This window comes from Streptacidiphilus sp. MAP5-3 (genome assembly GCF_041262505.1).
Classification (GTDB): Bacteria; Actinomycetota; Actinomycetes; order Streptomycetales; family Streptomycetaceae; genus Streptacidiphilus.
The window spans coordinates 633423-690182 of record NZ_JBGCCL010000001.1 but is presented as its reverse complement, the minus strand read 5'-3'; the positions used below and the strand labels follow the sequence as shown (position 1 = coordinate 690182).

General features: G+C 71.5%; 52 protein-coding genes, 1 tRNA gene and 1 pseudogene (2 of these 54 running past the window's edge). 33 read left to right on the top strand and 21 right to left on the bottom strand.

The window, feature by feature from the left end; translation table 11 throughout:
• A protein-coding gene (locus ABH928_RS03070) for a sigma-70 family RNA polymerase sigma factor (protein ID WP_370061605.1) crosses the window boundary here: on the top strand, positions 1 to 267 show its final stretch. It extends 705 nt beyond the left edge of the window; only the last 267 of its 972 coding nucleotides appear in the window; its start codon lies beyond the left edge, outside the window; the stop codon is at positions 265 to 267.
• A gap of 113 nt (positions 268 to 380) precedes the next feature.
• On the top strand, positions 381 to 563 hold the full coding sequence (locus ABH928_RS03065; protein ID WP_370061603.1) for a hypothetical protein: 183 nt from the start codon (positions 381 to 383) through the stop codon (positions 561 to 563).
• A 17-nt stretch (positions 564 to 580) separates the two neighbouring features.
• Here ABH928_RS03065 and ABH928_RS03060 read toward each other — a convergent pair whose 3' ends face one another.
• The 3 genes from ABH928_RS03060 to ABH928_RS03050 form a co-directional block, all read right to left on the bottom strand.
• Positions 581 to 865, bottom strand: coding sequence for a hypothetical protein (locus tag ABH928_RS03060; RefSeq protein WP_370061601.1), 285 nt, complete (start codon positions 863 to 865; stop codon positions 581 to 583).
• 183 nt (positions 866 to 1048) lie between these two features.
• On the bottom strand, positions 1049 to 1384 hold the full coding sequence (locus tag ABH928_RS03055) for an FmdB family zinc ribbon protein (protein ID WP_370061599.1): 336 nt from the start codon (positions 1382 to 1384) through the stop codon (positions 1049 to 1051).
• A 142-nt stretch (positions 1385 to 1526) separates the two neighbouring features.
• Entirely contained in the window at positions 1527 to 3026 is a 1500-nt protein-coding gene (locus tag ABH928_RS03050) for a potassium/proton antiporter (RefSeq protein WP_370061597.1), read from the bottom strand.
• A gap of 352 nt (positions 3027 to 3378) precedes the next feature.
• Between ABH928_RS03050 and ABH928_RS03045 the strand changes: the two genes are divergently transcribed.
• On the top strand, positions 3379 to 6249 hold the full coding sequence (locus ABH928_RS03045; protein ID WP_370061595.1) for a penicillin acylase family protein: 2871 nt from the start codon (positions 3379 to 3381) through the stop codon (positions 6247 to 6249).
• A gap of 7 nt (positions 6250 to 6256) precedes the next feature.
• Here the strand turns inward: ABH928_RS03045 and ABH928_RS03040 are convergent, their stop codons facing one another.
• Positions 6257 to 6859: a 5-formyltetrahydrofolate cyclo-ligase gene (locus tag ABH928_RS03040; protein ID WP_370061593.1), complete on the bottom strand. Its 603-nt coding sequence runs from the start codon at positions 6857 to 6859 to the stop codon at positions 6257 to 6259.
• A gap of 67 nt (positions 6860 to 6926) precedes the next feature.
• On the opposite strand from ABH928_RS03040, the gene ABH928_RS03035 reads away from it, so the two are divergent.
• The 8 genes and pseudogenes from ABH928_RS03035 to ABH928_RS03000 all read left to right on the top strand — a co-directional run bounded on the left by ABH928_RS03035 (position 6927) and on the right by ABH928_RS03000 (position 13376).
• Positions 6927 to 7625, top strand: a complete 699-nt coding sequence (locus tag ABH928_RS03035) for a GGDEF domain-containing protein (RefSeq protein WP_370061591.1) — start codon at positions 6927 to 6929, stop codon at positions 7623 to 7625.
• Entirely contained in the window at positions 7622 to 8581 is a 960-nt protein-coding gene (locus tag ABH928_RS03030; protein ID WP_370061589.1) for a UTP--glucose-1-phosphate uridylyltransferase, read from the top strand. The genes ABH928_RS03035 and ABH928_RS03030 overlap by 4 nt, the downstream gene beginning before the upstream one ends.
• A 213-nt stretch (positions 8582 to 8794) precedes the next feature.
• Complete coding sequence (gene glp, locus ABH928_RS03025; protein WP_370061587.1) at positions 8795 to 10222, top strand: gephyrin-like molybdotransferase Glp; 1428 nt, start codon at positions 8795 to 8797, stop codon at positions 10220 to 10222.
• Between the two features lie 180 nt (positions 10223 to 10402).
• Positions 10403 to 10825: pseudogene (moaC, locus tag ABH928_RS03020) on the top strand (cyclic pyranopterin monophosphate synthase MoaC); the annotation flags it as partial.
• Between the two features lie 86 nt (positions 10826 to 10911).
• On the top strand, positions 10912 to 11526 hold the full coding sequence (locus ABH928_RS03015) for a molybdenum cofactor biosynthesis protein B (protein ID WP_370061585.1): 615 nt from the start codon (positions 10912 to 10914) through the stop codon (positions 11524 to 11526).
• On the top strand, positions 11523 to 12146 hold the full coding sequence (locus ABH928_RS03010; protein WP_370061893.1) for a GNAT family N-acetyltransferase: 624 nt from the start codon (positions 11523 to 11525) through the stop codon (positions 12144 to 12146). The genes ABH928_RS03015 and ABH928_RS03010 overlap by 4 nt, the downstream gene beginning before the upstream one ends.
• A gap of 78 nt (positions 12147 to 12224) precedes the next feature.
• The gene (locus ABH928_RS03005) at positions 12225 to 13256 is read left to right on the top strand and encodes a hypothetical protein (RefSeq protein WP_370061583.1); all 1032 of its coding nucleotides are present in this window, start codon (positions 12225 to 12227) and stop codon (positions 13254 to 13256) included.
• A 46-nt stretch (positions 13257 to 13302) separates the two neighbouring features.
• A tRNA-Ala gene (locus tag ABH928_RS03000) sits at positions 13303 to 13376 on the top strand.
• A 127-nt stretch (positions 13377 to 13503) separates the two neighbouring features.
• On the opposite strand, the gene ABH928_RS02995 is transcribed toward ABH928_RS03000, so the two are convergent.
• Positions 13504 to 13953, bottom strand: a complete 450-nt coding sequence (locus tag ABH928_RS02995) for a MarR family winged helix-turn-helix transcriptional regulator (RefSeq protein ID WP_370061581.1) — start codon at positions 13951 to 13953, stop codon at positions 13504 to 13506.
• Positions 13954 to 14065: 112 nt separating this feature from the next.
• Between ABH928_RS02995 and ABH928_RS02990 the strand changes: the two genes are divergently transcribed.
• Complete coding sequence (locus tag ABH928_RS02990; protein ID WP_370061579.1) at positions 14066 to 15079, top strand: zinc-binding alcohol dehydrogenase family protein; 1014 nt, start codon at positions 14066 to 14068, stop codon at positions 15077 to 15079.
• Here ABH928_RS02990 and ABH928_RS02985 read toward each other — a convergent pair.
• Positions 15067 to 15936: a hypothetical protein gene (locus ABH928_RS02985; RefSeq protein ID WP_370061577.1), complete on the bottom strand. Its 870-nt coding sequence runs from the start codon at positions 15934 to 15936 to the stop codon at positions 15067 to 15069. The genes ABH928_RS02990 and ABH928_RS02985 overlap by 13 nt on opposite strands.
• A 211-nt stretch (positions 15937 to 16147) precedes the next feature.
• Here ABH928_RS02985 and ABH928_RS02980 point away from each other — a divergent pair, with 211 nt between their 5' ends.
• On the top strand, positions 16148 to 16735 hold the full coding sequence (locus tag ABH928_RS02980) for a GNAT family N-acetyltransferase (RefSeq protein ID WP_370061575.1): 588 nt from the start codon (positions 16148 to 16150) through the stop codon (positions 16733 to 16735).
• Positions 16736 to 16791: 56 nt separating this feature from the next.
• Here ABH928_RS02980 and ABH928_RS02975 read toward each other — a convergent pair whose 3' ends face one another.
• The 6 genes from ABH928_RS02975 to ABH928_RS02950 all read right to left on the bottom strand — a co-directional run bounded on the left by ABH928_RS02975 (position 16792) and on the right by ABH928_RS02950 (position 23423).
• Complete coding sequence (locus ABH928_RS02975) at positions 16792 to 18459, bottom strand: amidohydrolase (RefSeq protein WP_370061573.1); 1668 nt, start codon at positions 18457 to 18459, stop codon at positions 16792 to 16794.
• Positions 18456 to 19943: an APC family permease gene (locus ABH928_RS02970; RefSeq protein WP_370061571.1), complete on the bottom strand. Its 1488-nt coding sequence runs from the start codon at positions 19941 to 19943 to the stop codon at positions 18456 to 18458. The genes ABH928_RS02975 and ABH928_RS02970 overlap by 4 nt, the downstream gene beginning before the upstream one ends.
• Before the next feature lie 149 nt (positions 19944 to 20092).
• Positions 20093 to 21010: an Lrp/AsnC family transcriptional regulator gene (locus ABH928_RS02965; protein ID WP_370061569.1), complete on the bottom strand. Its 918-nt coding sequence runs from the start codon at positions 21008 to 21010 to the stop codon at positions 20093 to 20095.
• Positions 21011 to 21047: 37 nt separating this feature from the next.
• The gene (locus tag ABH928_RS02960) at positions 21048 to 21542 is read right to left on the bottom strand and encodes a hypothetical protein (protein ID WP_370061891.1); all 495 of its coding nucleotides are present in this window, start codon (positions 21540 to 21542) and stop codon (positions 21048 to 21050) included.
• Between the two features lie 83 nt (positions 21543 to 21625).
• Positions 21626 to 22504, bottom strand: coding sequence for a sulfurtransferase (locus tag ABH928_RS02955; RefSeq protein WP_370061567.1), 879 nt, complete (start codon positions 22502 to 22504; stop codon positions 21626 to 21628).
• Between the two features lie 133 nt (positions 22505 to 22637).
• Positions 22638 to 23423, bottom strand: a complete 786-nt coding sequence (locus ABH928_RS02950; RefSeq protein ID WP_370061565.1) for a maleylpyruvate isomerase family mycothiol-dependent enzyme — start codon at positions 23421 to 23423, stop codon at positions 22638 to 22640.
• A gap of 137 nt (positions 23424 to 23560) precedes the next feature.
• On the opposite strand from ABH928_RS02950, the gene ABH928_RS02945 reads away from it, so the two are divergent.
• The 6 genes from ABH928_RS02945 to rbsK all read left to right on the top strand — a co-directional run bounded on the left by ABH928_RS02945 (position 23561) and on the right by rbsK (position 30571).
• Complete coding sequence (locus ABH928_RS02945; RefSeq protein ID WP_370061563.1) at positions 23561 to 24286, top strand: response regulator transcription factor; 726 nt, start codon at positions 23561 to 23563, stop codon at positions 24284 to 24286.
• A 32-nt stretch (positions 24287 to 24318) separates the two neighbouring features.
• Positions 24319 to 25797: an ATP-binding protein gene (locus ABH928_RS02940; protein ID WP_370061561.1), complete on the top strand. Its 1479-nt coding sequence runs from the start codon at positions 24319 to 24321 to the stop codon at positions 25795 to 25797.
• A gap of 44 nt (positions 25798 to 25841) precedes the next feature.
• Entirely contained in the window at positions 25842 to 26345 is a 504-nt protein-coding gene (locus tag ABH928_RS02935; RefSeq protein WP_370061559.1) for a DUF1269 domain-containing protein, read from the top strand.
• 159 nt (positions 26346 to 26504) lie between these two features.
• Positions 26505 to 28046 carry an FtsW/RodA/SpoVE family cell cycle protein gene (locus ABH928_RS02930; protein WP_370061557.1) on the top strand — a complete coding sequence of 514 codons (1542 nt, stop codon included), beginning with the start codon at positions 26505 to 26507 and terminating at the stop codon, positions 28044 to 28046.
• Positions 28043 to 29578 carry a peptidoglycan D,D-transpeptidase FtsI family protein gene (locus ABH928_RS02925; protein ID WP_370061555.1) on the top strand — a complete coding sequence of 512 codons (1536 nt, stop codon included), beginning with the start codon at positions 28043 to 28045 and terminating at the stop codon, positions 29576 to 29578. The genes ABH928_RS02930 and ABH928_RS02925 overlap by 4 nt, the downstream gene beginning before the upstream one ends.
• 87 nt (positions 29579 to 29665) lie before the next feature.
• Positions 29666 to 30571 carry a ribokinase gene (rbsK, locus tag ABH928_RS02920; protein ID WP_370061553.1) on the top strand — a complete coding sequence of 302 codons (906 nt, stop codon included), beginning with the start codon at positions 29666 to 29668 and terminating at the stop codon, positions 30569 to 30571.
• A 203-nt stretch (positions 30572 to 30774) separates the two neighbouring features.
• Here rbsK and ABH928_RS02915 read toward each other — a convergent pair whose 3' ends face one another.
• Positions 30775 to 32121: a glycoside hydrolase family 18 protein gene (locus ABH928_RS02915; protein WP_370061551.1), complete on the bottom strand. Its 1347-nt coding sequence runs from the start codon at positions 32119 to 32121 to the stop codon at positions 30775 to 30777.
• A gap of 342 nt (positions 32122 to 32463) precedes the next feature.
• On the opposite strand from ABH928_RS02915, the gene ABH928_RS02910 reads away from it, so the two are divergent.
• From ABH928_RS02910 to ABH928_RS02895, 4 genes are all read left to right on the top strand, one after another.
• Positions 32464 to 34014: a sensor histidine kinase gene (locus tag ABH928_RS02910; protein ID WP_370061548.1), complete on the top strand. Its 1551-nt coding sequence runs from the start codon at positions 32464 to 32466 to the stop codon at positions 34012 to 34014.
• Complete coding sequence (locus ABH928_RS02905; protein WP_370061546.1) at positions 34007 to 34780, top strand: response regulator; 774 nt, start codon at positions 34007 to 34009, stop codon at positions 34778 to 34780. The genes ABH928_RS02910 and ABH928_RS02905 overlap by 8 nt, the downstream gene beginning before the upstream one ends.
• 355 nt (positions 34781 to 35135) lie before the next feature.
• The gene (locus ABH928_RS02900; protein WP_370061544.1) at positions 35136 to 36305 is read left to right on the top strand and encodes a glycosyltransferase 87 family protein; all 1170 of its coding nucleotides are present in this window, start codon (positions 35136 to 35138) and stop codon (positions 36303 to 36305) included.
• A 186-nt stretch (positions 36306 to 36491) separates the two neighbouring features.
• Positions 36492 to 38036: a N,N-dimethylformamidase beta subunit family domain-containing protein gene (locus ABH928_RS02895; protein ID WP_370061542.1), complete on the top strand. Its 1545-nt coding sequence runs from the start codon at positions 36492 to 36494 to the stop codon at positions 38034 to 38036.
• A gap of 72 nt (positions 38037 to 38108) precedes the next feature.
• On the opposite strand, the gene ABH928_RS02890 is transcribed toward ABH928_RS02895, so the two are convergent.
• Entirely contained in the window at positions 38109 to 39785 is a 1677-nt protein-coding gene (locus tag ABH928_RS02890; protein ID WP_370061539.1) for a penicillin-binding transpeptidase domain-containing protein, read from the bottom strand.
• Positions 39786 to 39973: 188 nt separating this feature from the next.
• Positions 39974 to 41779 (bottom strand): dolichyl-phosphate-mannose--protein mannosyltransferase, encoded by a 1806-nt coding sequence (locus tag ABH928_RS02885; RefSeq protein WP_370061889.1) that lies wholly within the window; start codon positions 41777 to 41779, stop codon positions 39974 to 39976.
• 232 nt (positions 41780 to 42011) lie between these two features.
• On the opposite strand from ABH928_RS02885, the gene rsmI reads away from it, so the two are divergent.
• From rsmI to ABH928_RS02840, 9 genes are all read left to right on the top strand, one after another.
• Positions 42012 to 42869, top strand: a complete 858-nt coding sequence (gene rsmI, locus ABH928_RS02880; RefSeq protein WP_370061537.1) for a 16S rRNA (cytidine(1402)-2'-O)-methyltransferase — start codon at positions 42012 to 42014, stop codon at positions 42867 to 42869.
• A gap of 337 nt (positions 42870 to 43206) precedes the next feature.
• Entirely contained in the window at positions 43207 to 43704 is a 498-nt protein-coding gene (locus tag ABH928_RS02875; RefSeq protein ID WP_370061535.1) for a hypothetical protein, read from the top strand.
• 148 nt (positions 43705 to 43852) lie between these two features.
• Positions 43853 to 45457, top strand: coding sequence for a methionine--tRNA ligase (gene metG, locus ABH928_RS02870; protein WP_370061533.1), 1605 nt, complete (start codon positions 43853 to 43855; stop codon positions 45455 to 45457).
• Positions 45458 to 45756: 299 nt separating this feature from the next.
• A complete protein-coding gene (locus ABH928_RS02865) occupies positions 45757 to 46635 on the top strand; it encodes a TatD family hydrolase (RefSeq protein ID WP_370061531.1) in 879 nt (292 codons plus the stop codon).
• Between the two features lie 103 nt (positions 46636 to 46738).
• Entirely contained in the window at positions 46739 to 47413 is a 675-nt protein-coding gene (locus ABH928_RS02860) for a transglycosylase family protein (protein ID WP_370061529.1), read from the top strand.
• A 164-nt stretch (positions 47414 to 47577) separates the two neighbouring features.
• The gene (locus ABH928_RS02855) at positions 47578 to 48153 is read left to right on the top strand and encodes a Uma2 family endonuclease (protein ID WP_370061527.1); all 576 of its coding nucleotides are present in this window, start codon (positions 47578 to 47580) and stop codon (positions 48151 to 48153) included.
• 30 nt (positions 48154 to 48183) lie between these two features.
• A complete protein-coding gene (gene rsmA / locus ABH928_RS02850) occupies positions 48184 to 49134 on the top strand; it encodes a 16S rRNA (adenine(1518)-N(6)/adenine(1519)-N(6))-dimethyltransferase RsmA (protein WP_370061525.1) in 951 nt (316 codons plus the stop codon).
• A 92-nt stretch (positions 49135 to 49226) separates the two neighbouring features.
• Positions 49227 to 50231 carry a 4-(cytidine 5'-diphospho)-2-C-methyl-D-erythritol kinase gene (locus ABH928_RS02845; protein ID WP_370061523.1) on the top strand — a complete coding sequence of 335 codons (1005 nt, stop codon included), beginning with the start codon at positions 49227 to 49229 and terminating at the stop codon, positions 50229 to 50231.
• Between the two features lie 179 nt (positions 50232 to 50410).
• Positions 50411 to 51052 (top strand): SMI1/KNR4 family protein, encoded by a 642-nt coding sequence (locus tag ABH928_RS02840; protein WP_370061521.1) that lies wholly within the window; start codon positions 50411 to 50413, stop codon positions 51050 to 51052.
• A gap of 266 nt (positions 51053 to 51318) precedes the next feature.
• On the opposite strand, the gene ABH928_RS02835 is transcribed toward ABH928_RS02840, so the two are convergent.
• Positions 51319 to 51906: a Uma2 family endonuclease gene (locus ABH928_RS02835; RefSeq protein WP_370061887.1), complete on the bottom strand. Its 588-nt coding sequence runs from the start codon at positions 51904 to 51906 to the stop codon at positions 51319 to 51321.
• Between the two features lie 174 nt (positions 51907 to 52080).
• Between ABH928_RS02835 and ABH928_RS02830 the strand changes: the two genes are divergently transcribed.
• Positions 52081 to 53865 carry an ABC-F family ATP-binding cassette domain-containing protein gene (locus ABH928_RS02830; protein ID WP_370061519.1) on the top strand — a complete coding sequence of 595 codons (1785 nt, stop codon included), beginning with the start codon at positions 52081 to 52083 and terminating at the stop codon, positions 53863 to 53865.
• Positions 53866 to 53887: 22 nt separating this feature from the next.
• Here the strand turns inward: ABH928_RS02830 and ABH928_RS02825 are convergent, their stop codons facing one another.
• The 5 genes from ABH928_RS02825 to ABH928_RS02805 form a co-directional block, all read right to left on the bottom strand.
• Positions 53888 to 54301 (bottom strand): hypothetical protein, encoded by a 414-nt coding sequence (locus tag ABH928_RS02825; RefSeq protein ID WP_370061517.1) that lies wholly within the window; start codon positions 54299 to 54301, stop codon positions 53888 to 53890.
• 199 nt (positions 54302 to 54500) lie between these two features.
• A complete protein-coding gene (locus ABH928_RS02820; RefSeq protein WP_370061515.1) occupies positions 54501 to 54839 on the bottom strand; it encodes a hypothetical protein in 339 nt (112 codons plus the stop codon).
• Positions 54840 to 54939: 100 nt separating this feature from the next.
• On the bottom strand, positions 54940 to 55245 hold the full coding sequence (locus ABH928_RS02815) for a hypothetical protein (protein ID WP_370061513.1): 306 nt from the start codon (positions 55243 to 55245) through the stop codon (positions 54940 to 54942).
• A gap of 214 nt (positions 55246 to 55459) precedes the next feature.
• Positions 55460 to 55987 carry a hypothetical protein gene (locus tag ABH928_RS02810; RefSeq protein WP_370061511.1) on the bottom strand — a complete coding sequence of 176 codons (528 nt, stop codon included), beginning with the start codon at positions 55985 to 55987 and terminating at the stop codon, positions 55460 to 55462.
• Positions 55988 to 56307: 320 nt separating this feature from the next.
• Positions 56308 to 56760: the 3' portion of a hypothetical protein gene (locus ABH928_RS02805; RefSeq protein ID WP_370061509.1), read on the bottom strand. It continues 126 nt past the right edge of the window; the window shows 453 of its 579 coding nt (coding positions 127-579); its start codon lies beyond the right edge, outside the window — the gene reads right to left on this strand; its stop codon occupies positions 56308 to 56310.

The following is a 56760-nucleotide window of genomic DNA, read 5'->3' as shown; positions in this document are numbered from 1 at the left end:
GTCGAGGACACCGGCGCGGAGTCCCCCGAGGACGCCGTCATGGTGATGATGCGTCGTGAGGAGCTCGAGCGCCTGATCGACCGGCTGGACGACCGCACCGCCTCGATCATCCGCTCCCGCTACGGCATCGAGGACGGCCGCGAGCGGACGCTCACCGAGGTGGGCAAGCAGCACGGCCTGACCCGTGAGCGCATCCGCCAGATCGAGAAGCACGCGCTCGCCGAGCTCCGCAAGATCGCCGACCACGCGGGCTTCGAGGCCGCGTGACACGTGTAAGACCGCGTCAGCGGTCGGGCGACGCCGAGCCCCCGCCAAGAGCCCCCGTTTCACCCCAGGTGGAGCGGGGGCTCTTGGCATCCCGTGCCGCCTACCCTGGAGGGATGAGCGGCAGGGATGACGAGCAGAGCAAGGCCAGGCGGAGGATCGTCTTCGACGACCCGGTCAGCGGGCGCGGCAAGGACGACACCGACTCGGGCTGGGGCGAGGAGCGCAGCGAGGGCGCTCAGCGTCGGGACCTGGACTGGTACCTGCGCGAGACCCCGCCGCACCACGGGGACAAGTAGTCCGGCGTGCGGCCGGCTCAGCTGTGCTGCGCCGGTGGCATGGCGGGCGGCGGCTCGGCTGCGACCTGCGGGAACGCACCCGTCTGAGCATGGGCGCGCGTTCCGGCGGCCGCTGCTGATTCACCCGATCCGGGAGGCTGTCGCAACGATCCGACGGCGAGCGTCGTCGCCGCGACGAGCAGCCCGGCGGCGACAGGACCCGGCCGTCGCCGCACCGGCCCGGGCAGCCGATGCCGCCCGCGTCCCGCGCGGATGGGCGGGAAGGCGGCGATGCAGTAGGTGGGCGGGATCGAAAGGGACATGCTGGCCTCCTCCGGAGCAGGTTCTTCGCTACGGGGACAACGCTGCCGCGAGGCGGGGACCAGAACCAGGAGGGGCTGCACAGCCTGTGGACAACTCCGGGCTGTGGAGAACTTCTCCTCAAAAGGGTGAGCTGCATGACGTAGGGGCGAGGCCCCTGTCATGCAGCTGCAGCTCTGCCGAGCTCAGGCCGCCGAGCCGGAGGAGCCGGACGAGGAAGCGCTGGAGGACGAGCCCGAGGAGCTCGTGGAGGAGCTCGACGAGGAGGACGACGAACCCGAGGAGCTCGACGAACCCGAGGAGCCCGACGCCGAGCCCGCGGAGGTGATGCTGCTGCTGGACGACGAGCGGCTGTCGGTCCGGTAGAAGCCGGATCCCTTGAAGACCACGCCCACCGCCGAGAAGATCTTGCGCAGCTTGCCGCCGCACTCGGGGCACTCGGTCAGCGCGGCGTCGCTGAACTTCTGCACGGCCTCGAGACCGTTGCCGCACTGGGTGCACTGGTACTGGTACGTCGGCACTTGTTTCCTCCTGGCACTCTAAGGCTATGAGTGCTAACGATCCTCAATGATGCGGCATTCCGGGTGGAGAAGTCCACTGATCGGGGATGTGAGCCTGGGTACTCCACCTCGCCCCGGCCGCCCTCCGGGGCGGCTCGCGGCCTCAGTACTCGGTGCGGGTGCCGCTGAGCCAGCCGGCCAGTTTGCCGCCCTGGTCGACCGCGCGGATCCGCCGCTCGGCCCGGTCGCGGACCTGGTCGGTGGCCACCACCAGTAGGTCGTCGCCGTGCCGCAGCAGCGTGGTCGGGCCGGGGACGAAGCTCTCGCCGCCGCGCACGATCAGGGTCACCGCCGCTCCCTTCGGCAACCGCAGCTCGCTGATCTCGACGCCCGCGAGACGTGACTCGGGCCCGACCGAGACGGAGAGGAGATGGCCGTGGAGTCGCTCCAGCGGGGCCGATTCGACCTCCAGGTCGTCGGCGTGGGCGGAGTCGGAGATCCGCAGGCCGCGTGCCAGCCACGGCAGGGTCGGGCCCTGGAGCAGGGTGAAGACCACCACCAGCAGGAAGACCGTGTTGAACAGCTGGTCCGCCCCGGGCACCTTGTGCACCACCGGGATGGTGGCCAGCACGATCGGCACCGCGCCGCGCAGCCCGGCCCAGCTCAGCAGCACCTGCTCACGCCAGGTGATCCGGAACGGCGTCAGGGTCAGCAGGACCGAGGCCGGGCGGGCGGCCAGCACCAGCACCAGACCGACCACCAACGCGGGGACGATCGCGTCGGCCATGGTGTGCGGGTTCACCAGCAGCCCCAGCATCACGAACATGCTGATCTGCGCGATCCAGGCCAGGCCCTCGGCGAAGCCGCGGGTGGCCGGGCCGTGGGGGAGCCTGGCGTTGCCGAGCAGCAGAGCGCAGATGTAGGTGGCGAGGAAGCCGGAACCGTCCAGCAGCGCGCCGCCCGCGTAGGCGAGGATCGTCAGGGCGACGACCGCGATCGGGTAGAGGCCCGAGGAGGGCAGCGCGACATGGCGCAGCGTCAGCGCGCCCAGCCGGCCCACCACCAGGCCGACCACGACCCCGATGGCGAGCTCCGCGATCACGGTGCCGGTGAGCACGTACCAGGAGTCGATCGGCCCGGCGGTGGCGAACGCGACGACCAGGATCACCACGGGGGCGTCGTTGAACCCGGACTCGGCCTCCAGCAGTCCGCTCAGCCGGGACGGGAGCGGGACGCGGCGCAGCACCGAGAAGACCGCCGCCGCGTCGGTCGACGAGACGACCGCGCCGAGCAGGAGTGAGACGCGCCAGTCCGCCCCGGTGAGCAGGTGCGCGCCTACCGCGACGACACCGACGCTGATCGCGGTGCCGATCGTGGCGAGCACGGCGGCGGCCGGGACCGAGGGTTTGATGTCGGACCACCGGGTGCCGAGGCCGCCCTCGGCGAGGATCACCACCAGTGCGGCGTAGCCCAGGACCTGGGTGAGCTCGGCGTTGTCGAAGGTGATGCTGCCGATGCCGTCATGGCCGAGCAGGACGCCGATGCCGAGGTAGAGGAGCAGGCTGGGGAGCCCGCTGCGGGAGGAGAGCCGGACCGCGGCCACGGCCACCAGCAACACCAGGGAGAACAGCAGGAGGAGCAGATCGAGCCGGTGGACGGACACGCAGGGGCACCTCGCGCGCTGGGCCTGCCGCTTCCTGGGGGGAAGCGGGGGTTCACAGCAGAATCGTTGCTTCCACTTGTCTGGAGCAAGATTTTACCGATCTGACGGCGCATTCTCCGCGCGGTCCAAAGGGTGGTCACCAGCGCGGACACGATGTCCGGCGGCGGTCGGGTACCGCTCCGGCGCTGTTCGAGCAGGCCCTGGGCAGGCAGCGGCCCGGCAGCCGTCGGAGACCCGCTCCGCCCGCGGCGCGACCGCCGCGCGTCATGGGTTCCGCTTCGGGTGTTAGCGTCAGCACCGCCGCTCTGCGCGGTACGCCGCGGTAAAGTCACTGCCCCTCACAAGGACCCTGATGCCCCGCTCCTCCCGTCCCAAGCGCCCCAAGAAGTCGCGTCGCCTTCGTTTCATGGTGGTGCTGGTCGTGCTGCTGCTCGTCGGCGGCGTCGCCTTCGGCGGCTGGTACGGCGTGCGCCAGGTGCGCGCGTCGCTGCCGCAGACCACCGGCACGATCCACCTCCAGGGCGTCACCGGCCCGGTCCAGGTGATTCGTGACTCCTCGGGCATCCCGCAGATCTACGCGTCCAGCCCCGAGGACCTGTTCATGGCCCAGGGCTACGTGCAGGCGCAGGACCGGTTCTGGCAGATGGACGTGGACCGTCACATCACCAGCGGGACGCTCTCGTCCATGTTCGGCTCGGGACAGCTGCAGACCGACGCCTTCATCCGGACCATGGACTGGCAGGGCGTCGCGCAGCAGGAGTTGCAGAGCCAGCTCTCGCAGACCACCAAGGACTACCTGACCGCCTACACCGACGGCGTCAACGCGTGGCTCAAGCAGCACCCGGGCGGGGCGGGGGCGTCGCTGGAGTACGCGCTGCTCGGCGTCGCCCACAGCGGCTACAAGCCCGCGCCGTGGACGCCGGTGGACTCGGTCTCCTGGTTGACGGCGATGGCCTGGGACCTGAGCGGCAACATGCAGCAGGAGATCGACCGTTCGCTGCTGTCGGGGACCTTCAACACGCAGGAGATCTCGCAGCTCTACCCGTCGTACCCCTACACCACCAACGGCACGATCCTGAAGACCGGTGAGGTCTCCAAGGACGGCACCTACGTTCCGGCCGAGGGCGCCCGGACGGCGCCGGTGGTCTCCGACGGCTCCGGCTCGTCGAGCTCCTCCAGTTCTTCCAGTTCGTCGGGGTCTCCGAACACGTCGGGCTCGTCGAGCAAGTCCGGCGGCGCGACCAACGCCTCGTACCAGACGGCCGGTGGCAGTTCCGCGGCGCAGGGCGCGCAGACGGCCGCGCAGGCGCTGGCGAACAACCTCTCCGTGCTGCCGACCATGCTCGGTCGCCCGGGCGCGGCCGGGATCGGGTCCAACTCCTGGGTGGTCGACGGCGCGCACACCACGACCGGCAAGCCGCTGCTGGCCAACGACCCGCACCTGTCGCCGCAGATGCCGTCCATCTGGTACCAGATGGGCCTGCACTGCACGACCGTCAGCGCGCAGTGCCCGTTCGACGTCACCGGCTTCACCTTCCCCGGCATGCCCGGCGTGATCATCGGCCACAACCAGAGCGTCTCCTGGGGCTTCACCAACGTCGGCACCGATGTCCAGGACCTCTACCTGGAGCAGGTCAACAGCGACGGCACCTACCTCTACGACGGCAAGAACCTCCCGCTGGTGACCCGTCAGGTGAGCATCCCGGTGGCCGGCAGCTCGCCGCAGACGATCACCATCCGCTCCACGCAGGACGGCATGCCGATCATCTCCGACCACAGCACGCAGGAGCAGAGCGTCGGTGTCAGCGCGCCCGTCGACGGTGCCGCGCCCCCGCGCGGCGGCGGCTACGCGATCGCGCTCAAGTGGACCGCGCTGACGCCGAACAAGACCATGGACGCGGTCTTCGAGCTCGACAAGGCGCAGAACTTCGGCGAGTTCCGCGGCGCGGCCAAGGACTTCTCGGTGCCCGCGCAGAACCTGATCTACGCGGACACCAAGGGCGACATCGGCTACCAGATGCCGGGTCAGGTCCCGATCCGGCCGAAGATCGCCGGTGACGACGGCACCTACCCGCAGCCCGGCTGGGACTCGCGCTACAAGTGGACCGGCCAGTACGTGCCGTTCGACGCGCTGCCGTGGGTGGAGAACCCGCCCGAGGGCTACATCGTGACGGCCAACCAGGCCGCGGTGGACCCGAACTACCCGTACCTGATCACCAACGACTGGGACTACGGCACCCGCGCCAAGCAGATCGACACGCTGATCCAGGGCAAGCTCAACGGCGGCGGCAAGATCTCGCCGGACGACATGGCCTCGATCCAGCAGGACGACACCAGCGTCTTCGCCAAGTCCCTGGTCCCGTACCTGCTCAACGTGAAGCTGACCGGCTCGTACTACACCCAGGCCCAGGACCTGCTGCGCGGTTGGAACTTCCAGCAGGACGCGGGCTCGGCTGCGGCGGCCTACTACAACGCGGTCTGGTCGAACCTGCTGCACCTGGCCTTCGACGAGAAGTTCCCGGCGTCCGTGCGTTCCACCACCGACTGCATCATGGTGGTGCCCGCCAGCCAGCAGGGGCTGCCCGCGGACGACGTCAACGGCACCCCGCAGCGCGTCCGCACCTGCGGACTGCGCGACGACGCGACCGCCCAGCCGGACGGCAACGACCAGTGGACCACCGTGGTTGGCGCGGTGCTGGACCAGCCGAACAGCGAGTGGTGGAACTGGACCGACGCCACCGGCAAGCAGTACTCCGGCCGGGACAGCCTGCTGGCCCAGGCGATGGTCGACGCCCGCAAGCAGCTGACCTCCCTGATGGGCAAGGACATCAGCACCTGGAGCTGGGGTCGGATCCACACCCTGGAGCTGCAGGAGCGCACCCTCGGCTCGGACGACTCGAACATCGCCTCGGGCGCGGTCCACTGGCTGCTCAACCGCGGCCCCTACGAGCTGAGCGGCGGCAGCGCGGCGGTCGACGCGTCCAGCTGGGACGCGGCCAACGGCTTCACCGTGGACGAGGCCCCGTCGATGCGCATGATCGTCGACCTGTCCGACTTCGACGCCTCCCAGTGGATCAACATCGGCGGCGCGTCCGGGCACGCGTTCAGCGCGAACTACGACGACCAGATGCAGCTGTGGGCCAACGGCCAGATGCTGACCTGGGCCTACAGCAAGCAGCAGGTCCAGGCGGCGGGCAAGGCCACACTCACGCTCGAACCCTGAGAGGGAGTCAGGCGGTTCGGCCGCCGACGTCGAACACGACCGTCCGGGCGGGCGTCACCACGGCGTCCACCGGGCGGTCGTGTGCTTCCGTCGGCAGACCGGGCAGCAGCTCGGCGTCGAAGAGCAGGGTGACCAACCGGGCCGCCGAGCCGGCCGAGGCGAGCCGGGCCAGCACCCGGTCGTAGCTGCCGCCGCCGCGCCCGAGCCGCAGTCCCGTCGCCGGGTCGACGGCCAGGCCCGGCAGCAGCACCAGGTCGGCGGCGGCGACGGCGCCCACGCCGAGCCGCGGGCCGGTCGGCTCCAGCAGCCCGAGCCGGGCCGGGGCCAGACCCTCCGCGCCCTGGTAGACCGCCCAGTCCAGGTCGTTGTCCGGCAGCAGCACCGGCAGCAGCACCCGCACGCCCCGCGCGCGCAGCGCGTCGAGCAGCGGACGGGTACCGGGCTCGGAGCCCATCGAGACGTAGCAGGCGACCGTCGCGGCCCGCGTCTCCGTTGCGAACGCCAGTGCCCTTGCCGCCAGGGTGTCCGCAGCCGCGTCCCGCTCGACGGGTGACATTGCGGCGCGTGCGGCGAGCAGGCGTGACCTCAGGGGCTTCTTGTCGTTATCCATCAGATGGGACGGCCTTCCGTCTCGTCGGTGCTTTCGGCTCGTCGGTGCTTTCGGCGGAGGGACGACCATGCTGCCCGTCCTCGCGGACATCCTCGCCGTTGTCTGCCTTCCCGCGCTGCTCGCGGCCTGGCTGTTCGGGCGCGGTCGGGCGCGTGCCCAGGCGGTGCTCGCCGTCCGGAGCGAGGAGCTCGCCGCGCTCCGCACCGGCCGCGCCGAGCTGGAGCGCACCTCCTGCATGGACCCGTTGACCGGGGTCTGGAACTACCGCTACCTCCAGCTGGCGCTGGACCGGGAGATCGCCCGCTGCAAACGCCGTTCCGGCGAGCGCGTCCTCGCGGTCCTGCTGCTGGAGATCGAGGGCTTCGGCGACATCCGCCGCGAGCACGGCTACCAGCGGGCCGGCGCGGTGCTGCGCGACCTGGCCCAGCGGCTGGCGATGGAGGTGCGCGAGGAGGACGTCTTCGGCCGCTACGGCGGCGAGGAGTTCCTGGTGCTGCTCCCGGAGACGGACGAGCAGGGGGCCATGACCGTGGCCGACCGGCTGTCCTGGACGGTGCGGCGGCATCCGCTGGCGCTGCCCTCGGTCCCGGTCCACCAAAACGAGTGTGGAAGTCTCCCCGGGAACGGTCTGTCGGCCCGGGTCGGCATCGGCCTGCTGCCCAGGGACGGTTCGCATGCAGCGCTGTTGCTCAGGGCCGCTGACAAGTCTTTGACAGGGGAGAGATATCTGACGGACACAGTCCGGCAGCTAAAGTCGTCCGTATGACGAAAGCTCGTACGCGCCAGATCACCAAGGCGGTCATCCCCGCGGCAGGTCTCGGCACCCGCTTCCTGCCGGCCACCAAGGCGACTCCGAAGGAGATGCTGCCGGTGGTCGACAAGCCCGCGATCCAGTACGTCGTGGAGGAGGCGGCGTCGGCCGGGCTGACCGATGTGCTGATGATCACCGGGCGGAACAAGCGTCCGCTGGAGGACCACTTCGACCGGGCCTACGAGCTGGAGGAGCAGCTCGCGCGCAAGGGCGACCAGGCCAAGCTGGACCGCGTCCGCGAGTCCAGCGAGCTGGCCACCATGCACTACGTGCGCCAGGGCGACCCCAAGGGCCTGGGCCACGCGGTGCTCTGCGCGGAGCCGCACGTCGCGGACCAGCCCTTCGCGGTGCTGCTCGGCGACGACCTGATCGACCCGCGCGACCCGCTGCTGTCCAAGATGATCGACGTCCAGCGCGAGCTCGGCGGCAGCGTCGTGGCGCTGATCGAGGTCGACCCGGCGCTGGCCCACCTCTACGGCTGCGCCTCGATCCGTCCGGCGGAGTGGCACGGCTCACTCGGCGGCGACGAGGACATCGTCCGGATCACCGACCTGGTCGAGAAGCCCGCCCCCGGCGAGGCCCCGAGCAACTACGCCGTCATCGGCCGCTACGTGCTCGACCCGTCCGTCTTCGACGTGCTGCGCGACACGCCGCCCGGCAAGAACGGTGAGATCCAGCTCACCGACGCGCTCCGGGTCCTGTCCCAGCGCACGCCGGGCCGCGGCGGTCCGGTGCACGGCGTGATCTTCCGTGGTCGCCGCTACGACACCGGTGACAAGGGCGACTACCTGCGCGCCATCGTCCGGCTCGCCTGCGAGCGCGAGGACCTCGGTCCGGAGTTCCGCGCCTGGCTCAAGGAGTTCGTCGGCAGCGGCGAGCTGGACGGCAAGAGCGGCGGCGTCGAGCTCTGAGTCCGAGCGTGTCCTGGCCCGGGTCTGTGCCGTGAGCACGGCGCCCGGGCCGACGCGTGTCCGACGTGCCTCCGACGCGCGTCCGGCGGTCGGACGGTCCGGGGGTTGTCGGTGGCGACGAGTAGTGTCGACTGCGTCACATGGCCCGGCTGCGCGCCGGGCCCGCAGCACCGAACCGCAGCACCGAACCGCACCGCCACGGGGGAGCGCACCATGACCGACCACCAGCACCACGGCCACGACCAGGGGCATGCGCACGGCCGTGCGCACGACCACGGCCTCGGTCAGGACGGTGGTGCCGGGCTCGCGGAGGACCCGTGCGCGGCCGAGGCGGCGCCGGGCGCGGAGAAGTCCGGCGGCGGGCGGCTGTGGACGGTCGACGAGCACCTCGCCGACATCCTGGCGGCCGTCGCCCGGGTCGCGCCGCTGCCGCCGCTGGAGCTGCAGCTGCTGGAGGCCCAGGGCTGCCTGACCGTCGACGAGCTGGTCTCCGGCGTCGCGCTGCCGCCCTTCGACAACAGCTCGATGGACGGCTACGCCGTGCGCGTCGCCGACCTTGAGGGGGCGACCAAGGACTACCCCTCCGTGCTGGCTGTCGTCGGCGATGTCGCGGCGGGCGCCGCCGCGCTGCCGGTGATCGGTCCGGGCCAGTGCGCGCGGATCATGACGGGCGCGCCGATTCCGCCCGGCGCCGAGGCCGTCGTGCCGGTCGAGTGGACCGACGCGGGCACCGGCTCCGACAAGGCCGCCACCACCATGGCCCCCCAGGGCGGCGAGCCGGTCGCCACCGGCGGCGAAGTGCGGATCTTCCAGCCGGTCGAGTCCGGCGCGTTCGTCCGACGACGCGGTGACGACATCGCCGAGGGCCAGTCGCTGCTCCCGGCCGGCACCCGCCTCGGTCCGACGCAGATCGGCCTGCTCGCGGCAATCGGCCGGGACACGGTCCGGGTGCGCCCGCGTCCGCGCGTCGTGGTCCTCTCCACGGGTAGCGAGCTGGTCCAGCCGGGCTCGCGCGTCGGCCCCGGCCAGATCAGCGACTCCAACAGCTTCGCGCTGACCGCCGCCGCCCGGGACGCCGGAGCGATCGCCTACCGGGTGGGCGGCGTCCCCGACGACGCCGAGAAGCTGCGCGAGGTCATCGACGACCAGCTGATCCGCGCGGACCTCATCGTCACCAGCGGCGGCGTCAGCGTCGGGGCGTACGACGTGGTCAAGGAGGCGCTGGGGGAGCAGGTCTCCTTCCGCAAGCTGCGGATGCAGCCCGGAAAGCCGCAGGGTTTCGGCGTGCTGGAGGGCTCCGGCGGCCCGGTGCCGATCCTGGCCCTGCCAGGCAACCCGGTCAGCGCCTACCTCTCCTTCGAGCTCTTCGTCCGCCCGGCGATCCGGGCGATGCTGGGCGCGCCGGACATCCACCGGCCGGTGGTCACCGCACGGCTCACCGAGGGCCTCGGCTCGCCCACGGGTCGACGCCAGTTCGCGCGCGGCTCGTACGACCCGGTCGCGGGCACGGTGACGCCCGTCGGTGGCGCGGGCTCCCACCTGCTCGGCGCGCTCGCGCACGCCAACGCGCTGATCGTGGTCCCCGAGGACGCGACGTCCGTCGCGTCCGGCGCGGAGGTCGAGACCGTGCTGCTGGACTGACGGGCCCCGCCCTCCCGCTGGGGCACCTCCACTGATCCGACGATGCGGCGTTCCGTGGTCTCAGCGATACTCTGACGCCGCACCCGCCCGTCGCGATCGCAGGAGCACACAGTGACCACCAGCAATCCCGTCCCGTCAGGGTCCGGCCTGACCCATGTCGACGCATCGGGTGCGGCCAGGATGGTCGACGTGTCCGAGAAGGCCACCACGGCGCGCACCGCGCGGGCCACCGGTCGCGTCGCGGTCTCGTCCAGGGTCGTGGAGCTGCTCCGCGGTGAGGGTGTGCCCAAGGGTGACGCGCTCTCGGTCGCCCGGATCGCCGGGATCATGGGCGCCAAGCGCACGCCCGACCTGATCCCGCTCTGCCATCCGATCGCGGTCTCCGGCGTCACGGTGGAGCTGGAGGTCGCCGACGACGCCGTCGAGATCACGGCCACCGTGCGCACCGCCGACCGCACCGGCGTCGAGATGGAGGCGTTGACCGCCGTCGCCGTCGCCGGACTGACCGTGATCGACATGGTCAAGGCCGTCGACAAGGGCGCCCGGATCGAGGCGGTCCAGGTCGAGCAGAAGACCGGCGGCAAGAGCGGCGACTGGCGCCGCGAGGAGCTGGTCGACGGCCGGATCGCAGACGGGGGCACCGACGCGGGCGCGGGCGAGAGCGCTTCGGGGGAGCAGGAGGTGACGTCATGACAGAGCAGCGCCCGATCAAGGCCTTTGTGCTGACCGTCTCCAACCGCGCGTTTGCGGGCGTCTACGAGGACCGCGGCGGTCCGCTGATCGCGTCCGGGCTGGCCGGGCTCGGCTGCCGCGTGGTCGGCCCGGTGGTCGTCCCCGACGGCGACCCGGTCCTGATCGCCCTCCGCAAGGCGGCCGCCGACGGCTACGACGTCGTGGTGACCACGGGCGGCACGGGTCTGACGCCGCTGGACCTGACTCCGGAGATGACCGCGCAGGTCATCACCCGTCCAGTGCCCGGCATCGCCGAGGCGATCCGCGCCTACGGGCGGGAGAACGGCGTGCCGACGGCGGCGCTCTCGCGCGGGCTCTCCGGCCTGGCCGGAAGCACGCTGATCGTCAACCTTCCCGGCTCGCCCGGCGGCGTCAAGGACGGCCTGGCCGTGCTGGGCCCGCTGCTGGTCCACGCTGTCGACCAGATCGCCGGCGGTGACCACGCCCCGCACGGCGGCGCGCCGACCGCCGTCCCCTCGGCGCAGGAGCACGACAGGCAGGGGAACGGCAAGCAGGATCGCGGCGAGCGCGAGCACGACAGGCAGGAGCACGGCAGAGGAGGCCCGCACTGAACGCCTTCTGGCCGGTGGAACTGCAGGACGGGCCGATCGGGCTGCGTCCCATCCGCATGCGCGACCAGCGCTCCTGGCAGGAGGTCAGTCGACGCAACCGCGACTGGCTGCGCCGCTGGGAGGCCACCGTTCCGCCGACCCGCGCCGGACAGCCACCCGCGCTGCGCCCGACGTACCGTCAGATGGTGCGCTTCCTGCGCGGGGAGGCCCAGGCCGGGCGGATGCTGCCGTTCGTGGTCACCTACCAGGGCCGCCTGGTAGGGCAGTTGACCGTCGGTGGAATCACCTGGGGGTCGATGTGCTCGGCTAATATCGGCTACTGGATCGACGAGGCATATGCCGGTCGCGGCATCATCCCCACGGTGGTCGCGCTTTCCGTGGACCATTGCTTCGAGGCCATGGGGCTGCACCGCATCGAGGTGTGCATCCGGCCGGAGAACATCCCGAGCCGCCGTGTGGTCGAGAAGCTGGGCTTCCGCGAGGAGGGCCTGCGCCCGCGCTACCTGCACATCGACGGCGGCTGGCGGGACCACCTGGTCTACGCCCTCACCGTCGACGAGGTGCCCGAGGGAATGCTGGCACGTTGGCACCGGATTGAGAGTCACCATCCACATAAATAGGTCGATATGAAGAAGATTCAGCGACACACCGGTCGAAATAGCCGCCGGGCCGTCCCTCACGCCCGTACGGTGTGAAGCGTGAGCAGTAGCGGCCTCATTTACGCGGTCATTGTTGGGGCCTGGGCCGCGTATCTGGTCCCCATGTGGCTCCGCCGGCAGGACGAGCTCAACGAGGCGCGTCCGACGGAACGGTTCAGCACGGCCATCAGGCTGCTGTCGGGTCGCGCAGCGATGGAGCGGAAGATCTCCCGCCAGCTGGAGGAGACCCAGGCGCTCACCCCGCCCGCCGACCTCCTGGCCCAGCCGCCCGCGCCGCGCGGCGCGGAGGCCACCGCGCGCCCTGCGGCCATGCTTCCCACGCCTCCCGCGCCCGTCGCCGCTGCCACCGCCGCCGCCCCGGCGGGCGGCACCGCGTCGCGTCGGCGTGCGGCGCTGCTGGCGCGGCGTCGGCGCATGGTGATGGTGCTCTTCGCGGCGTTCACGATCGGCATGGTCCTGGCGGCGGTCGGCGGCGTCGCGCTGCTCTGGATCCCGGCGGTCCCGGCGGTGCTCTTCTCCCTCTACATCGCACAGATGCGTCGGCAGGAGCATCGCCGCTACGAGGTGAAGCTCGACCACCGTCTCGCTGCCGAGGCGGCCTCCCGCCGCGTGCAGGAGGCCCGCGTGCAGCACGCCCGCGGGCAGGAGGCGGAGACGATGGCGCATCCGCCGCCGTCCGCGCGGGCTGCGGCCGCTCCGGGCGAGGTGACCACGTCCGGCACGGGTTCGCTTGCTGCCTCGGCCGGCGCCGCTGCGGGAGCAGGTCAGGCGGCGACACCCGAGCCGTGGGCGGACGACGACCGGCCCGAGCACGCCTCGCCGTCGACGGGACGTCCGGGCGACGACGCCTGGAACCCGGTCCCGGTCCCGCTGCCCACCTACGTCACGGCCCCGGTCGCCCCGCGCGCCACCCTGGGCCTCGACCTCTCCGCGCCGGACACCTACTCCTCCGCCCGCGCACCCCGCCCCTCGGCCCAGCCCCCGGCCCCGCGCCGCCGCCCGGTCCAGCCCCCGGCCACCCCGCTCTTCGACCAGTACGCCGACGACGCCCCGCGCGCCGCCAACGAGTAGCCCGGTCACGAGTACCCCTCCGGACCTGCTAGAGTTTCTTCTCGTTGGGGCTGTGGCGCAGTCCGGTAGCGCACCTCGTTCGCATCGAGGGGGTCAGGGGTTCGAATCCCCTCAGCTCCACCCAACAGAGGCCCGGTCGGTTTATCCGACCGGGCCTCTGGCGTTGGAGCGGGCGGCGCGCTTGGTACGGGTGTGGCGTGGGTCACCGCCGCCACCAGGGATCTCGTCGCGCTACCATTTCTGATGCTCAGTCAGATGACTCGTGGATGCGGGTCAGCAGCATCATCAGCTGCTGGCGTTCGGTGGGGGAGAGTGGCGACAGTAGTTCGGCGTTGGCCTGTTCGGCCAGGGTGGCGCAGCGTTCCAGTGTGCGGGTGCCCTGCGGTGTGACCGTGACCGCGTTCTTGCGCCGGTCGCGCGGATCGGGTGAGCGGAGCAGGAGTCCGGCGTCCTCCAGGTGGTTGAGGAGGAGGACCACGTCCTTGGCGTCGATGCCCAGGCGGCGGACGAGGTCCGCCTGCGCCACCGGTCCGTACTCGGAGACCGCGGCGAGTACCGCGTGGTGCGGGAGTTTCAGGCCCTCTGTGGCGATCGCCTCGGCGACCAGGCTCCGGCCGCGAGCCGCGACGCGACCGGCGAGCCAGCTGGGCAGGGACTGGATGTGCTGCAGGGCGTGCAGCGGCTCGGGGGCGGTCATGGGTGCAGGATATCCGGAGACCGTTGGACATCCCAATGAATCCCGCCTAGGGTGAGATTCATTGGGAGTCCCAATGGTTGGGTGGGAAGCCCGGGAAACCGGAGGTGCGTGCATGCGTCGCGTTCGCTATGAGGTCAACGGTGGCCCCGAGGTGCTCTTCGTCGAGCAGGCCGAGGTCCCCGAGCCCGGCCCCGCTGAGCTGCTCGTGCGGGCCGAGGCGATCGGGGTCACGCTGCCCGCCGTGCGCAAGGTGCGCGAGGGCGCCGAGCCCGGGCCGCTCGGCGGGGAGGTGGCCGGGGCGGTGGCCGCCGTCGGCGAAGGCGTAGTCGGGTTCGCGGTGGGCGACCGTGTCACGGGCCTGTGCTTCGCGCACGCCTACGCCGAGTTCGCCCTGCTCCACCAGGCGATGGCCTCCCACGTCCCCGACCGGGCGACAGCGGTCGATGCCGTGGCGTTGGTGCGCAGTGGCCTGGTCGCGCGTGGTGCCTACGAGGCGGGGCATCCGGTGACCGGCGACTCCGTCCTGGTCACGGCGGCGGCGAGCGCCGTCGGAACACTCGCCCTGCAGTACGCGAAGGCGGGTGGGGCCTCCCGAGTGGTCGCGGCCGTCAGCAGCCCGGACAAGGCAGCGTTCGTCCGGGCCCTGGGCGCCGACGAGGTGGTGCTGTACGGGGACGAGTCGTGGGGCGACCCCGTCGACGTTGTGCTCGACGGGGTCGGCGGTGAACTTCTCGGCCCGGCCGTGCGGGCGCTCGGGCAGGACGGTCGTCTGGTCGCCTTCAGCTCAGGTGGCGGCACTGTCGAGGCGTACGAACTGCTGGTCCGGGGCGCGTCCGTGATCGGGTTCCAGATGGCGGCGATCGCGCGCGGCAGGCCGGAGCTGTACGCGCGCTGGCGCGACGAGCTCTGGGAGCGCCACCGGAGCGGGGCGCTGCAGCCCCGCGTGCACGCGGAGATCCCGCTTGCGGAGGCTGGGCGCTCCCACGAGATCATCGAGTCCCGCCGCAACCTCGGCAAGGTCGTCCTGGTCACCGACGCCACCGAAATCACCGACGCCACCGACGCCACTGACGCCACTGACGCCAGCGACATCACCGACGTCATCGACCGGCCTCACGGCTCCTGAGTAGGCACCCCGATCGGGTTCTGGCGCGGTGGGATGCCCTGCGCGCGCAGCAGCTGGACCGGCTCCGCGAGTTGCGCGAGCAGTCGGTCCACAGCCTGTGGATAGACCGGGCGCAGCAGCCGGGCGGCCAGGCGGTCGGTCGCCTCCTCGACGGCGTCGCGCTCGGCGCGACCCTGCGCGGTGGCCCGCGCCTGCTCGTCCACCAGGCCGCGTGAGCGCAGGCGTTCGGCGGCGTCGGCCCACTCGTCCTCGGTCCAGCCGCGGTCCGCGCGCATGGTTTCCGCCGGGACCCGGTCCGTGGCTACAGCCAGGACCAGGGACTCGATCCCGTCCAACCCGTGGTCGGCGAGCGCCGCCAGATGAGCGTCGCCGCGGAACTCCCGGAGTGAGGTGGTCAGTTGCCACAGCCGCTCGACCGGATCGTCGAACCGCCGACTCAGCGGCTGGTTCGCCGCGAAGAGCGGGCGGGCGAGCGTCGGCGCGTCAGCGACCATCGCCGTCAGCGGTGCCGTCGGCGCGGCCAGTTCGTCTGCCAGGCTCTCGATGCCCGGAACCACGCGCCGCAGCGCTGCGGCGCCGGCTCTGGCCCGCACCTCCACGGCACGCTCGGGCGGAACCACCTCCCACGCGGCAGGGAGTGCCCGTTGGACCTGGCGCGGCGCGAAGGCCCCGAGCACCGAGCCGGCGACCGCCGGGCCGACCGGGCCCAACGGTCCGACGCGCATCGCGAAGTAGCCCATCCAGAAGCCCTTGAGGCCCATGGTCCGGCCCAGCGAGCGGCACGCGGGGTCGAAGTAGACGACGGCGTGCAGGGGTTCGGTCCGCAGCCACAGCGTGCGGGCGAGGGACGGCGACATGCTCGTGACGCTACCGTCGGCGGGGGCGTCCGGGCGGCACGAAAGGATTTCTGGCCCGGTGTCACATCCGAGCGGTCGTCACCGCGGTCCGCGCCCACGCCTACGCGCACATCCCGTACCCGCTGGTCTACGCCGTTCCGGTCGCGGCAGCCCTGGTGCTGAGGGCGGCCTGAGGGGTGCGGTCGGTGGGCAATGCGGGACCATCGTCCCCATGGCCGAGCCGCAGACGCAGTCCCAGCCGCAGACGCGGTCCCAGGCGCACTCCCAACGCACGACGTTCCAGGTCCGCCGGGTCACCCCCGGTGAGTGGCGCGAGCTTCGCGCGCTGCGACTGGAGGCGCTCGACGACGCCCCGTCGGCGTTCAGCACCACCCGTGCCGCGAGTTTGGACCTCCCCGATACGGCCTGGCAGGCCCAGACCGTATCGGGGGCTTCCGCCCGGTCCGCGGCGCTCTTCGTCGCTGTCGACCCGGGCGGGGCCTGGTTGGGCATGGCGGGAGCGGCGCCCCTCCCGGACGTCGAGGACCACGCCCAGGTCCACGGCGTCTACGTGACCCCCGCGCACCGTGGCCCGCACGGCCCGGCGGCCGAGCTGGTGGCGGCGGCGATCGACTTCGCCCGCCGCCACATCGCCGTCGGTCACCTGACGTTGGGCGTCCACGAGGCCAACGTCCGTGCCCAGGCCTTCTATCGACGCGTCGGCTTCGAGCCGACGGGTCTGCGCGTCCCGTACGTGCTGAACCCGGAGGAGCAGCTGGTCATCCTCCGCTACCCGAAGTTCCGGGACGGAACGGACTGACGGGGGCGGTCTGACGGCACGGACTGACGGGGCGGTCCGACGCTGCGGTCCGGCACTCAGCCGAACGATGCCGCGCGGTGCACGATCTCGCCCCCCACCGTGGACAGTTCGACGTGGGTGTCGAGGATCTCGCGCGGGTCGGCGATCGCGAAGAGGTCGCGGGAGAGCAGGACCAGGTCCGCGTGCTTGCCCGGAGTGAGGGAGCCGAGACGGTCGTCCAGGTGGTTGGCCCAGGCGCTGCCCATGGTGTAGCCGTGGATGGCCGTGGTCAGGTCGACGGTCTCCTCCGGCATCCAGGCCGGGCCGCCGGTGAGGCCCTGGCGGGTGATCGCGGTGTAGATGCCGACCATCGGGTCCATCTCGGCGACGTTCCAGTCGCTGGAGAAGGCGAGCCGGGTGCCCGCGCGGTGGAGGCTCCGCATCGGCCAGGCCTTGGTCCAGCGCTCCTTGCCCACCGCCTCGGCCCAGTCCTGGCCGGGACCGGCGATGTCGGGCGCGCAGTGACGCGGCTGCATGCAGGCCACGACGCCGAGTTGGGCGAAACGCGGCAGGTCCGCCGGGTCCAGGCACTCGACGTGGACGACCTGGTGGCGGGAGTCGCGCGTGCCGTTGACGGTGCGCGCGTGCTCGAAGGCGTCCAGCACCGTGCGGATGCCGCGGTCGCCGGTGGCGTGCACGAAGAGCTGGAACCCGAGCGCGTCCAACTCGGCGACGGTGTCGGCGAACTCCTGCGGCGGGTAGAAGGTCTCGCCGCGGTGGTGGGCGTGCCCGGCGTAGGGCTCCAGCAGCGCGGCCGTGTGCGGCTCGACGACGTCGTCGATGTAGAGCTTGAGCGCGCGGACCCGCATCCGGTCGTCGGCGTGGTGGTGAGCCGCCGAGAGGAACTCCGCCAGGTCGCCCTGGGTGGTGCCGCGCGGGTGGAAGAGCGCGGCGACGAGGCGGGAGCGCAGCCGGCCCTCGGCGGTGGCCCGCTCGAACAGCGCCAGGTCGTCGAGGGAGTTCTGCGGCTCCACCACCGTGGTGATGCCGAAGCGTGCGGCCATGTCCAGGCTGCCGCACAGCCGTTGGTACTGCCGGTCCGGATGCGCCCAGGGGACGCCCGCGGCCTGGAGCGCCCGGTGGCCGTCGCGGGACAGGCCGCGGACGGCGAAGTCGGTGAGGAATCCGGTGGGTTCGCCGGTCGCCGGATCCTTCTGCACGGTGCCGTAGGGCGTCCGGTCGACCGAGGCGTCGATGCCGAGGTGGCGCAGGGCCGCCGTGTTGAGCCAGGCGGTGTGGACGTCGTAGCTCAGCACCAGGGCCGGACGGTCGCCGGTGAACCGGTCCAGGTCCGCCGCGGTGGGCATGCGGCCGTCGGGGATCGCGGAGTAGTCGAAGGCCTCGGCCTCCACCCAGGCCGCGTCCGGGTGCGCGTCCAGCCAGGCGGTGATCCGCGCGCCGATCTCCTCCAGCGTGCGGGCGCCTGCCAGTTGGACGCAGGCGGAGTCCGAGCCGAGGCGGACGTGGTTGTGCGCGTCGACGAAGCCCGGCAGCAGCAGCCGGCCCGCGGCGTCGACGACCTCGGTCGCCGGTCCGCGCAGGTGGGACCAGTCGGCCTCGTCACCGACCCAGGCGATGACGCCGTCGCGCACGGCCAGGGCCTGGGCACGGGGGAGCGCAGGGTCGACGGTGTGGACGTGGGCGTTGTGGATGATCAGGTCGGCGGGCGCTGCGCTGTCGTTCACTGGTTCTCCGAGCTGAGGGCCGGGGCTTCGGCCGGTGCGGTGTCGGGGGAGGCGTCGGGGTCCGCGGTGGCCTCCGGAGTGGCATCGGTGCGCTGGTCGGCGGGCAGGCTGAGCTGCCAGTGGGTGGCGTGGCGCGGGCGCAGGTAGAGCAGCCAGTAGAGCGCGCCGACCGCGAGGACGATGCCGGTGATCGTGAGGTCGTGGGCGGTCTGCTGCGTCAGCACGTACGCCAGGGCGACCGTGGTGATCAGCGGCGGGATCGGCCACAGCGGCATCCGCCAGGCCTGGGTGGCCCGGTGGCGCCGGGTCCGGGCGGCGAGGGCGGCGACACCGAGCAGCAGGTAGATGACGGCGACGACTACGCCCGTGAAGCCGAGCAGCGAGTTGATGTTGACGGCAAGCGCGAGCACCACACCGGGCAGACCGATCCCGAGGGTGGCGACCCACGGCGAGCCCCAGCGCGGGTGGATCCGGCCGAGCGCGCGGTTGACCGGGTCGGGCCAGGTGCGGTCGCGCGCGGAGGCGAAGAGCACGCGGCCGTTCTGGAGCACCATCACGATGACCGCGTTGAGGATGGCCGCGGCGACGCAGAGGCTGACGAAGGTCCCGACGCCGCTGCCCGCCCAGGAGGTCACGATCGCGATCAGGTCCCCGGAGGCGAGCTGGTCGGGCGAGCTGACGCCCAGGCAGATCGCGGCCACCGGAATGGTGATGACGACCACGCCCGCGAACAGCGACCACAGGACGGTCCGGGACACGGTACGGCGCGGCTCGACCAGGTCCTCGGAGAGGTAGATGGCGGTCCCGAACCCGTTGTACGTGAAGAGGGCGACGGCGAGGCCGGAGACCAGTAGCCCGACGGTCAGCGGCGAGGTGTGGCCGTGGCCGTCGGGGACGACGGCGTGCAGCAGCGACGAGACCGGTTGCCGCGCGTGGGCGAAGCCCAGCACGCTGACGACGGCTGCGGCGAGCATCTCGATGCCGAGGAAGATGCCGGTGATCAGGGCGTTCGACTTGATGTCCAGCACGCCGACCAGCACCGAGATCAGCATCACCGCGCCGCCCGCGTACCGCGGGTCGACATGGACGACGGCGCCGATGTAGTCGGACGTGCCCAGCGCGATGATCGGCGGGATGACGATCAGCGAGACGATCGAGATGACGAAGACCAGCCAGCCCGTCATCCGGCCCAGCAACTGACCGACGATCGAGTACTCACCGCCGGCGCTCGGCACCAGGGTGCCCAACTCGGCGTAGCAGAGGCCGACTCCGAGCGACAGCACGGCCGCGATCAGCAGTGCCTCGACGGTGCCGCTGCCCAGTGAGGTCAGCAGCGGTGGCACGACGATGAAGAGCGAGGACGCCGGGGTGACGCAGGAGAGCGTGAGCATCACCGCGCCGAAGACGCCGAGCGAGCGCGGCAGCTCGGCGGTGCGGACCGGATCGGTGGAGGAGGAGGCGGGAGTGGGTGAGGGCGCGGCCATCGGGCACCGACTTTCAGCGGGCGGACGCAGTGTGGGGGTCCGGCCATTGAAAGCCAGGTGAAAAGATGGCGTCAATATGACTGAGATAACTAATCGCAGTGCATTGCGCCAGCTTCAGGCGATTCATTTGCTGTTTATGGGTTGGGACGTCAATCCGCCGGTCGGAGCGGCGAAACGTGCGTGTAGTCCTCCTTGACGATGTCCAGGTGGACCCAGGACTCGGACCGGTTGACCCCCTCCAGCCCCTGCAGCCGGTCCAGGGTGGCGAGCAGCCGGGCGCGGTCCGGCGCGTCGACCCCGCAGACCAGATCGAACCGCCCGTGGCCGGACATCACGAAGTTGACGCCCGCAAGGGCCGAGGCGGCCTCGGCGACCGGCGCGACCGGTCCGCCGACCCCGAGCCCGATCCCGGCGGCCTCGCGGACGCCGATCGCCGCCGACGCGACCAGGCCGGTCACGTGCACCGCACCCGCGTCCAGCATCCGCAGCACCCGGGCGCGGGTGGCCGCCTGGGAGAGCCCGATCCGCGCCGCCAGGTCGGCGTAGCTGCTGCGACCGTCGCGCTGGAGCAGGGCCAGCAGCATCCGGTCCCGGTCGTCCAGCTCCAGCGGGCCGTGCAGCGACGGCCTCGGCACGGCGGGCGAATAGGCGTCCCTGACCAGCTCCGTGCAGCGGAAGACCTCGATGCCGTGGACGCCGGGAGCCGCACGGAACAGCGCGAGCTCCGTCTCCAGCGCTGCGGTGTCGCGGACGCGCACGTCGGCGACCAGATGGCGGCGGCCCGCCGTCCGGGACAGGAACATCACCGCGCCGCGTCCGGCCAGCGACCGCGCCGCGGCGCTGCTGTCGCCGACGACCTCCACGGAGACGTGGGCCAGCGTGCGCAGGCCGAGCACCTCCGGCGCGACGATGCCGACGACCCGGACCTCACGCCGTTCCAGCAGCCGCTGCACGCGGGCCCGGGCCGCCTCGCGGGAGATGCCGACTGCCGTCGCCAGGTCCTGGAAGGAGGTGCGCCCGTCCCGTTGCAGCACCGCGACCAGGGCGGCATCGGTGGCGTCGAACATCGCGGGCTCCCGGGCAGTCGGTGGACGAGGCGTCGGCTCACCGTAGCCCGGCGGCCCAGGAGCGGAGGCGGTCGAGGTCAGGCTCGCGCAGCCCCACGCCCGGGTCGATGCGCAGCAGCAGCGCCGGGGCCGGATGGTGGACGGCCACCCAGGTCTCGTCGGCCGTGGTCACCTCGTCGTCGATCCAGGCGAACGGGCGACCGGCCGCCGCCGCGACGACCTCCGGGGTCTTCCAGAAGAGGGGGCCGGGCTCGCCGATCAGCGTGCCCTCCCAGGTGATCCAGGGGAGCGGAGGCAGCCCGATCAGGGGCGCGACGAAGCCGTTGGCGTCCTCCTCCCAGGTGGATGCCCAGACCAACTCGTAGGGTAGGGCGGACAGTTGTGCGCCATGGGTGGGGTCGAGCCAGACCGGGAGCGGTCGTGGCTGTGCCCCGGGGCGGTCCCACGTTTCGAGCCGGGCCCGTTCCATCGCCTCCCAGCGCGGGGGCATCAGGTGATGTTCCTGATACCCCGTCGGGAGGTGGTCCGGCATGGCCGCGTAGGGGTTCAACGGGCCGTCGATGTCCAGGTAGAGGAGCGGCTTCCGCCGCTCATCGGCCCGGCGAGCGGCCCGGGTCACGAGCCCGAGCTCGAGCTCGCGTCGTCGTCCTCGCCCGTGACGACGGGCAGGTCGGACGGCAGGCCCCACTCGCTCCACGACCCGTCGTAGACGGTCAGTTCGGACGCTCGGCCCAGCCCGGCGACGGTGGCCCCGAGCGCGAGCACGCAGGCGGTGACCCCGGAGCCGCAGCTGAAGAGCAGCCGCGACGGCACCGCGCCGAACCGGGACCGGAGCTCGTCCGGCGGGAGAAGGCGGCCGGTGGCGTCCTGGAGGGTGGTGAACGGCAGGTTCCGCGCACCGGGCATATGGCCGCCGCGCAGGCCCGGCCGGGGTTCCGGCGCCTCGCCGGTGTAGCGCTCGTGCGCCCGCGCATCCAGTACCGCCGCCGACGGGTCGGTCAGGGCGGCCAGCACCGCCCGGCTGTCGACGAACATCCCGGGGCGCGGGTCGGCGGTGAACGTGCCGGGCAGGGCGGGCGGCTGAGGTTCCGTCTGCTGCGTCTGCTCGGGCAGGCCCGCCGCGGACCAGGCGGGCAGGCCGCCGTCGAGGACCGCGACACGGTCGAAGCCGACCGCGCGCAGCATCCACCAGGCGCGGGCGGACGAGTAGATGCCCGCGTTGTCGTGGACGACGACCGTGCTCGACGCGTTCAGCCCCAAGGCGCGCAGCTCCCGCGCCAACTCCTCGGCACCGGGCATGGTGTGCGGCAGCGGACTGCTCCGGTCGGACATCGGCCCGTCCAGGTCGAAGAGCCGCGCGCCCGGAATCGCGGGCAGCTCGCGCCGGTGCCCGCCCACGCTCGCGTCGAGCACCAGCAGGCCGGCGCTGCCGAGCCGCTCCGCCAGCCACTCGACGCTGACCAGCGGTCCCGGAGGTTCCAGGGGCAAGGACATACGCTTCGCCTCTCGGTTCGTCGCGTGCGCGTGCGGTACGGGAGCCGTCGGGACCCTACGGCTCGGAAATAACCGCCAGGGCGTCGACCTCGACCCGGAACCCAGGGTGCACCAGCGCGCATGTCCTGACGTCCTATCGCTCCGGGTCCCACTCCACAAGCCGACCGATGACGCCCTGGTCGTCGTCGATCTTCACGGAGTCGAACGGAATGCGGTCGTAGAAGGCCAGGAGCAGCTCGTTGGCTGCCCCCTCGATGGAGCCGACGACCGCCTCCGCCGTGGCGTCGGCGGTGCCTGCGGCGTCGAGGCGGGCGAGCCGGGAGCCGTCGGCGTCGAGCCAGTGGCGCCAGGAGCGGCCCTCGGTGGCGTGGTAGCCGACGACGGCCGGCTCGTGCGGCCAGGCCTCCGTCGTGGTGCAGAAGGTGAGGAGGAACTCCTCGACGCCGTCGAGCGCGATCTGCTCCGGCACCGGCTGCGCGGCGCCCACGGTGAGCTGGGCGTCGTAGGTGTGGACGGCGATCTCGTGGAGCTGGCGTCGGGCGGCGCCGGCGCAGGTCAGCGGCAGCTGTGACTTGCCCCACGAGCCCCAGCAACCGCGATCCGGGCCGGCCTCGCGCAGTGCGTCGAGCAGCAGCTGCGTCGACTCGGCCAGCCAGGCCTGCAGCGCCTCGGGCTCGCGGGGCGCGGTCGCGTCGCCCAGCGGATCGGCCTTGTCGGTGGCGTCAGGCCCGGCCTGGACGGTGGCGGCCCAGGCACGGCGTCCCTCGCCCACGTGCTGCACCAGATCGAACAGCGTCCACTCGGGGCAGGTCGGCACCTGCACGTCGAGGCTGGGCGCGGCGGCGATCGCGGCGCGGAAGGCGGCCGACCGGTCGTCGATCAGCTGCAGCAGGACGGGGAACTCCAGAGTCTCTTCCACGGCGGATGTTTACCACTCTGCTCCGACAGTCCGACATCGGTTTTCCCAGCTGCCGCGGTTCGGCCGGGACAGGGGTGAACCTCTGGTGAACGGGTGTCTCTTACCCCTTCCTCATTCTGTCGTGGACAATCGGTGTCGTGACGTCGACTGTTCTGCTGGCCGAGGACGACCGGGCCATCCGTGATTCGCTGGACCGCCTGCTGACGCTGGAGGGGTACCAGGTGACTCCGGTGTCCGACGGCATCGAGGCGTTGGCCTCGGTGCACAAGCAACGCCCGGACGTGGTGGTGCTGGACGTCATGATGCCCGGAATCGACGGACTCGCCGTCTGCCGGGTCCTCCGTGCGGAGGGCGACAACGTGCCGATCCTGATGCTGACGGCGCGCGTGGAGACCTCCGACCGGGTCGCCGGTCTGGACGCGGGCGCGGACGACTACATGGTCAAGCCCTTCGAGGCGGAGGAGCTGCTGGCCCGGCTCCGCGCGCTGCTCCGGCGCGCCGCCGCGCCCGCGGTGACCTCGGAGGACAACGGGTCCGAGGCCGAGGGGATCCTGGCCGGGCACGACCTGATCGAGGTGGACGACCTCAAGATCGACTCGACCGCCCGCCGGGTGTGGCGCGGCGGCGAGGAGATCCAGCTCTCGCGCACCGAGTACGACCTGCTGGAGCTGCTGGCCCGCAACGCCGGCATCGTGCTGGACCACAGCACGGTCTACGACCGGATCTGGGGTTACGACTTCGGTCCGGGCTCGAAGAACCTGGCCGTCTACATCGGCTACCTGCGCCGCAAGCTGGACACGCCCGAGCGCACGCCGCTGATCCACACCGTCCGCGGGGTGGGCTACACGCTGCGCGAGCCGTAAGGCTCAGGGATGAACTGCCGTAAGGTCCAGGGATGAACTGGGTGCGGGCCGACGTCGGCCTGAGGGTCCGCTTCGCCGTCGCCTTCGCGGCGCTGGCGGCGCTCGTCGCGGTGCTGGTCGGGGCGCTCGGCTACAGCTCCGCCGCGGCGCTGATCCGCAACGACCGGGCGAAGGAGTTCTCGCAGTCGCTCGCCACGCTCAAGAGCGACGTCGGATCGATGACGCTCAACGCGAACGACTTCCTCGCCAAGGAGGAGAGCAAGGACCAGCTCTCCGACCAGGTGACCCAGTCCGGTGACATCGGCATCCAGGTCCTGGGCAACGGTGGCGAGGTGCTGCAGTGGGGCAAGCCGGACCCGCTCCCGGTCAACAAGGAGGACAAGGAGCTCGCCGGCGCCCACCAGCCCGGCCGGAGCCGTGACATCACCGAGTTCACCGGCGGCGACCGCTACCGGGTGGTCACTGTCTCGCTGGGCGGCGGACGCGGCGCGGTGATGATCTCCGAGCGGCTCAGCGCCACGGACGCGCTGCTCGACTCCCTGATGCTGCGCATCGCGCTGCTGGCCGGTGCGGTGATCGTGGCGGCCGGTGCCGCGGGCTGGTGGGTGGCCGGCCGGATCACGCGGCGCCTGGTGCGCCTGACCGCGACCGCCGAGCAGGTCGCGATCACCGGGGAGTTGTCGCTCGACGTGCCGCAGCGGGGCCGGGACGAGATCGGACGACTGGCCCGCGCCTTCGAGGACATGCTCGGCAGACTGGCCCGCTCCAAGGACGACCAGCGGCGGCTCGTCCAGGACGCGGGCCACGAGCTGCGCACCCCGCTGACCTCGCTGCGTACCAACATCGCCGCGCTGCGCCGGATGGACCGGCTCTCCCCGGCGTCGAGGGCCGCGCTGCTGGACGATCTGGAGACCGAGACGCGGGAGCTGACGGTCCTGGTCAACGAGTTGGTGGAGCTGGCCAACGACCGCCGCAGCACCGAGCAGCCCACCGGGACCGAGCTCGACGAACTGGCCGAGCGGGTCGCCGACCTGACGCGCCGTCGGACCGGGCGCGAGATCGTGGTGGACGCGCTTCCGGTGGTGCGCACGGTTCGTCCGCAGGCGCTGCAGCGCGCGCTGACCAACCTGGTGGAGAACGCGGCCAAGTTCTCCGGCGGACCCGAGGAGATCCTGGTCGTGGTCCGCGCCGACCGAATCAGCGTCCTGGACCGCGGTCCGGGCATCGCCCAGGAGGATCTGGACCGGATCTTCGACCGGTTCTACCGGGCCACCGCCGCACGGAGTCTGCCCGGCTCGGGTCTGGGGCTCTCCATCGTCCGCGAGGTGGTCGAGGAGCACGGCGGCGAGGTCTTCGCCCGCAACCGGGTCGGCGGCGGCGCGGAGATCGGCTTCACCCTGCGCGAGCCCCAGCCCGCCCCTGTGGTGCTCGGTCGCCCGGATCTGCCGACCCTCGGGCTGCGGGCCCGACACGCGGAGAACAAATCGGACAAATCAGGAGTAGCTCGGTAGATTCCCTGGAGGCACCAACGCCTGGACGCTGGGAAGGAACCTCTGTGAGCAACCTCATCGCCGTCGCGTACCCCGATGTGGCCACCGCCGAGCACGTGCGCAACAAGCTGATCGAGCTGCAGAAGCAGAAGCTGATCAAGGTGGAGGACGCCGTCGTCGTCGAGCGTCGCCCCGACGGCAAGGTCAAGCTCCACCAGGCCGTCAGCACCACGGGCGCGGGCGCCGCGGGCGGTGCCCTGTGGGGCGGCCTGATCGGTCTCCTCTTCTTCATGCCGTTCCTCGGCGCGGCCATCGGCGGCGCGACCGGCGCGGCGGTCGGCTCGGCCCGGGACTTCGGCGTCGACGACGACTTCATGCGCCAGGTCGGTCAGCACCTGACCCCGGGCTCAGCGGCCGTCTTCACCCTGGTCAGCGACGCCGTCACGGAGAAGGTCCTGCCGGAGCTCGCTCCCTTCGGCGGCCGGCTGATCCAGACCTCCCTCAGCCCGGCCGACGAGGAGCACCTCAAGGAGGCCGTGGCCGCCGCCCGGTCCACGGCCGACGCCTGACCGCTCGGACTCCTCGCGCCGACACGCACGTCCGCCCGGCCCGCTTCAGGCAGCCGTCTGTCCAGCTGTGGCCGCTTCCTGTGCCGACCTGTCGACTGACGGACCCACCGATGTACCGACCTATCGACTGACCGAATCGAAGCGACCGAGAATTCCTCGATGGCAGCGACCGCCGCCCGGACGACCCCCGCACCCGACGCCGCCCAACAGCCCCGTTCCCGCCGCTGGGTCGAACTGGCCCTGGTGCTGGTCGCCGTGGCGATCTCCGCGTACGGGTACGCCGACGTCGGCTACGACATCGACGGCATGGTCCCGTCGGACACGGTGAAGTACGCGGTGGGCCTCGGCGTGCTCGCGCTGGCGGCCCATCTGGTCGTCCGGTTCCGGGCCCGCTACGCCGACCCGCTGCTGCTGCCGATCGCGGTCCTGCTCAACGGCCTTGGCCTGGTGGTCATCTACCGGCTGGACCGGGCCACGCCCGGCAGCGCCTCCGCGCCCACCCAACTGGTCTGGTCGGCCATCGGGGTGCTCTGCTTCATCGGTGTCGTCCTGCTGCTGCGTGACTACCGGGTGCTGCAGCGCTACGCCTACGTGCTGGCCTTCGCCACGCTGTTGCTGATGATCGTTCCGATCTTCCTGCCCGCGGTCTACGGGGCGAAGATCTGGATCAAGATCGGTCCGCTCTCGTTCCAGCCGGGGGAGATCGCCAAGATCGCGCTGGCGATCTTCTTCGCCGCCTACCTGGCCGTCGCCCGGGACGCGCTGGCGCTGACGGGCCGCAAGGTGTGGAAGCTGGAACTGCCGCGGGGCCGCAACCTCGGCCCGATCGTGCTGATCTGGCTGGCCAGCGCGGCGATCCTCTTCCTGGAGCAGGACCTGGGCACGCTGCTGCTCTTCTTCGGCCTCTTCGTGGTCATGCTCTATGTGGCGACCGGCCGGATCGGCTGGATCGCGGTCGGCCTGGTGCTGGTCGGGCTCGCGGTCGTGCCGGTGGCGCTCTGGGAGCCACATGTGCACGTCCGCTTCGTCGACTGGCTCAACCCGATGCGGACCATCCAACAGGGCCAGGGGCCCAGCCAGTTGGCACAGTCGATGTTCGCCTTCGCGGCCGGTGGCCTGCTCGGCACGGGGCTGGGCCTCGGCCATTCCTACCTGATCGGCTTCGCGATGAAGTCCGACTGGATCCTGGCGACCTTCGGCGAGGAGCTCGGCCTGGTCGGCCTGGCCGCGCTGCTGCTGCTCTACGCGATCCTGGTCGTCCGCGGCTACCGGACCGGGCGGCTGTTGTGGGACCCGTTCGGGCGGCTGCTCGCGATCGGCCTGGCGACGCTGCTGGCGCTGCAGGTCTTCGTGGTCGCGGGCGGGGTGACGGACCTGATCCCGCTGACCGGGATGACCATGCCGTTTCTGGCGCAGGGCGGTTCGTCGCTGGTCACCAACTGGATCCTGATCGCCCTGCTGATCCGGCTGAGCGACGCCGCCCGCCGCCCGGAGGCGCCGGTCGCCCCGCTGGAGCTCGACGAGATCGAGGAGATCCAGGAGGCCCTGGAGAGCCGGCAGTCCAGGTGGCCCAGGTGGGCCCGCAGACCTGGGCGGGACGCGTCGGAACCGGACGAGTCGGAATCGGACGGGACGGAACCGGATGAGCCGGACGACGAGGGCCCGGACGGCGAGGAGACACAGGGGGTGCCGCAGGTATGAGCAGTAACCCCACACCCGCCCCCGAAGGGCAGCCGTCACCACCGCGGGGAGCGGTCCGGCTGTCGCTGAGCCGGACCGGTCGTCGGGCGGGCCTGTTCTGCCTGGTGCTGATCCTGGCCCTGCTGGTCAACATGACCCGGCTTCAGGTCTTCCAGGCCAAGTCGCTGAACGACAACACCGCCAACCAGCGCAGCATCATCGCCCGTTACGGCCAGCCGCGCGGCGACATCTACGTCGCCGGCAGACGCGTCACCGGGTCCACGGCGACCGGCGGGCTCTACGACTACCAGCGCACCTACGCCAACGGCCCGCTCTACGCGCCCGTGACCGGCTTCTCCTCGCAGACGTACGGCAACACGCTGCTGGAGGGGGTCGAGGACGACGTGCTCACCGGTCAGGACAGCCGGTTGTCCACCAACGCGCTGTGGGACCAGATCTCCCGGACCAAGGTGCCGGGCGGGAACGTCTTCACCACCATCAACCCCCAGGCGCAGCAGGCCGCCTTCCAGGGGCTGGGCAACAAGCGCGGCGCCGTCGCCGCCGTCGACCCGGCGACCGGGCGGATCCTGGCGCTGGCCAGCACACCCTCCTACGACCCCAACGGCCTGACCGGCGCGGGCCAGTCCACGGTCAACGACTGGACCACGCTCAACGCGGACAGCACCGCGCCGATGCTGAACCGCGCGCTGCGGCAGACCTATCCGCCCGGTTCGACCTTCAAGGTGGTCACGCTCGCGGCGGCGCTGCAGAACGGTCTCTACAGCGGCATCAACGTGCCGACGAACTCGCCCGATCCGTGGACCCCGAACGACACGAACCACGCGATCACCAACGAGAACCCCGGCCTGCCATGTGGCAACGCCACCCTCGACTACGCGTTGGAGGTCTCCTGCAACACCGTCTTCGCCAAGGTCGGCGCCGATGTCGGCGAGGCGGACATGGTGAAGACGGCGGAGGCCTTCGGGTTCAACCAGAACGACCAGACGATTCCCGTCGGTGTGGTGAAGAGCAACTTCGACACCGGCCTGACCAGCCAGGCCTTCCTCGCGCTCTCCTCGATCGGCCAGTACGACACGGCCGCCACGCCGTTGCAGATGGCGGAGGTCGCGGCGGCCGTCGCGAACAACGGGACGCTGATGCAGCCCCGGCTGCTGGACCGGATCACCCGCGGCAACGGCACGACCGTCCAGACCTTCGGCGACCAGAAGTTCAGCCAGCCGGTCTCGCCGCAGGTGGCGTCCGAGATCCAGCAGGCCATGGTGGACGTGGTCGCCTCGGGCACCGGGACCAACGCACAGATCCCGGGCGTCGTCGTCGGCGGCAAGACCGGGACGGCGCAGAACGGCGTCGGCAACTCCGGTACGCCCTACGCTTGGTTCATCTCCTATGCCAAGCCGACCCCGTCCTCGCCCTCGCCGGTCGCGGTGGCCGTGGTGATCGAGGACGGCAACGCCAACCGAGCGGACATCAGCGGCGGCGGCCTGGCGGCCCCGATCGCCAAGGCCGTGATGCAGGCGGTCCTGGGCGGCTGATCGTCCGCACCGCTGATCGTCCGCACCGCTGATCGTCCGCATGGCTGATCGTCCCCACCGCGCACCGCGCGTTCTAAGGTGGGCGCTATGCCGAAGATCGCAGTCGTCGGAAGCCTCAACCTCGACCTGGTCGTCCCGGTGGCGCGGCATCCGCTGCCGGGGGAGACCGTGCTGGGCGGGGACCTGGCCGAGCATCCGGGCGGCAAGGGTGCCAACCAGGCCGTCGCCGCGGCGCGCCTCGGCTCGGCCGTGGCCATGCTGGGCCGGGTGGGCGCGGACGACGCGGGCGCGCGGATGCGGGGTGCGTTGGAGCGCGAGGGCGTGGACGTCACCCGGGTCGAGCCCGTCGACGGGCTGTCGACCGGACGCGCGCTGATCGCGGTCGACGAGCTGACCGGCGAGAACTCCATCATCGTCAGCCCCGGCGCCAACAACGCGCTCGCCCCGGAGCACTGCGCCGCCGAGGGATCCCTGCTCCGGGACGCCACGGTCACTCTGCTGCAGCACGAGATCCCGCCGGAGACAGTGGCCGCCGCGGCGCGGCTCGCGGGCGGCCTGGTGCTGCTCAACCCCGCTCCCGCGCGGGAGCTCAGCGTCGACCTGCTGCACATGGTCGACCTGCTGGTTCCCAACCGCGCCGAGCTGGCCGCGCTCGTCGGCCATCCGCTCGCCGACCTGCACGCCGTCGCCGACGCGGCGCGGCAACTGCGCGGCCCGGCAGCGGTCGTGGTCACCCTCGGTGCGGAAGGCGCGCTGCTCTGCGAGGACGGTGCGGTGCTGCTGGTGCCGCCGCACCCGGTCCGGCCGCTGGACACCACAGCGGCGGGCGACGCGTTCTGCGGGGCGCTGGCCGCCGGCCTGGTCGAGGGACGCGAGCTGCACGAAGCGGTCCGGCGGGCCAACGTCGCCGCCGCGCTGAGCACGACCTTCGCGGGCGCGCAGCCGTCGCTGCCGACGCGCGAGGAGCTGGCCAGGGAGCTCGGCGAAGCCTGAGGGTCACGCCGCTGCTGTCAGTGGCGGCGTGTATCCATGTGATCACGGGGCTGCACCCGTTGACCTTCGGGTTCTTCGCGGCGTGGCTCACGGGGGCTGTGTTGATCTAGTTCGGGTACAGCATCAAGCACTCGCGCCTGCGCGGCGCGGACTGAGCGGCCGGGCCGTCCGGGCGGCCGGGCGTCGGTCCGCGCCGCGCGGGGTCAGTTTCTGGAACCGATGCCGAGGCCGGCGCCGAGGGCGGCGGTCAGGCTGCCGTCGCTGGTGTCGCCGTCCATGGACCAGACGAACGTGCCGCGCAGGCCCTGTTCCTGGATGTAACGGCCCTTGATGAAGACGGAGAGCGGGTTGTCGTAGGTGTAGAAGGTGCCGGAGGCCGCGTCGTACTTGTACGGCTCCTGGGCCAGCGGGTCCCAGTACGTCTTGCCGGGGGCGGTGACGACCTGGTTGTAGTTCGGTGTCCCGCCACCGGCGGTGGCCGTCTGGAACAGGCCGTCCCCGCGCGGGCCCGGGGCCACGCCGGTCCACTCGTGGGCGTAGTACGGGATGGCGATGCCGATCTTGCTCGGCTCGACGCCCTGGGATTCGTAGTACTGCACGGCCTGGTTGACGCTGAACTGGTTGTTCGCCGGGTTGGGGTCGCGCGGGTCCTGCGTGAGTGCCGAGGCCAGGTCGGTCGGGCCGGTCGGCTCCCAACTGCCGTGGTAGTCAAAGGTCATGACGTTGAACCAGTCGACGACCTTGGCCACCTGCCGGAGTTGCACCTTGGCGGCGACGGTCGGGCTGGCCGAGGTGTTGGCCGTGAGCAGGTAGCGCTCGCCGCTCTGCGCTCCGGCGGCGTCGAGCTGGGTGCGGAACTCCTGCATGAGCGAAGTGAAGTCGGCGGTGTCCTGCGGCCCGTAGGGGTTGCCGTTGCCGGGCTCGTCCGGGTACTCCCAGTCGATGGCGAAGCCGTCGAAGATGCCGGCCGCGGCCCCTGCGGGCAGGCCGGGGATGTCGCCCTTGAGATACTGGTCGACGCAGGAGGCGACGAGCTTCTGCCGCGACGCGGCGGTCGCGGCCGCCGCGGAGAAGTTGCCGGACCAGGACCAGCCGCCGATCGACATCACGATCTTCAGATGCGGGTAGGCGGCCTTGAGTTCGCGCAGTTGGTTGAAGTTGCCCATCAGCGCCTGGCCGGGAGCATCGGCCTGGCCGTTGACGGACTCGGCGGCCGAGAACGGGCGCTGGTAGTCGGCCCAGCTGTCGCCGCTGGCGCAGAGGCCGTCGGTGGAGATGTTGCTGAACGCGTAGTCGAGCTCGGTGAGGTTCTTCATCTCGCCGGAGGTGACCAGGTTCTTCTCGTCGAAGCCGGAGTAGATGCCCCACTGGGTGAAGTAGCCGATCAACTGCTTCTGGCCGGTGCCCCGGTCGCCGCCGCTGGAGGCGGGGGCGGCGGCGTGGGCGGGCGCACCGCCGAGCAGTGCGACGGCGCAGGCCGCCGCAGCGGTGGCGACGGCGGCTCTTCTGGCGGCGGTTCTTCTGGCGGAGGCGCGACGGATCGCTGGCATGAACTCTCCTCGGCGGGGTGGTGCGCAGGAGTCGCACGGCTCGCGTGGTGCGTGGCGCGTGGAGCGCCTGGAGCGTGCGGACACAGTTGCGCGGTGTGGTGCGAGCGGGCACTGGGCACGTGCAGAGGCGGTGCGGGGAGGAGCGCGGGGTGGCGCGGAGCAGCGGTATTGGCATAGACCAATGAGAGGGAAGGTATAGGCCAATCCGGCGAAGGGTCAATGGCCGGGTCCCGGCGCCTCGGGTGGACCGCCGCGTCGCCCCCGAGCGGAGGTAGGACGCGCACGGCCGGAGTGTCCGTCGTCCGGCCGTCGTGGCCCGTCAGGATCTACGCTGAAGGCGTCATGGGCGGAGCACTGCAGGAGCAGGCAGCGCGGGTCTGGCGGCGGGGTTGCCGCGGCGCCCGGCTGATCCGGGATGCCGCGTGGGCAGCGCCGGACCGGCCGGTGGCCCTGGCCCCGGGGCTGAACCTGCCCGCGCGGATCGGCCTCGCGGTGGCCGGCTCCCTGGTGGTCGCGGTCCTGGCCGTGACGGCGAACGAGCAGCTGACCGGGCTGGTGCCCGGCAGCCTGGCGTGGGCGCTGGCGGCGGTGCAGACGCTGCCGCTGCTCCTGGTCGTCGCCCGGCCGCTCGCCGCCTGGCGGATCTGCACGCTCGGCATGACGCTGGCGACCTTCGCCGAGGTGGGTCACGTTCCCACGCCGTTCTGGCCCTGGCCGGTCGGCTCCTGCTGCGGCTACGTGGTGCTGCTCTTCGTGGTCGCCCAGCGCTACGGCCGGGAGATCGCCTTCGCGGTGGACGTGCTGGTCGCGTGCGCCGTACTGCTGCCCCCGACGCTGCTGGTCGGGATGCCGCCGGTGGTCTTCGGCGTCGCGGTGGTGGCGGTCACGCTGGTGCTGGTGCTGGGGGAGTCGATCCACTCCCGGCTGGAGGCGGAACGCCATCTGGAGCAGGCCGAGCAGCAGCGCCGAGCCGGGCTGGCGCGCCAGGCGGTGCTGGAGGAGCGGAGCCGGATCGCCCGCGAACTCCACGACGTCGTCGCCCACCACATGTCGATGATCGCGATCCAGGCCGAGGCCGCGCCGTACAAGGAGCCGGGCCTGCCCGAGCAGACCCGGCGCACCCTGGCTGCCATCCGGGAGGCGTCCACCACCGCGCTGACCGAGATGCGCCGGGTGATCGGACTGCTCCGCGAGGAGGACGAGGGCGCCGAGCGCGCGCCGCAGCCGGGGATCGACAGCATTCCCGACATGGTCCGTGCCGCCCGCCAGGCGGGCATGCAGGTCGACCTCACCCTGACCGGCGGCCCGGAGCGGACGCCGGGCGTGGTCGACGTGTCGGCGTACCGGATCGTCCAGGAGGCGCTGAGCAATGCGGGCCGCCATGCGCCCGGGGCCCGCGTTGCGATCGAGGTGCACCGCACCCGGTCCGGCGTCCGGGTCGACGTCGCCGACGACGGCCGCACCGTCGCCCGCGCCGACGCGGCCCCGCCCGGCGGTAACGGCGGGCACGGACTGACCGGCATGCGCGAACGCGCCGCGCTGCTGGGCGGCACGCTGCGCGCGGGGCCGCGCGCCGACGGTGGCTTCGAGGTGAGCGCCGAACTTCCCACGGACGGGCCGGTGGACGGCGGCCTGGAGGTCGCCGGTCTCGACGGCCGCCTCGAAGAACGGCTGGAACGGCTCCTCGACGCGACCCCGGACGAGGCGCTCGCGCCCGCCGAGCTGCCGGAGGCCGAAGCCGGGCAGGACGACGATGCGCGTGAACTCTCCGACGTGTCGGTGGACGGCCAGAGGCTCTGGAGGCGGCATCACCATGGAGAATCGGAGACGAACCGCCGCACGGGCGGCCTGACGGGCGAGGTGATCGATGACCGGGGCGGGGGCGATGGCTGAGGCGGTTCCGGAGCCGGGAGCAGAGCCGGGCACAGAGCCGGGCGCAGTGCCAGGCGCGGAGCGGGCCCAGGAGCTGCGGGACCGCTCGGGCGACCCGATCCGGGTGCTGCTCGTGGACGACCAGGAGATGGTCAGGGACGGGCTCGGCGCGCTGCTGTGCACCGCGTCCGACATCGAGCTGGTCGGCGAGGCGGGCGACGGCGTCCGGGCCATCCGCCTGGCGCGTGAACTCCGGCCCGACGTCGTGGTGATGGACATCCGGATGCCGGGCATGGACGGCCTGACGGCCACCGGCGCCATCATCGACGCGGCCGGGGAGGACGGACCGCGCGTCCTCATCCTGACCACCTTCGACCTCGACGAATACGTGTACGAGGCACTGGCGCGCGGGGCCAGCGGATTCCTGCTGAAGGACGCCCCTGCGCGGGATCTGATCAACGCCGTCCGGGTGATCGCGGCCGGACAGGCGCTGCTCGCCCCGTCGGTGACCCGGCGTCTGATCGCCGACGTGGCACGCCGTCGCCGCGCCGGGAACCTCCGCCCGGAGGCGGTCTCCGCGCTCACCGCGCGCGAGCTGGACGTCCTGCGTCAGGTGGCCCGTGGGCTGTCCAACTCGGAGATCGCGGACGAGCTGGTCCTCTCCGAACAGACCATCAAGACCCATGTGGGCCGGATCCTGGCCAAGCTGGAGCTGCGCGACCGCACCCAGGCCGTGGTCTTCGCCTACGAGCACGGCGTCGCGGGCGGCAACGACCAGCCCGAGTGAACGGCGCGGGGCGTGGACCGGACCGCGGAGTGAACCGGGGAGTGGACCGGCGAGCGAGCCGGGGAGTGGACCGGGGAGTGAACCCGATCGTGGTGGGCTTACGGGACCATGCGGACCCCTACCTGGGGGTGGATGGGTGAACAACCCTGCAGTGTGACGACAGCGCGGTACGTCCCTTCCTAGGCTTGGGATCGTGACGACGACTCATGCCCGTTCGGGGGAGCGTTCGAGGGAGCGTGTGAGGGAGGCGAGGAGAGCCGCCACCCGGCTCAGGGTGCCGCGGCTGAGAGTCGAGCGGTTCACCGCGGCTTTCGTCGGTCCGGAGGCTCCCTGGCGGGTGCGTCGCGCTCTCTGGGTGCTTGGCGCCCTTGTCTGCGCCGGCTGGGCCCTGGGGTTCCCGCTGATCTCCAACATTCCGGCCCAGCGCTACTGGGGCTGGTCCGCCGCGATCGGCTACGGTCTGGCCGCGCTGGCGGCGGCGCTGCTGCCGCGCGCGCGTGCGTTCCGGGTGGCCGTCGCGCTGGCGCTGACCTTCGCGCTGGTCGTTCCGATGGCCGTGCTGCTGGCCCGCAACGAGGGCCAGTCGGAGATCTGGGTGGTCCAGCAGTCGGCGACCAGGCTGCTGCACACCGGGTCGCCCTACATACTCCACCCGCAGGACTGGCGGGGTTACACGCCCTATCTCCCCGGCATGGCGCTGTTCGGCCTGCCGCACCTGGTGCTGCCAGGGGCGCTGGGGGACGTCCGGATCTGGTTCCTGCTCGCCTTCCTGGGCTTCCTCGTCGCCACCTGGAAGCTGCTGCGCGGCGGCAGCACCGCGGGGCTGGCCGTGCCGCTGGGGGCGGTGCTTGCCTCGCCGCTGGTCGCGTTGCCTGCGGCGGTCAGTGGCGTCGACCTTCCGATGATCGGCGGCTGCTGCTTCGCCATGGCGCTGGCCGGGCGCGGGTACGCGGCCCGGGCGGGCGTCGTGCTGGGTCTGGTCTGCGCGATCAAGTGGACCGCCTGGCCTGCGGTGCCCGTCGGGTTGCTGCTGCTTTACCAGGTCGGCGGTTGGCGCGCGGTACGGCGCAGTGCGCTGTGGACGGCGATCGTGGGCGGCGTGCTGGTGGTGCCGTTCGCCGTCGCCTTCCCAGGGACGATGCTGGAGCAGGTGATCCGCTTCCCGCTCGGCCTCTCCTCGGTGCGCACCCCGGCGGACAGCCCGCTGCCCGGCCATCTGCTGGCAGAGCTGGGCCCGGCCGGGCGCATGGGGTCGCTCGCCCTGCTCGGGCTGGGCGGCCTGGCCATCTGCGTCTGGCTGGCGGTCCGCCCGCCGCGGAACGCGCGGGCCGCGTGCGACCGGCTGGCCCTCGGCGTCGCCACCGCGTTCCTGCTGGCCCCGGCCGGGCGGTTCGGCTATCTCCAGCTGCCCGCGCTGCTGTTCCTGTGGCCGAGACTGGCGCTCCACGAGGGCGCGGAGGCGGCGGAGGACGAGCCGGAGGAGCTCGACGCCGCGGAGGTCCTGGCGGGCGTCGGCGAGTCCTGACGCGGCAACTGCGGCCACCTCTTCCCACCTGCGGCGCTGTTCCATGCGGCCGATTCCCGGACGCTGGCGTTCTTACCGCGGCGTATCGTCGTCGCGGGGAGTCGAACATTCAGGGAACACATGGAATGTTCGTAGGAATGCTTGCGGGAAGGGGAACCGGCGGTGCAGGACGAAGGTCGACGGGGAGTGCGACGACGAACGGTGCTGGGGGCGGCAGCCGCCGCCGGCGCCGGGCTGGGACTCGCCGCGTGCGACTCGGGCCCGGCCACGCACGCGGCGACGTCCGCCGAATCGGTGCACGCTTCGCCTGCCTCCGTAGCGAACGCGACCGCCCGCGAGAACGCCAAGCCCGGCGCGTCCGACTGGCGGATGACCCACCAGGGCGCGGCGGAGGCTGTCGAGGGCTACGCCGACCAGGCGTCCCTCCGCCCCGGCCAGAAGCTGACGCTGCGGGTCTCCACCACGGCGCCCGGCTTCACCGTCTCGGCCTACCGCGTCGGCTGGTACGGCGGTGACCAGGCCCGGCTGGTCTGGAAGTCCGGGCGGATCGCCGGGCACCGGCAGCCGCCGCCGCAGATCGTGGACGCGACCCGCACCGTCCAGGCCCAGTGGAAGCCGAGCCTCACGGTCGACACCACCGGCTGGCCGGAGGGCGCGTACCTGCTGCGCCTGGACGCCGAGAACCACGCGAACCGGGCACAGCGCTGGATCCCGCTGGTGGTCCGGTCGGCCTCCGCCGAGGGCAAGGTGCTGGTGATGCACGGCACCGCGACCTGGCAGGCGTACAACACCTGGGGCGGCACCAGCCTCTACCAGGGCGCGGACGGCAGCTACGACGCGCGGGCGCTCAAGGTCTCCTTCGACCGGCCCTACGACGACAACGGTGCGGTCAAGTTCCTGGTCTACGAGCGCGCCCTGGTCGTCCTCGCGGAGCGGCTCGGCCTCCCGCTCGCGTACACGACGGGCATCGACGTGCACACGGACCCGTCGATCCTCAGCGGTGCGACCGCCGTGCTCTCCCTCGGCCACGACGAGTACTGGACCCCGGAGCAGCGCGGCTACGTCACCAAGGCGCGGGACACGGGCACCAACGTCGCCTTCCTCGGCGCGAACACCTGCTTCCGGCGGATCCGGATCGAGGACGCCGGGCGGACGGTCGTCTGCTACAAGACGGACTACCGCGACGACCCGGTCTACTGGACCGACCGGGCGCTGACCACCACCGACTTCCGCTCCGGCCCGGCCCCCGACCCGGAGTCGTCGATGACCGGCGTCTTCTACGAGGGCTACCCGACCGACGCCCCCTACGTGGTGCACCAGGCTGACCACTGGCTCTTCGCGGGCACGGGGGTGAAGGCGGGCGACTCGTTCGCGCACCTGATCGGTGTCGAGTACGACCGGGTCACCCCGAGCGCGCCGACGCCGCGGCCGATCGAGATCCTGGCCCACTCCCCGCTGGTCTGCAACGGCAACCACAGCCACTCGGACACCGCGTACTACACCGCCCGCAGCGGCGCGGGCGTCTTCGCCTCCGGCACGATGCGCTGGGTCGAGGGCCTGATGGCGGGCGGCCACGACGACTACGACGACCACGGTATGGACGCACGCACGGCCCGCTTCGTGACGCGGACGACGGAGAACCTGCTCACCGCCTTCGCCCTCGGCCCGGCGGCCAACCACCGCCCGGCCCCGCAGGACAACCTCCAGGACGTCTACGGCTCGGGCGCCTGACGTCGCATCATGAGCGCCGGTGGCTCGCTCGGTGGCTCGCTCGGTGGCTCGGTCCCCGGCTCGGTCGGTGGCTCACGACCCGTCGGCGAGCAGCAGCGGCCGGACCACGTACCCGGCCGAGTCGACGCCGGAACTGCCGCCCTGGACCAGGGCGCAGACAGCGATGTTGCTGTTGTAGGCGACCATCCAGCCGTCCGTGCCGTTGGCGACCTCCGCCGTGCCGGTCTTGGCGCCGACGCCGGACAGGTCGCCGAGGCGCGGTGCGGCGGTGCCGTACTGGGCCACGGCGCTCATCATGTGCTGGAGATAGCCGTCGTCGCGTGACGACAGCGCAGTGGAGGCCGGGGTCTGCGCCTGACCCGGGATCAGGATCGGTTGGTGGAAGCTGCCGCTCTGCACGGTCGCCGCGACCGAGGCCATCACCAGCGGGCTGACGACGACCTGGCCCTGGCCGATGTACTGGGCGGCACGGTCGCCGCCGGAGGGGTCGGCCGGGACGCTCGGGTCCTGGGTCGCCACGCCGCCGCCGATGGACCAGTCGCCGAAGCCGAACACCTGCGTCGCCGTGTCGTGCAGCGCCGAGGCGGGCTGGCCGTTCTGGGTCAGGTTGTCGGCGGCTGCCTTGATGAAAGCGGTGTTGCACGACTCCGCGAAGGCCTGGGTCATCGTCGAGGTCGCCGAGTCCGGGACGTCGGACTCGTTGTTGAAGCTCTCGGACGAGGCCTCCAGGGTCTTCGGGCAGGGCAGCACGCTGGACGGAGTCAGGCCGGTGTTGTCGAAGAGCGCGGTGGACGTGACGATCTTCATGGTCGACCCCGGCGGCTGTGAGCCGTTGATCGCGAGGTTCACATCGGAGGCGGTGTTGGCGATCGCGAGGATGTGGCCGTTCTGCGGATCGATCACCACCACGCCGGTCGCCATCCCCTGGAGCACCGACTGCCGCACGGCGTTCTCGGCGACCTGCTGGAGGTGCGCGTCCAGGGTGGTCTGGATGGTCGCGGCCTTGGGGGCCGTGAAGACGGTCGCGGGGGCGACCGGGCTGTTGGAGCTGTCGATGACCTCGACGCCCGCGCCGCCGGAACCCCCGCTCGCCTGGCCGTTCTTGGCGATGGTGGCCAGGATGTCGCTCAGTGAGGGGTCTTGGGCTGCGGTCAGCTGCGTGCCGTTCCGGTCGGTGACGGTCGTCGCCCCCGGGTCGGCGGTGACCGCTCCGGCCTGGACGTTCTGACCATCCGTCAGCTTCGGGTAGAGCACGGAGGACGCCCAGTGCACGGCCGACGTGCCGTTGGTGCTCTGCACCACGTCCAGCGTGCCCGGGTAGCTCCAGGTGCCGCCCTTGACCTGGGCCGCGACGGAGAAGTTCACCTTGGTCGCGCCCGTCAGCTGCGGGTCGGGGCCGGCGGGGGTGATGCCGGTGAAGGTGACGCCGGTCAGCGCGAGCCCGTCGTGGTAGCTCTGCAGCGCGGCCTGCGCGGTGGTGGGGGAGTCGGTGTCGCTGGCCGCGCCGCCGTAGTGGCCGGGGCCGCTCTGCCAGGACTGGAGGAAGGCGGTGGCGAGCTTCTGCGCGTCCGCGCTGCTGGGCGGGTTGGTGGCCAGTGCGGTCGGATCGAAGGTCGCCGCCGCGCTCCCGGCGCCGCTGTCACTGCCGCTCCCCACCACGGCGTGCACGACGTTGACCGCGGCGTAGGCGCCGCCGGCCAGGACGGCCGCCACCGTGGTGGCGACAGCTATTTTCGCCGCTTTGTTCATTGTCTGCCGAATCCCCCCGCGACGAGGGCACACATATGACCCAATCAATCGGATCGTATGTGTGCGTGCCGGTCGGAGCAGGGGAATCGGTGAACTTGTGCGGACTCTGTGACCTGTTCGTGCTCGCCGGAACGGGGCTGGGAGGCCGATGGTGGGTCAGAAACGGCCAAACCGTCAGATCCAGCCCGTCAGATCCAGGTGGGCCACCACATCCGCGCGCGCCAGCTGTCGATCGGAATGACCTGGGCGTCGTAGAGCGGGAGGAAGTAGAGGAAGTTGGCCATGATGGCCACGACCAGCACGCCCGCCGCGATGCCGCCCAGCAGCCGCCGGTCGCCCCGCGCCCTCGCCGAGCCGAGCAGCGCGCCGATCAGGAACGCCACCGCGAGCGCCAGGTACGGCTCGAAGGCGATCGTGTAGAAGAGGAAGATCGTCCGCTGCTGCCACTGGAACCACGGCAGGTAGCCGGCCAGGATGGCGCAGGCGATCGCGCCCGCCCGCCAGTCGCGGCGCAGCAGCCACCGGTACAGGCAGTAGACCAGCGCGAAGGTCGCCGTCCACCAGAGCAGCGGCGTGCCGATCGCCAGCACCTCGCTGGAGCACTGCGCGACGTGACAGCCGCTCTGACCGTTGGTCGGCGACTCGTAGTAGAAGGAGACCGGGCGCCCGTTGACCAACCAGCTCCAGGGGTTGGACATGTAGGTGTGCGGGGTGTGCAGGTTGGTGTTGAAGGCCCAGATCTCCGAGTGGTAGTGCCACAGGCTGCGCAGCGGCGCGGGCATCCAACTCATGTCGAACTGCGGCAGGTTGTGCAGCGGGCCGATGGAGGAGGGTGACAGGCCCTTGCGGCCGTCGGCCCAGGTGCGGTCGTAGCCGCCACTGGTGAAGAGCCAGCCGGACCAGGCGGCGACGTAGGTGACCAGGGCCACCAGCACCATCCAGACGAACGCCAGCGGCGTGTCGTGCAGGAACGCGGTCCGGTAGGGACGCCGGGCACCGGCGGCCTTGCGGGCGCCCGCGTCCCACAGCACCGTCATCACGCCGAAGAAGGCGACGAACCAAAGGCCGTTCCACTTGGTGGCGCAGTCCAGGCCGAGGCAGATGCCGGCCAGCAGCCGGTAGGGACGCCAGCCCAGGCGCGCGGCGGTGGCCAGGGCGTCGTTCGGCGCCGCGTCCAGGTTGTCGACGGTCGCGCCGACCAGGTCGGCCAGGCGCGCCCGGCTGCGGTCCCGGTCGATCAGCAGCAGCCCGAAGGCGCACAGCGCCCAGAACATGACCACCTGGTCGAGCAGGCCGGTGCGGCTCATCACGAAGTGCATGCCGTCGCAGGTCAGCAGCAGACCGGCGACACAGCCCAGCAGCGTCGAACGGAACAGCCGACGGCCGATCCGACAGACCATCAGCACCGCCAGGGTGCCCAGCACGGCGACCATGAAGCGCCAGCCGAAGGGGTTGAGCCCGAAGATCATCTCGCCTATGCCGATCACCCACTTGCCCGCCGGCGGGTGCGCGATGAACTCGGCGCCGGTCGGCGTGGGGATCTGCTGATGGTGCTGCATGATGAGCGTGTTGGCGTTGTCCGCCCAGTTGCGCTCGTATCCGAAGTGCCAGATCGACCAGGCGTCCTTGGCGTAGTACGTCTCGTCGAAGATGATCGCGTGCGGGTTGCCCAGGTTCCAGAAGATCGTCACCCCGGCGACCAGGGTGATCGCCAGCGGTCCGATCCACCCGGCCCACCGGCACAGGAACAGCCACAGCCCCGGCGGGATCCGCAGCCCCAGCCTCGCCAGCACCGGCGACGGCGCGCCGACGGCGACGCCCGGGCCGTCCGGCATCGGCGGCACCAGCCGCTCCCGCAGCGGCGTCCGGTCGGCGGCGTGGTAGCCGTACCGGCCGAGCCGACGCTGCCAGGTGGTCAGCGGATGGCGACGGCGCGGGCTCGCACCGGGCATGCCGTCGTCCCGGGCGTCCCCGGGCGCCGCAGCGGTCAGCATGTCCGTCCTGTGTTCATCCACGCGAGCATCGTAGGGGCGGAACCTGTCGACGCGAGGGCTTGGCTGTTCCTGTGCCGGTGGGACGGGTGGGGCTGGAGTGCGGCTGGTGGGGATCTTGTCGCGATTCGTGGGGAGTCGTGCGGCGTCGTAGGGGGTCGTGTCGAGTCGTGCCGAGATCACCGCGCGGAGGTCGGGGCGCGGGGGATCGGCCCCGGGATGGGACGATGGGCGGGTGACTGGTCTACTCGTTCTCGCAGGCACCCCCATCGGCGACGTCGAGGACGCCCCGCCGCGTCTCGCCAAGGAGCTGGCCGAGGCCGACATCGTCGCCGCCGAGGACACGCGGCGGTTGCGGCGGCTCTCGCAGGCACTGGGCGTGGCGCCGACCGGGCGGGTGGTGTCGTACTTCGAGGGGAACGAGGTCGGCCGGACTCCCGAGCTGGTCGAGGCCCTGCAGGGCGGCGCCCGGGTGCTGCTGGTCACCGACGCCGGGATGCCCTCGGTCTCCGACCCCGGGTACCGGCTCGTCGCGGCGGCCGTCGACGCGGGCGTGCGGATCACCGCCGTCCCGGGCCCGTCCGCGGTGCTGACCGCGCTCGCGCTGTCCGGGCTGCCGGTCGACCGGTTCTGCTTCGAGGGCTTCCTGCCCCGCAAGGGCGGGGAACGCGCAGCCCGGCTGCGGGAGCTCGTCGCCGAGCCGCGGACCATGGTCTTCTTCGAGTCCCCGCACCGGATCGACGACTCGCTGGCCGCGATGGCCGAGGCGTTCGGCGGGGAGCGGGACGCGGCCGTCTGCCGCGAGCTGACCAAGACGTACGAGGAGGTCAAGCGCGGAACGCTGGCCGAGCTCGCCGCCTGGGCCGAGGACGGCGTCCGGGGCGAGATCACCGTCGTCGTCTCCGGCGCTCCGCCCGCGGTGCCCTCCGCCGTGGACGCCGCGGAGCTGGCCCGCCGGGTCGCTCTCCGGGTGGACGCGGGCGAGCACCGCAAGGAGGCGATCGCCGCCGTGGCCGCGGAGGCGGGCCTGCCCAAGCGCGAGGTCTTCGACGCGGTGGTGGCCGCGAAGAGCGCCGCCCCGGGGCGTGCGTAGCGCGTAGGCGCGGGCATGCGCACGGCGCATGCGCCGTGTACGGAGTTGTATACGGAGGGGTGCTGTTCTGTGGCGCCCTCGGCCGTTCGAGTGCGGCTCGGGGTGCGACGTACCGGCTTACGTCCCGGGTGAAACGGGCGTACCGTATCGGAACAGGCAAATAGCGGCTAAAGAAACGCCCCGGAATTCCTCTGTGCAGATCCCGGGCTGCGTCAAGAAGTCCCAACTCTCCCCAAAGAATTCGCGTCACCGTGATCGACGGCATTTCTCCGGGAAACCATGGGGACGAGAAAGTCCCGGCCGGGGCGAGGGCTCCGGCGGGCAACGGGAGCATGTCATGAGCGAAACCTCCGCGCCGAGCAGCCGACCGCCCATGGAGACGGCCCACGAGGCCTACTCCTTCGCCTGCCTGAGCTGCGGCTACGGCTGGGAACAGGCGTACGAGATCGAGCATGCGGTCGATCGCAACGGCCGGATGGTCTATCGCTACCTGGCCAACGGCCTGCCGGTCCCGTCTCCGCTGACCCACCCGTCCTGCCCCGGCTGCGGCGGCGAGCACGTCCGGATCATGGCCGCCGGTCGGGTGGCCTCGGCCGTCGCCAGTTGGCACGCGCCCCAGCCCGCGGCCCCCGCCAAGCGGCGAGAGCCGCGCCGGCCCCGCGCGGCCGTGAAGGCGACCGACGCCACCGATGCCACAGACGTGGCAGACTCCGCAGACGCTCCAGACGCGACGGAGACGGCCGAGCAGCCCACGCCGCTCGCACTGGCCGACCCCCGGCCGAGGCGCCGTCTGCACCTCCCGTTCCACTGGCACCTGCGCCGTCGCCACGGCTGACCCCGGCCCGTCCTGCCCCTGCCCCTGCCCTTGAGGAGGGTCTCTGTCCGGGGGTCTCTCCGGGCCTCGGTGCGGGCCTCTGTCCGCGTCTCTCTCAAGGGCTGATCACGCGGACGAGGGGCAGGGCTCGGGCCGATATCATTACGGCATGACCGCCGTCCAGAACCCCGGCAAGAGCTACTACGTCTCGACGCCGATCTACTACGTCAACGACCGCCCGCACCTGGGCCACGCCTACACCACCGTCGCAGGCGACGTGCTGACCCGCTGGCACCGCCAGCGCGGCGAGCAGGTGTGGTACCTCACCGGCACGGACGAGCACGGTCAGAAGATCATGCGCACGGCCGAGGCCCACGGCGTCACTCCGCAGGAGTGGTGCGACAAGCTGGTCGAGGAGGCCTGGAAGCCGCTCTGGCAGCACCTGGAGATCGCCAACGACGACTTCATCCGCACCACCGAGGACCGCCACACGGCCCGGGTGCAGGAGTTCGTCCAGGACCTCTACGACAAGGGCGAGATCTACCAGGGCGGTTACGAGGGCCCGTACTGCGTCGGCTGCGAGGAGTACAAGGCCCCGGGTGAACTCCTGGACGGTGAGGGCAAGTTCGCCGGTCAGAAGCTCTGCCCGATCCACAAGACGCCCGTGGAGATGCTGAAGGAGGAGAACTACTTCTTCAAGCTCTCCGAGTACGGGCCCAAGCTGCTGGAGTTCTACGCGGCCAACCCGGGCTTCATCCAGCCCGAGTCCGCGCGCAACGAGGTCGTCCGCTTCGTCGAGCAGGGCCTGCAGGACCTCTCCATCTCCCGCTCCACCTTCGACTGGGGCGTGCAGATCCCCTGGGACCCGAAGCACATCATCTACGTGTGGGTCGACGCCCTGCTCAACTACGCCACGGCCGTGGGCTACGGCTCCGACCAGGCGAAGTTCGACGCGACCTTCCCGGCCGACGTGCACCTGGTCGGCAAGGACATCCTCCGCTTCCACGCGGTGATCTGGCCCGCCATGCTGATGGCCAACGGCCTGCCGCTGCCCAAGCGCGTGGTCGCCAACGGCTGGCTGATGGTCGGCGGCGAGAAGATGAGCAAGTCCAACCTCACCGGCATCGCGCCGCAGGACCTGACCTCGCACTTCGGCGTGGACGCCTACCGCTACTACTTCCTGCGCGCGATCCCGTTCGGCACGGACGGCTCGTTCTCGTGGGAGGACTTCTCCGCCCGCTACACGTCCGAGCTGGCGAACGACTTCGGCAACCTCGCCTCGCGCGTCGCGGCCATGGTCGGCAAGTACTTCGGCGGCGTGCTGCCCGAGGCGACGGCGCCCGGTCCGGCCGAGGCCGCGCTGGCGGAGGGCCTGGCCAAGGCCGTCGCCGAGGCGGACGACAGGATCGGCGAGAAGCTGGACTTCGCGGGCGGCATCGGCGCGATCTTCGACTTCGTCAAGCAGGTCAACGGCTACCTCACCGAGCAGGAGCCGTGGAAGGTCGCGAAGGACGAGTCGCCCGAGGGCCAGGCCCGCCTCGCCACGATCCTCTACGCGGCGGCGGAGTCGCTGCGCGCGCTGGCGGTCCTGCTGAACCCGGTCATGCCGCGGGTCGCCGGCCTGCTCTGGGACTCCCTCGGCGCGGAGGCAGCGCTGGGTGCGCTCGCCGACCAGCGGATCGACGCGGTTGCGCAGTGGGGCACGCTCCCGGCGGGGGTGACCGTCACCAAGGGCGAGATCCTCTTCCCGCGCCTTGAGGAGAAGAAGGACTGACGGGTGCTCTGAGCTCCCGCAGGTAGTTGCACTGTCCGGGGGCGCGGGGCTGTGCTGATCTGCGGCTCTGCGGCTCTGCGGCTCTGCGGCGTGGGCACGAGTGGTCGAGCCCGTGCTGCCGCAGGTGGTTGCACAATCAGGGGCGCGGGGCTCCGCTGATCTGCCGCTCCGCCGCGTGGGCGCGCCAATCCCCCAGCCTTTCGGCCGGGGGAGGGTGGTTGTTCGCGCGCGCAGTTGATCAAGCAGAGCCCCGCGCCCCTCAATGCTGCAACTGACTCGAAGATCGAAAGGAACCCTCCGTGGCCCGCTCGAAGAGCGACAACAGCACGCCGCCTCCGGTGCCGGAGCCGCTCCGCGTGCCCGTCGCGGACTCGCACACGCACCTGGACATGCAGGACGCGACGCCGGAGGAGATCCTCGCCAAGGCCGCCTCAGTCGGAGTGACCACCCTCGTCCAGGTCGGCTGCGACATCCCGGGGTCACGGTGGGCCGCGGAGCTCGCGGCTCAACACGACAACGTTCACGCCACCGTGTCCCTGCACCCCAACGAGGCCCCGCGGATCGTCCTCGGCGACCCGGACGGGTGGAGCGGGCAGAAGCGCGCCCCCGGCGGGATGGCCGCGTTGGACGCGGCGATCGAGGAGATCGACGCGCTGGCCGCGTTGCCGCAGGTGCGTGGCGTGGGGGAGACGGGCCTGGACTACTTCCGGACCGGGCCCGAGGGCGTCGAGGTGCAGCAGGAGTCGTTCCGGCGCCACATCGCCCTGGCGAAGAAGCACGGCAAGGCCCTGGTCATCCATGACCGGGACGCGCACGAGGACGTGCTGCGCATCCTGGTCGAGGAGGGCGCGCCGGAGCGGACCGTCTTCCACTGCTACTCGGGCGACGAGGAGATGGCCAAGGTCTGCGCCGACGCGGGCTACTACCTCTCGTTCGCCGGGCCGGTCACCTTCCCGGCCAACAAGCACCTGCGGGCCGCGCTCGAGGTCGCCCCGCTGGACCGGATCCTGGTCGAGACCGACGCGCCCTTCCTCACCCCCGCGCCGTTCCGTGGGCGGCCGAACGCGCCGTACCTGATCCCGGTGACCCTGCGGGCGATGGCGGAGGTCAGGGGCATCGGCGAGGACGAGATGGCCGCCGCCGTTGCCGCCAACACCGCGCGTGCGTTCGACTACTGAGCCCAGAAGTCGAATGCTGAGCCCAGAACTCGAACGGTGAACGGGCTCGTCACCACCCGACCGGCCCAGTGACCGCCGTCGCGACGCGCTCGTTGGGCAACCCGTGAACAAGCCCTCGACCGCTGTCCGTTCGCCACGCGCGCTGCAGCAGGCGCTGATCCTCGCCCTCCTGGTGGGCGGGACCGGCGCGTTCCTCGCGGAGCAGCCGCCGCACGCGGGCGACGCCGACCGCGTCAGCGAGGCGTCGGACACCACGCCGGACACGGTGGCTGACGAAGTGCCCACCCAGACCCAGCAGCTGAGCCAGAGCGCCGTGATGCCCATCGCGCCCGCCGCCACGCCGCTGCTGCGCGAACTGCTCGCCCCGCAGCACTCCAACCCGCCCGCCACCGTCAAGGCGGCACACCGCGCCCGGCACGCCAGGCCGCACCGCCGCTCGATGGACCCCCTGGGCGCGGACGCGGCGAGTGCGTGGGGCGACGGCTTCGCGCCACGTGGACGCCATCGCGGGAGATCCGAGGAGGACATCCACGTCACCGGCGCCATGGACTGGCTCGCCCTGGCCCGGTGCGAGTCCGGCGGCAACCCGCACGTCACCGACCCGAGCGGCCACTACGGCGGGCTCTACCAGTTCGACGCCCACACCTGGCACAGCCTCGGCGGCCACGGCCTGCCCCAGGACGCCTCCCCCTCGGAACAGACCACCCGCGCCCGCGCCCTCTACCGCGAACGCGGCCTCTCCCCCTGGCCCTCCTGCGGCCGCCGCGCCGAGCGCTGATCCTTTCCGCCTACGCGCAGCGCGTGGGAGCACAATGGGAGCGCGCGTGAGCAGTGCGCCTTGGCTCGACGGATACGGCTGATAGAGAATCGATTCGGCACCTCACCCTGGCCCCTGGGCTGAATAGCGATGTCATCCGCACCGGGGCGAGGGAGGCGAGGAGGATGACCGCGATGACGGTCGACGACACGACCCAGCTTCCATATGGGTGGACGTACGAGCAGGCCAAGGACCTGGACCTGCCCTATGACTGGGAGCTGATCGATGGAGTCATCGTGCCCAGGGGTATGACGACACAGTGGCACGACGAGGTGCGGGACGGGCTGCACTTTGCCCTACGCAGCACGCGGGCCAAGCCGTACGCGACCGGAGTGGAGCGCTGCACCCTCCTTGCGGAGGACACCGTTCTCAAGCCCGATGTCCTGGTGTTCGACCCGACCGACCTGGACTTCTTCGAGGTGGAGTGCCTGCCTGTCTCCGCCGTGTCGCTCTGCGTCGAGGTGGTCTCGCATGGCAGTCGGGCCCAGGACCGGCTGACCAAGCCGGGGCTCTACGCCCAGGCCGGGGTGCCTGCCTTCTGGCGGGTCGAGCGTGGGAGCGACGACCAGCCCGTGGTGCACGAGTTCCGACGAGACGAGAAGAGCGGCGTCTACACGCCGGTCACCGCGCACGAGGGTTACCTCCGGACTGACTTTCCTTTCCCCATCAGCATCGACCTCACCGCCCTGCTGCAGCTCTGACCGCACCTTCCGGCCCCGTATCCTTGGCGGGTGAGCACCACCGATCCCGCCCCTGAGGCCGCCGAGCCCGCCGACGCCCCGTCTGCGCCTGCCACCGCCGACTCCGCGCTGCTGGGCCCCGCCGACATCCGTGAGCTGGCCGGAGCGCTCGGTGTGCGGCCGACCAAGCAGCGTGGGCAGAACTTCGTCATCGACGCCAACACCGTGCGCCGCATCGTCCGGGCCGCCGAGGTGCGGCCGGAGGACGTCGTGGTGGAGGTCGGGCCCGGGCTCGGGTCGTTGACGCTCGGGCTGCTGGAGGTGGCCGACCGGGTGACGGCCGTCGAGATCGACTCGCTGCTCGCGCAGCACCTGCCGACCACCGTTGCCTCCCGGATGCCGGGGCGCGCGGACCGCTTCGCGCTGGTGCACGCCGACGCGATGACCGTGACCGAGCTGCCCGGCCCCGCGCCGACCGCGCTGGTCGCCAACCTCCCCTACAACGTCGCGGTTCCGGTGCTGCTGCACATGCTGGAGACCTTCCCGAGCATCGAGCGGACGCTCGTCATGGTGCAGAAGGAGGTCGCTGACCGGCTTGCCGCGCAGCCGGGCAACAAGGTCTACGGCGTCCCGTCGGTCAAGGCCCAGTGGTACGCGCACGTCAAGCGTGCCGGGGCGATCGGGCGGAACGTCTTCTGGCCCGCGCCCAACGTCGACTCCGGGCTGGTCTCGCTGATCCGCCGCGACGAGCCGCTGAAGACCACCGCCTCGCGCAAGGAGGTCTTCGCCGTGGTGGACGCGGCCTTCGCACAGCGCCGCAAGACGCTGCGCGCCGCGCTCGCCGGGTGGGCGGGCAGCCCGGCCGCCGCCGAGGCGGCGCTGAGCGCGGCGGGCGTCGACCACCGGCTGCGCGGCGAGGCGCTGACGGTGGAACAGTTCGTGGCGATCGCCGAGCACAAGCCGGAACCGGCGAAGCCCGCGGCCGAACACCCGCCGCTGTAGCGGCTGTTCCGCAACCAACCCGCCCAGTCGTCAACCCGTCCACCCGTCAACCCGTCCACCCGTCAACCCTGAGTGCCAGGAGTGCCTCCGCCATGACCGCCGACCACCACGCCGACGCCGCCCGCGTGACGGACGGGGCCGACACCGGCACCGCTGCTGCTGTCACCGCCGCGGTCACCGTCCGTGTGCCCGCCAAGGTCAACGTGCAGCTCGCGGTGGGCGGTCGGCGGGCCGACGGGTTCCACGCGCTGGCCACGGTCTTCTTCGCGGTCGGCCTCTTCGACGAGGTCACCGCGCGTCCGGGGGAGCCGGGGGAGGGTGTGACGATCACCGTCGAGGGCCCGGACGCCGCCGTCGTCCCGACCGACGGCACCAACCTCGCCGCCCGCGCGGCGCAGGCGCTGGCCGCGCACCACGGCGTCCCGGCGGACGTGCGGCTGCACATCGCCAAGGACATCCCGGTCGCCGGCGGCATGGCGGGTGGCAGCGCGGATGGCGCGGCGGCGCTGCTGGCCTGCGACGCGCTGTGGGGGCTCTCCACTCCGCGCGAGACGCTCTTCGCGCTGGCCGCCGAGCTCGGCAGCGACGTGCCGTTCTCGCTGCACGGCGGGGTCGCCCTCGGTGAGGGACGCGGCGAGCAGCTGACGCCGGTTCCGACGCAGGGCGCGTTCCACTGGGTCTTCGCGGTTGCCGACGGCGGCCTCTCCACGCCCGCCGTCTACGGCGAGTGCGACCGCCTGCGCGAGCAGGCCGGTGGCCCGGGCGGCGCGGACGAGTCGCACGTGCCCACGCCCGCAGCGGACCGCGCGCTGCTGGACGCCCTCGCCACCGGCGACCCGGCCGCGCTCGGCGCGGCACTCACCAACGACCTTCAGGCGGCGGCCCTTTCGCTCCGCCCCTCCCTCGCGGACACCCTCCGCGCCGGCACGGATGCAGGCGCGATCGGCGCCCTGGTCTCCGGCTCCGGCCCGACCTGCGCCTTCCTGACCAAGGACGCGTCCGACGCCGCCGCCGTCGCCAACGCCCTTGCCGCGTCCGGTACCTGTCGTAACGTCAGGACAGCGGTCGGCCCTGTTGCCGGAGCCTCCCTGGCCTGAAGCCGGAATTGACCGATCGTCATCCGGTCACTCCGGCGAAGCCTCAGGCCGGCCGGCCGCTCGATCGCTCGATCGCTCGCGACGGATAGGGTGCGTGACTGACTACTTGCCCCGACCCATGCGATCGGCCCCGAAGCACGGCGCGAGGACGGCACGCGAACCGAGAACAGGATCTGATGATGACCGAGGCGACCGGTTCGAACGCGCTGGAGACCCTGCTCGGCCGCGCCCGTGGCCCGATGGGCCCGTCGATCGAGCTCGACTTCGGCACCACGGGCGGCCCGCTCGCCGAACTGGGCGCCGTGCTGTCGCGGATCAACGGCTTCTTCCTTTTCAACGCCGGCGTCCAGGTCTTCCGCGCGGGCGACCAGGGCCTCGGCCACGACGTGTTGACGTGGAACCGCGAGGACATCTGGAAGGACACCTACGACGGCCTGGCCGACGACCTGTTCTGCTTCGCGCAGGACATCTTCGGCACGCAGTTCGCCGTCGTCGAAGGGCGCGAGGTGGTCCGCTTCGACCCGGAGACCGCTGGGCGCGAGGTGCTCGGCGACAGCCTGGAGGCCTGGGCCGCCTGGCTGCTGGCGGACCCGGACGTGAACGGCGCGGCGTCGTTCGCCTACGCGTACCAGCAGGAGAACGGCCCGCTCGACCCGGCCCACCGGCTGGTTCCGCGGACGTTCTTCGTGGGTGGCGGGGGCTACGACTTCGACAACTTCGTCGCGCACGACGCGGTGGCGGCGATGCGCATCCGGGGCCCGATCGCTCAGCAGGTGCACGACCTGCCGGACGGCGCGACCGTCCGACTGCGCGTTGAGTGACCTTCCCGGACTCCCCGGCCCGCGCTGAGCGCGAGGGCCTGGTGGTGCGCAGCCCCTCCGCCGAACCCGGCTCCCGCGCGGTTCTGGTGAGCCTCACGGACGCGGGCCACGCCCTGATCGAGCAATCCGTAGACGCCGTCCTCAGCCGCGAGGCCGCTCTCGTCGCCGACCTGACCGCCGACGAACGCACAGCCCTGACGGACCTCCTCGCCCGCCTGCTCACCGAAGTCACGCGGCGGGTCGGGGAGAAAGCGGAACGGCGACGCTCAGTCGCGGGGGAACTCGTCCGTCGCGAGGACGAGGCCGACGACCGTCCCGGTCAGATCCACCGGGTCGCCGAAGTCGAGCGTGAGCTCGTTCCGGTACTCGCCGTCCTTGGGCAGGGTGAACAGGTGGCACTGGGCGGTGTAGGGGTCGACGATCAGGCACACCGGGACCTTCGCGACCGTGTACACGGACCTCTTCGGGCCGTAGTCGTTCGCCGCCGTGTCCCTGGAGATCACCTCGGCGACGAACTCGATGTCTCGGTAGCGCCAACGGCCCTTTTCGGTCTTGGTGGCATCCTTCGCCAGCGCCGTCACATCGGTCGTGAAGCCGTTGAGGCGACCGGGGAAGTCGATCCGGACGTCCGATTTCACCCGGGCTCGGGCGTACTTCGTCCGCAGTTGCTCGACGACGTCCAGGATGACGTCCCAGTGGACGTCCCGCTGCGGCGTCGTGTAGACGGCCCCCTCGACGATCTCGACCTTGCAGCCCTCGGGGACTGGCATCCGCTCCAGCGCCTCGAACATCGCGTCGAGGGTGAGCTCTTCGCTCTCGTCGGCCATGTCGGTCCTGTCGTCGTGAAGTGCGATGGTCACCGTGGCTCCTCCCCGCTGCCGCACGGGTACGGACAGTTGCCTTGTCCAACGATACGCACGGTCCGAGGGCACGCCGCGAACAACCGCGCGGACGGGGGTGGCGCGGGGCGACTAGGCTGGGACGTCGGCCGTCCGTCGTACGCGTAGTCGCTCAGGAGTACAGCACCAGTGGCAGTCAACCTCGTCACCGTCGAAGACGTCAGCAAGATCTTCGGCACCCGAGCCGTGCTCGACGGCGTGTCCGTCGGCGTGAGTGAAGGTGACCGCATCGGTGTCGTCGGCCGCAACGGCGACGGGAAGTCGACGCTGACGCAGATCATGGCCAAGAGCCAGGAGCCGGACGGCGGCCGGGTCACGCACGTGACCGGCCTGCAGATCGGCGTGCTGGCCCAGGGCGACGCGCTGGACCCGAAGGCCACCATCCGCCACGAGGTCGTCGGCGACAAGGCCGACCACCAGTGGGCGGGCGACGCCAGGATCCGCGACGTGCTCACCGGCCTGTTCGACGGCCTGGACCTCTCCGGCTTCCCGCAGGGCCTGGACACCGTCATCGGCCCGCTGTCGGGTGGTGAGCGCCGCCGCATCGCGCTGGCGAAGCTGCTGATCGAGGACCACGACCTGCTCGTCCTCGACGAGCCCACCAACCACCTCGACGTCGAGGGCATCGCCTGGCTCGCCGGCCACCTGCAGGCACGCCGCTCGGCGCTGGTCGTCGTCACCCACGACCGCTGGTTCCTCGACCAGGTCTGCACCCGCATGTGGGACGTCCAGTCCGGCGCCGTCCACGAGTACGAGGGTGGCTACTCCGACTACGTCTTCGCCCGCGCCGAGCGCGCCCGGATCGCGGCGACGGAGGAGACCAAGCGGCAGAACCTGGTCCGCAAGGAGCTGGCCTGGTTGCGTCGCGGCGCGCCCGCCCGCACCTCCAAGCCGCGGTTCCGCGTCGAGGCCGCCAACGAGCTGATCGCGGACGTGCCGCCGCCGCGTGACAAGGTCGAGCTGATGGGCTTCGCCAACTCGCGGCTCGGCAAGACCGTCTTCGACCTGGAGGACGTGACCGTCCAGGCCGGTGACAAGCTGTTGCTGGAACGTCTCTCCTGGCAGCTCGGCCCCGGCGACCGCATCGGTCTGGTCGGCGTGAACGGCGCGGGCAAGACCTCACTGATGCGCGCGATGCAGCAGGCGTGGGCCACCGACAGCGAGACGCAGCCCGCGAGCGGCAAGGTGATCGTCGGCAAGACGGTCAAGCTCGCGTACCTCTCCCAGGAGGTCGCCGAACTCCCCGGCACGCTGCGCGTGTTGGAGGCGGTCGAGCAGATCCGCGGACGCGTCGACCTCGGCAAGGGGCGCGAGCTGTCGGCGAGCCAGCTCTGCGAGACCTTCGGGTTCACCAAGGAGAAGCAGTGGACGCCGGTCTCCGACCTGTCGGGCGGTGAGCGCCGCCGACTTCAGCTGCTGCGTCTGCTGATGGACGAGCCGAACGTCCTGTTCATGGACGAGCCGACCAACGACCTCGACATCGAGACCCTCAACCAGCTGGAGGACCTCCTCGACGGCTGGCCCGGCTCGCTCGTCGTCATCTCCCACGACCGCTTCTTCATCGAGCGGACGACGGACACCGTCTGGGCGCTGCTCGGCGACCGCCGCCTGCGGATGCTCCCGCGCGGCATCGACGAGTACCTGGAGCGCCGCGCCGCCCTGGTCGAGGCCACGGCCCCGGCCCCGGCCCCGAAGAAGGCCGGCGGCGACACGCGCACGGCGAAGAAGGAGCTCCAGCGGATCGAGCGTCAGCTCTCCAAGCTGGAGCAGAAGGAGACCAAGCTCCACGCCCAAATGGCCGAGCACGCCGCCGACTTCGGCAAGATCGCCGAACTCGACGCACAGCTGCGGGCGGTGAAGGACGAGCGCGACGAGCTGGAGATGCAGTGGCTGGAGCTCGCCGAGGACGCGTGAGCGTCCCCGGCGGGGGGTCGCCTCACCGCTGCCGTTCGTCGTCCGGGTAGGCGATGGTGCTCGGCGGGGGTGGAGGTGGCGGCAGCGGGGGCAGGTCCTTGAAGGAGAGATCCTCCTCGCCGGGCGCGTATATGTCCCTGGCCCGCATCTTCCTGGCGAACTGTGCCGTGTTGTAGCGAAGTGAACGCTCCACCTCAACGGTGATGACGACCCGAGCGGCGGGGTGCCAGCCAGGAGGGCAGAAGCCGACGCCCCCGTTGAGGTGCCAGGCGATGGGTGGCGGGTATGTGGGATCGGCGGCGGGGTTGCGCATCCACTCCGCACGCCGACGCGCGGCTGGCTCGTCCTCGCGCACGAAGCCCAGTTCAAGCAGAGAGCCGACCCCCTTGTTGAAGGCGAAGATACTCAGGCCCTCGTCGTACGTGTAGCCGTACATGCGTCCCACCCAGACCTTGAGTGCGCATTCTCGTGGAGAGGAACCCGCAAAGGTGGTGAACCTCGGCTCCAGAGTGAGCATTCGGGCGGCGAGACTTTCGAGTCCTGCGGTCGGGTTCACGGGGCTGTCCAGGGTAGGCGGAGTTGCCAGGCAATGGTGGAGACGACGTCGGCGGGACACCGCGCCCGGCCGAAGACGTTCATCTGTTGAGCCACGAAAGGTGGAGCCTCTGGACGAACTCGGCGTCTTCGCCGTGCAGAAAGCGTTCGACCTCTGGGGTGACGATGAGCCGCACTGCAGGGTGCCAGCCGGGCGGGCAGAAGCCGATGCCGCTGTTGAGGTGCCAGGCCACGGGCGGCGGGTAGGTGGGGTCGCTGGCTGGGTTGCGCATCCACTCGGCGCAACGGCGTGCGCCAGGGTCGTCGTTGCGCACGAAGATCAGGTCGTGTCCCGGCATCTCATAGCGTCCACCGGGAATCTCGTCCGTCCTCCAGTAGGTATACCCGTACAGGCTGGCGATCCAGGTAGCGAAGGCCAACGACCGAGGACCTGCGCTGCTGCTCACGGAGCAGTTGGCGGAAGGCGCCAAAGACAGCATCTTCCGGGCGAATACGGGAAGGGGGGTTTCTTGCATGACATTACCGCCTGCCTGGATGTGGCATGGTGCCCGGTGGCTGTGAGGGGAGGGGGCCGGGGACGGAGCGGTGCCGCTTGGCGGTCCAGAGCGGCAGGCCGAGCGTGCGGATGAACTGGTCATCGCTGTAGTGCAGGCCTGCGGCAACCTCCTGCGTGATGATCAGTCGCGCGTCGGGGTGCCAGTCGGGCGGGCAGAAGCCCTGGCCGCCGTTGAGATGCCAGGCAACCGGCGGCGGATAGGCGGGGTCGCCTGCGGGATTGCGCATCCATTCGGCGCGACGTCGAGCGCCGGGTTCGTCGTCGCGCATGAAGATCAGCTCGTGGCCTTCCTCGGTTTGGACGCGGCCACCTCCGATCACGGGTGTGTGGGCCCCGCTGTAGTTGTATCCGTACGTGCGCCCAAGCCAGACAGCGTGAGAGAAGGGTCGGGGTGCTGCAGAGATGAGGGCAGCGAACCTGATGCTTGGCTTCAGGGACAGCATCTGCAGGGCAAATTCATGATGGGTTGTCTCATGTATGCGTTCACTGTCCGTCTGGGTAAGTGATGGTGTCCGGGGGCGGTGGAGGGAGCGGCGCGGGCGGACGGACCGGTTCGGGGTGGCGCGGGATTCCGTTCCACGTATGCATGTCCAGCGTGTAGGCCATGGTCCGGTCCAGATCACGCAGTTCCATCTCGACCTCCGGAGTGATCAGGAGGTGGACGGCGGGGTGCCAGCCCGGTGGGTGGAACCCACCGAACCCGCCGGTGGTGGTCCACGCGATGGGCGGCGGGAAGGTGGGTGCGGCGGCAGGGTTGCGCATCCACGCAGCCGAGCGCTGCGCCGCGGGGTCGTCGTCGCGCCAGAACTCGAGAACGCGACCGTGACCCGCGCCCGTGAGGGAGGAGCTGTTGCCCCAGCCCCGGTGGATGTCCGGGTAGCGGTAGCCGTAGCGTCGGGCGATCCAGATCGCGAGCGAGTAGTCCCTGACGAGGTGCCTGCCGGTGTATGTCGCCTTGGGCGCACACGCCAACAAGCGGGCGGCGAACTCCTCGTGGCTGTCAGTGCGCATGGCCCTCACTTGTCACGATGCCGATAGTCTCCTCTCCCTTGCCAACGGCGTGTTCCGATGCCTGCCACTGCTGGCCCTACGAATCGTGCCCCGGGCGAGTCGGGTGCCTGAGCTCCCGCCGGTTTAGCCCAGTGCGGACGCGATCCGGTTGCGCTGGCGGCGGGGGTAGGAACGGCACCGGCACTGTTGCTCGTGCCTGCCCCGGTGAACGGGTCGGCTTCCGCTGCGTTAGGGGCGGCGGCGAACGGATCGGCTGGCGCAGCACCGTCTCCGGCGGTGGGGAAGCGGAGCGTCTGCAGTGCCTCGACGAGGACGGGGCATTATGCCTCCCAGTGGTGCATGCTCGGCGTGCTGAAGCGCAGCACGATCGCGCTCTGCTGGGTCGGGTCGACCGCCGCGGGGACGGGGATCCACGCCTCCAACGAGGCGACCTGCACGGGGAAGTCCTCCTCCGTTCCGGCCTCGGCGGCAGGCAGCACCATCTCCACCGCCGCCCCGACCGCCACGGCGGCGGGGCCGCACGGCAGCTCATATCGCTTTGCTGCGCGCTCCTCGGGGTCGGCCGCGCCGAGGATCTCCACGATCCCGTCCACGGCGGTGTCCAGATCCTTGCAGTCCATCGGTGCCATCGCCATCGTGAGCGTGGCGAGCGTCAACTCCCCGTCCAGCAGCCCGAGACACGTGGCGGCATAGAACACCCCGCTTCTGGCGAGCCACTGTGACGTGGCCGCGTACTCGTTCGCCAACGCGTCCAAGGCGGCGGCGGACGCCTT

Bases quoted from the DNA above. Each gene is read 5' to 3' on its own strand.
- ABH928_RS02910 (WP_370061548.1), top strand. From the start codon at position 32,464: ATGGGCGGAGCACTGCAGGAGCAGGCAGCGCGGGTCTGGCGGCGGGGT.
- rbsK (WP_370061553.1), top strand. From the start codon at position 29,666: ATGCCGAAGATCGCAGTCGTCGGAAGCCTCAACCTCGACCTGGTCGTC.
- ABH928_RS02890 (WP_370061539.1), bottom strand. From the start codon at position 39,785: ATGAACAAAGCGGCGAAAATAGCTGTCGCCACCACGGTGGCGGCCGTC.
- ABH928_RS02855 (WP_370061527.1), top strand. From the start codon at position 47,578: ATGACCGCGATGACGGTCGACGACACGACCCAGCTTCCATATGGGTGG.
- ABH928_RS02875 (WP_370061535.1), top strand. From the start codon at position 43,207: ATGAGCGAAACCTCCGCGCCGAGCAGCCGACCGCCCATGGAGACGGCC.
- metG (WP_370061533.1), top strand. From the start codon at position 43,853: ATGACCGCCGTCCAGAACCCCGGCAAGAGCTACTACGTCTCGACGCCG.
- glp (WP_370061587.1), top strand. From the start codon at position 8,795: ATGACCGACCACCAGCACCACGGCCACGACCAGGGGCATGCGCACGGC.
- ABH928_RS02960 (WP_370061891.1), bottom strand. From the start codon at position 21,542: ATGCCGGACCACCTCCCGACGGGGTATCAGGAACATCACCTGATGCCC.
- ABH928_RS03030 (WP_370061589.1), top strand. From the start codon at position 7,622: ATGACGAAAGCTCGTACGCGCCAGATCACCAAGGCGGTCATCCCCGCG.
- ABH928_RS02990 (WP_370061579.1), top strand. From the start codon at position 14,066: ATGCGTCGCGTTCGCTATGAGGTCAACGGTGGCCCCGAGGTGCTCTTC.
- ABH928_RS02825 (WP_370061517.1), bottom strand. From the start codon at position 54,301: ATGTACGGCTACACGTACGACGAGGGCCTGAGTATCTTCGCCTTCAAC.
- ABH928_RS02930 (WP_370061557.1), top strand. From the start codon at position 26,505: ATGGCAGCGACCGCCGCCCGGACGACCCCCGCACCCGACGCCGCCCAA.
- ABH928_RS03045 (WP_370061595.1), top strand. From the start codon at position 3,379: ATGCCCCGCTCCTCCCGTCCCAAGCGCCCCAAGAAGTCGCGTCGCCTT.
- ABH928_RS02940 (WP_370061561.1), top strand. From the start codon at position 24,319: ATGAACTGGGTGCGGGCCGACGTCGGCCTGAGGGTCCGCTTCGCCGTC.
- ABH928_RS02970 (WP_370061571.1), bottom strand. From the start codon at position 19,943: ATGGCCGCGCCCTCACCCACTCCCGCCTCCTCCTCCACCGATCCGGTC.
- ABH928_RS02905 (WP_370061546.1), top strand. From the start codon at position 34,007: ATGGCTGAGGCGGTTCCGGAGCCGGGAGCAGAGCCGGGCACAGAGCCG.
- ABH928_RS02980 (WP_370061575.1), top strand. From the start codon at position 16,148: ATGGCCGAGCCGCAGACGCAGTCCCAGCCGCAGACGCGGTCCCAGGCG.
- ABH928_RS03015 (WP_370061585.1), top strand. From the start codon at position 10,912: ATGACAGAGCAGCGCCCGATCAAGGCCTTTGTGCTGACCGTCTCCAAC.
- ABH928_RS02810 (WP_370061511.1), bottom strand. From the start codon at position 55,987: ATGCGCACTGACAGCCACGAGGAGTTCGCCGCCCGCTTGTTGGCGTGT.
- ABH928_RS02995 (WP_370061581.1), bottom strand. From the start codon at position 13,953: ATGACCGCCCCCGAGCCGCTGCACGCCCTGCAGCACATCCAGTCCCTG.
- ABH928_RS03035 (WP_370061591.1), top strand. From the start codon at position 6,927: ATGCTGCCCGTCCTCGCGGACATCCTCGCCGTTGTCTGCCTTCCCGCG.
- ABH928_RS02915 (WP_370061551.1), bottom strand. From the start codon at position 32,121: ATGCCAGCGATCCGTCGCGCCTCCGCCAGAAGAACCGCCGCCAGAAGA.
- ABH928_RS02845 (WP_370061523.1), top strand. From the start codon at position 49,227: ATGACCGCCGACCACCACGCCGACGCCGCCCGCGTGACGGACGGGGCC.
- ABH928_RS02840 (WP_370061521.1), top strand. From the start codon at position 50,411: ATGACCGAGGCGACCGGTTCGAACGCGCTGGAGACCCTGCTCGGCCGC.
- ABH928_RS03040 (WP_370061593.1), bottom strand. From the start codon at position 6,859: ATGGATAACGACAAGAAGCCCCTGAGGTCACGCCTGCTCGCCGCACGC.
- ABH928_RS02885 (WP_370061889.1), bottom strand. From the start codon at position 41,779: ATGCTGACCGCTGCGGCGCCCGGGGACGCCCGGGACGACGGCATGCCC.
- ABH928_RS03060 (WP_370061601.1), bottom strand. From the start codon at position 865: ATGTCCCTTTCGATCCCGCCCACCTACTGCATCGCCGCCTTCCCGCCC.
- ABH928_RS02955 (WP_370061567.1), bottom strand. From the start codon at position 22,504: ATGTCCTTGCCCCTGGAACCTCCGGGACCGCTGGTCAGCGTCGAGTGG.
- ABH928_RS03065 (WP_370061603.1), top strand. From the start codon at position 381: ATGAGCGGCAGGGATGACGAGCAGAGCAAGGCCAGGCGGAGGATCGTC.
- ABH928_RS02815 (WP_370061513.1), bottom strand. From the start codon at position 55,245: ATGCGCGACGACGAACCCGGCGCTCGACGTCGCGCCGAATGGATGCGC.
- ABH928_RS02925 (WP_370061555.1), top strand. From the start codon at position 28,043: ATGAGCAGTAACCCCACACCCGCCCCCGAAGGGCAGCCGTCACCACCG.
- ABH928_RS02985 (WP_370061577.1), bottom strand. From the start codon at position 15,936: ATGTCGCCGTCCCTCGCCCGCACGCTGTGGCTGCGGACCGAACCCCTG.
- ABH928_RS02965 (WP_370061569.1), bottom strand. From the start codon at position 21,010: ATGTTCGACGCCACCGATGCCGCCCTGGTCGCGGTGCTGCAACGGGAC.